The 57,671-nt window shown below is 24.2% G+C and carries 55 protein-coding genes (1 of these 55 running past the window's edge); 42 read left to right on the top strand and 13 right to left on the bottom strand.

The window, feature by feature from the left end; translation table 11 throughout:
- From AC4FQ1_RS04250 to fliB, 3 genes are all read left to right on the top strand, one after another.
- On the top strand, positions 1–734 hold the 3' portion of the coding sequence (locus AC4FQ1_RS04250; RefSeq protein ID WP_303130774.1) for a hypothetical protein. Its footprint begins 28 nt before the window's first position; 734 of the gene's 762 nt are visible here — the last part of the coding sequence; the start codon falls outside the window, past its left edge; its stop codon occupies positions 732–734.
- 480 nt (positions 735–1,214) lie between these two features.
- A complete protein-coding gene (locus AC4FQ1_RS04245) occupies positions 1,215–2,684 on the top strand; it encodes a protein adenylyltransferase SelO (RefSeq protein WP_491169005.1) in 1,470 nt (489 codons plus the stop codon).
- Positions 2,685–3,084: 400 nt separating this feature from the next.
- A complete protein-coding gene (gene fliB, locus AC4FQ1_RS04240; RefSeq protein ID WP_491169004.1) occupies positions 3,085–4,326 on the top strand; it encodes a flagellin lysine-N-methylase in 1,242 nt (413 codons plus the stop codon).
- A gap of 69 nt (positions 4,327–4,395) precedes the next feature.
- Here fliB and AC4FQ1_RS04235 read toward each other — a convergent pair whose 3' ends face one another.
- Positions 4,396–5,025 (bottom strand): GNAT family N-acetyltransferase, encoded by a 630-nt coding sequence (locus tag AC4FQ1_RS04235; RefSeq protein WP_491169003.1) that lies wholly within the window; start codon positions 5,023–5,025, stop codon positions 4,396–4,398.
- Between the two features lie 124 nt (positions 5,026–5,149).
- Here AC4FQ1_RS04235 and AC4FQ1_RS04230 point away from each other — a divergent pair, with 124 nt between their 5' ends.
- Positions 5,150–5,980 carry a MerR family transcriptional regulator gene (locus AC4FQ1_RS04230; protein ID WP_491169002.1) on the top strand — a complete coding sequence of 277 codons (831 nt, stop codon included), beginning with the start codon at positions 5,150–5,152 and terminating at the stop codon, positions 5,978–5,980.
- An 89-nt stretch (positions 5,981–6,069) separates the two neighbouring features.
- On the opposite strand, the gene AC4FQ1_RS04225 is transcribed toward AC4FQ1_RS04230, so the two are convergent.
- Positions 6,070–7,137 (bottom strand): XdhC family protein, encoded by a 1,068-nt coding sequence (locus AC4FQ1_RS04225; protein ID WP_491169001.1) that lies wholly within the window; start codon positions 7,135–7,137, stop codon positions 6,070–6,072.
- A gap of 256 nt (positions 7,138–7,393) precedes the next feature.
- Between AC4FQ1_RS04225 and AC4FQ1_RS04220 the strand changes: the two genes are divergently transcribed.
- The 8 genes from AC4FQ1_RS04220 (at position 7,394) to AC4FQ1_RS04185 (ending at position 18,982) form a co-directional block, all read left to right on the top strand.
- Positions 7,394–7,801, top strand: coding sequence for a hypothetical protein (locus AC4FQ1_RS04220; RefSeq protein WP_491148231.1), 408 nt, complete (start codon positions 7,394–7,396; stop codon positions 7,799–7,801).
- Between the two features lie 282 nt (positions 7,802–8,083).
- Positions 8,084–8,761, top strand: coding sequence for an MgtC/SapB family protein (locus AC4FQ1_RS04215; RefSeq protein WP_303130244.1), 678 nt, complete (start codon positions 8,084–8,086; stop codon positions 8,759–8,761).
- Positions 8,762–8,833: 72 nt separating this feature from the next.
- Positions 8,834–9,556 (top strand): glycerophosphodiester phosphodiesterase, encoded by a 723-nt coding sequence (locus tag AC4FQ1_RS04210; protein ID WP_491169000.1) that lies wholly within the window; start codon positions 8,834–8,836, stop codon positions 9,554–9,556.
- A 476-nt stretch (positions 9,557–10,032) separates the two neighbouring features.
- Entirely contained in the window at positions 10,033–11,460 is a 1,428-nt protein-coding gene (locus AC4FQ1_RS04205; protein ID WP_491168999.1) for an MFS transporter, read from the top strand.
- 508 nt (positions 11,461–11,968) lie between these two features.
- Positions 11,969–14,767: an alpha-glucosidase gene (ygjK, locus tag AC4FQ1_RS04200; RefSeq protein WP_491168998.1), complete on the top strand. Its 2,799-nt coding sequence runs from the start codon at positions 11,969–11,971 to the stop codon at positions 14,765–14,767.
- Positions 14,768–15,037: 270 nt separating this feature from the next.
- Complete coding sequence (locus tag AC4FQ1_RS04195) at positions 15,038–17,005, top strand: ABC transporter ATP-binding protein/permease (RefSeq protein WP_491168997.1); 1,968 nt, start codon at positions 15,038–15,040, stop codon at positions 17,003–17,005.
- A gap of 395 nt (positions 17,006–17,400) precedes the next feature.
- The gene (brnQ, locus tag AC4FQ1_RS04190; RefSeq protein ID WP_303130235.1) at positions 17,401–18,693 is read left to right on the top strand and encodes a branched-chain amino acid transport system II carrier protein; all 1,293 of its coding nucleotides are present in this window, start codon (positions 17,401–17,403) and stop codon (positions 18,691–18,693) included.
- Positions 18,694–18,835: 142 nt separating this feature from the next.
- Positions 18,836–18,982, top strand: coding sequence for a hypothetical protein (locus AC4FQ1_RS04185; protein WP_491148221.1), 147 nt, complete (start codon positions 18,836–18,838; stop codon positions 18,980–18,982).
- Positions 18,983–19,118: 136 nt separating this feature from the next.
- Here the strand turns inward: AC4FQ1_RS04185 and AC4FQ1_RS04180 are convergent, their stop codons facing one another.
- The 3 genes from AC4FQ1_RS04180 to AC4FQ1_RS04170 form a co-directional block, all read right to left on the bottom strand.
- The gene (locus AC4FQ1_RS04180) at positions 19,119–19,307 is read right to left on the bottom strand and encodes a hypothetical protein (RefSeq protein ID WP_303130231.1); all 189 of its coding nucleotides are present in this window, start codon (positions 19,305–19,307) and stop codon (positions 19,119–19,121) included.
- A 50-nt stretch (positions 19,308–19,357) separates the two neighbouring features.
- Positions 19,358–20,653, bottom strand: a complete 1,296-nt coding sequence (locus AC4FQ1_RS04175; protein ID WP_491148218.1) for an acetyl-CoA hydrolase/transferase family protein — start codon at positions 20,651–20,653, stop codon at positions 19,358–19,360.
- A 226-nt stretch (positions 20,654–20,879) separates the two neighbouring features.
- Complete coding sequence (locus AC4FQ1_RS04170; protein WP_491168996.1) at positions 20,880–21,746, bottom strand: MBL fold metallo-hydrolase; 867 nt, start codon at positions 21,744–21,746, stop codon at positions 20,880–20,882.
- 289 nt (positions 21,747–22,035) lie between these two features.
- Here AC4FQ1_RS04170 and AC4FQ1_RS04165 point away from each other — a divergent pair, with 289 nt between their 5' ends.
- The 4 genes from AC4FQ1_RS04165 (at position 22,036) to AC4FQ1_RS04150 (ending at position 23,648) form a co-directional block, all read left to right on the top strand.
- Positions 22,036–22,434: an HsmA family protein gene (locus tag AC4FQ1_RS04165; RefSeq protein WP_303130228.1), complete on the top strand. Its 399-nt coding sequence runs from the start codon at positions 22,036–22,038 to the stop codon at positions 22,432–22,434.
- Between the two features lie 337 nt (positions 22,435–22,771).
- Positions 22,772–22,981, top strand: a complete 210-nt coding sequence (locus tag AC4FQ1_RS04160) for a zinc ribbon domain-containing protein (RefSeq protein ID WP_303130226.1) — start codon at positions 22,772–22,774, stop codon at positions 22,979–22,981.
- A 172-nt stretch (positions 22,982–23,153) separates the two neighbouring features.
- Positions 23,154–23,375, top strand: coding sequence for a DUF1659 domain-containing protein (locus tag AC4FQ1_RS04155; protein WP_303130225.1), 222 nt, complete (start codon positions 23,154–23,156; stop codon positions 23,373–23,375).
- A 45-nt stretch (positions 23,376–23,420) separates the two neighbouring features.
- Complete coding sequence (locus tag AC4FQ1_RS04150; RefSeq protein ID WP_491168995.1) at positions 23,421–23,648, top strand: DUF2922 domain-containing protein; 228 nt, start codon at positions 23,421–23,423, stop codon at positions 23,646–23,648.
- 131 nt (positions 23,649–23,779) lie between these two features.
- Here AC4FQ1_RS04150 and AC4FQ1_RS04145 read toward each other — a convergent pair whose 3' ends face one another.
- A complete protein-coding gene (locus AC4FQ1_RS04145; RefSeq protein WP_303130220.1) occupies positions 23,780–24,271 on the bottom strand; it encodes a CarD family transcriptional regulator in 492 nt (163 codons plus the stop codon).
- Between the two features lie 357 nt (positions 24,272–24,628).
- On the opposite strand from AC4FQ1_RS04145, the gene AC4FQ1_RS04140 reads away from it, so the two are divergent.
- Positions 24,629–25,153, top strand: coding sequence for a hypothetical protein (locus AC4FQ1_RS04140; protein WP_491168994.1), 525 nt, complete (start codon positions 24,629–24,631; stop codon positions 25,151–25,153).
- 80 nt (positions 25,154–25,233) lie between these two features.
- A complete protein-coding gene (locus AC4FQ1_RS04135) occupies positions 25,234–25,899 on the top strand; it encodes a DUF4352 domain-containing protein (protein WP_491148209.1) in 666 nt (221 codons plus the stop codon).
- Positions 25,900–25,942: 43 nt separating this feature from the next.
- Here AC4FQ1_RS04135 and AC4FQ1_RS04130 read toward each other — a convergent pair whose 3' ends face one another.
- Positions 25,943–26,488 carry a hypothetical protein gene (locus tag AC4FQ1_RS04130; protein WP_491168993.1) on the bottom strand — a complete coding sequence of 182 codons (546 nt, stop codon included), beginning with the start codon at positions 26,486–26,488 and terminating at the stop codon, positions 25,943–25,945.
- A 550-nt stretch (positions 26,489–27,038) separates the two neighbouring features.
- Between AC4FQ1_RS04130 and AC4FQ1_RS04125 the strand changes: the two genes are divergently transcribed.
- The gene (locus AC4FQ1_RS04125; protein WP_491168992.1) at positions 27,039–28,598 is read left to right on the top strand and encodes an alpha-amylase family glycosyl hydrolase; all 1,560 of its coding nucleotides are present in this window, start codon (positions 27,039–27,041) and stop codon (positions 28,596–28,598) included.
- Positions 28,599–28,648: 50 nt separating this feature from the next.
- Here the strand turns inward: AC4FQ1_RS04125 and AC4FQ1_RS04120 are convergent, their stop codons facing one another.
- From AC4FQ1_RS04120 to AC4FQ1_RS04110, 3 genes are all read right to left on the bottom strand, one after another.
- The gene (locus AC4FQ1_RS04120; RefSeq protein WP_303130013.1) at positions 28,649–28,795 is read right to left on the bottom strand and encodes a hypothetical protein; all 147 of its coding nucleotides are present in this window, start codon (positions 28,793–28,795) and stop codon (positions 28,649–28,651) included.
- 95 nt (positions 28,796–28,890) lie between these two features.
- Positions 28,891–29,274 (bottom strand): NifB/NifX family molybdenum-iron cluster-binding protein, encoded by a 384-nt coding sequence (locus AC4FQ1_RS04115; protein ID WP_491168991.1) that lies wholly within the window; start codon positions 29,272–29,274, stop codon positions 28,891–28,893.
- Positions 29,243–29,641 (bottom strand): ArsR/SmtB family transcription factor, encoded by a 399-nt coding sequence (locus AC4FQ1_RS04110; protein WP_491168990.1) that lies wholly within the window; start codon positions 29,639–29,641, stop codon positions 29,243–29,245. The genes AC4FQ1_RS04115 and AC4FQ1_RS04110 overlap by 32 nt, the downstream gene beginning before the upstream one ends.
- A gap of 159 nt (positions 29,642–29,800) precedes the next feature.
- Between AC4FQ1_RS04110 and AC4FQ1_RS04105 the strand changes: the two genes are divergently transcribed.
- Positions 29,801–30,859, top strand: a complete 1,059-nt coding sequence (locus tag AC4FQ1_RS04105) for a tetratricopeptide repeat protein (RefSeq protein WP_491168989.1) — start codon at positions 29,801–29,803, stop codon at positions 30,857–30,859.
- Positions 30,860–30,900: 41 nt separating this feature from the next.
- Here AC4FQ1_RS04105 and AC4FQ1_RS04100 read toward each other — a convergent pair whose 3' ends face one another.
- Complete coding sequence (locus AC4FQ1_RS04100) at positions 30,901–31,470, bottom strand: serine/threonine protein kinase (RefSeq protein ID WP_491168988.1); 570 nt, start codon at positions 31,468–31,470, stop codon at positions 30,901–30,903.
- Between the two features lie 191 nt (positions 31,471–31,661).
- Between AC4FQ1_RS04100 and AC4FQ1_RS04095 the strand changes: the two genes are divergently transcribed.
- From AC4FQ1_RS04095 to AC4FQ1_RS04045, 11 genes are all read left to right on the top strand, one after another.
- Positions 31,662–32,465, top strand: coding sequence for a CPBP family intramembrane glutamic endopeptidase (locus tag AC4FQ1_RS04095; RefSeq protein ID WP_491168987.1), 804 nt, complete (start codon positions 31,662–31,664; stop codon positions 32,463–32,465).
- A gap of 275 nt (positions 32,466–32,740) precedes the next feature.
- Entirely contained in the window at positions 32,741–33,361 is a 621-nt protein-coding gene (locus tag AC4FQ1_RS04090; protein WP_491168986.1) for an alpha/beta hydrolase, read from the top strand.
- A gap of 688 nt (positions 33,362–34,049) precedes the next feature.
- Positions 34,050–35,537 carry an AcpB/EbpR/MafR family transcriptional regulator gene (locus tag AC4FQ1_RS04085; protein WP_491168985.1) on the top strand — a complete coding sequence of 496 codons (1,488 nt, stop codon included), beginning with the start codon at positions 34,050–34,052 and terminating at the stop codon, positions 35,535–35,537.
- A gap of 409 nt (positions 35,538–35,946) precedes the next feature.
- On the top strand, positions 35,947–37,656 hold the full coding sequence (locus AC4FQ1_RS04080; protein ID WP_491168984.1) for a SpaA isopeptide-forming pilin-related protein: 1,710 nt from the start codon (positions 35,947–35,949) through the stop codon (positions 37,654–37,656).
- Entirely contained in the window at positions 37,613–38,248 is a 636-nt protein-coding gene (locus AC4FQ1_RS04075; RefSeq protein WP_491169201.1) for a SpaA isopeptide-forming pilin-related protein, read from the top strand. The genes AC4FQ1_RS04080 and AC4FQ1_RS04075 overlap by 44 nt, the downstream gene beginning before the upstream one ends.
- 210 nt (positions 38,249–38,458) lie before the next feature.
- Positions 38,459–38,797: a DsrE family protein gene (locus AC4FQ1_RS04070; RefSeq protein WP_491168983.1), complete on the top strand. Its 339-nt coding sequence runs from the start codon at positions 38,459–38,461 to the stop codon at positions 38,795–38,797.
- A gap of 102 nt (positions 38,798–38,899) precedes the next feature.
- The gene (locus AC4FQ1_RS04065; protein ID WP_491168982.1) at positions 38,900–40,564 is read left to right on the top strand and encodes a ribulokinase; all 1,665 of its coding nucleotides are present in this window, start codon (positions 38,900–38,902) and stop codon (positions 40,562–40,564) included.
- A gap of 136 nt (positions 40,565–40,700) precedes the next feature.
- Complete coding sequence (locus AC4FQ1_RS04060) at positions 40,701–41,072, top strand: GntR family transcriptional regulator (protein ID WP_303129990.1); 372 nt, start codon at positions 40,701–40,703, stop codon at positions 41,070–41,072.
- A 12-nt stretch (positions 41,073–41,084) separates the two neighbouring features.
- Complete coding sequence (locus AC4FQ1_RS04055; protein WP_491168981.1) at positions 41,085–42,179, top strand: DUF1648 domain-containing protein; 1,095 nt, start codon at positions 41,085–41,087, stop codon at positions 42,177–42,179.
- Positions 42,180–42,341: 162 nt separating this feature from the next.
- Positions 42,342–42,557: a hypothetical protein gene (locus tag AC4FQ1_RS04050; protein WP_303129986.1), complete on the top strand. Its 216-nt coding sequence runs from the start codon at positions 42,342–42,344 to the stop codon at positions 42,555–42,557.
- Complete coding sequence (locus AC4FQ1_RS04045) at positions 42,558–42,752, top strand: helix-turn-helix transcriptional regulator (RefSeq protein ID WP_303129985.1); 195 nt, start codon at positions 42,558–42,560, stop codon at positions 42,750–42,752.
- Between the two features lie 48 nt (positions 42,753–42,800).
- Here the strand turns inward: AC4FQ1_RS04045 and AC4FQ1_RS04040 are convergent, their stop codons facing one another.
- Complete coding sequence (locus AC4FQ1_RS04040) at positions 42,801–43,715, bottom strand: deoxyribonuclease IV (RefSeq protein WP_303129984.1); 915 nt, start codon at positions 43,713–43,715, stop codon at positions 42,801–42,803.
- Positions 43,716–44,240: 525 nt separating this feature from the next.
- Here AC4FQ1_RS04040 and speD point away from each other — a divergent pair.
- The 11 genes from speD to AC4FQ1_RS03985 all read left to right on the top strand — a co-directional run bounded on the left by speD (position 44,241) and on the right by AC4FQ1_RS03985 (position 56,095).
- Positions 44,241–45,047 carry an adenosylmethionine decarboxylase gene (gene speD / locus AC4FQ1_RS04035; RefSeq protein ID WP_303129983.1) on the top strand — a complete coding sequence of 269 codons (807 nt, stop codon included), beginning with the start codon at positions 44,241–44,243 and terminating at the stop codon, positions 45,045–45,047.
- Between the two features lie 18 nt (positions 45,048–45,065).
- Entirely contained in the window at positions 45,066–46,520 is a 1,455-nt protein-coding gene (locus tag AC4FQ1_RS04030) for an aminotransferase class I/II-fold pyridoxal phosphate-dependent enzyme (RefSeq protein ID WP_303129980.1), read from the top strand.
- A 15-nt stretch (positions 46,521–46,535) separates the two neighbouring features.
- On the top strand, positions 46,536–47,390 hold the full coding sequence (speE, locus tag AC4FQ1_RS04025; protein ID WP_303129978.1) for a polyamine aminopropyltransferase: 855 nt from the start codon (positions 46,536–46,538) through the stop codon (positions 47,388–47,390).
- Entirely contained in the window at positions 47,377–48,234 is an 858-nt protein-coding gene (speB, locus tag AC4FQ1_RS04020; protein ID WP_303129976.1) for an agmatinase, read from the top strand. The genes speE and speB overlap by 14 nt, the downstream gene beginning before the upstream one ends.
- Before the next feature lie 206 nt (positions 48,235–48,440).
- Positions 48,441–51,635, top strand: a complete 3,195-nt coding sequence (gene pulA, locus AC4FQ1_RS04015; protein ID WP_491168980.1) for a type I pullulanase — start codon at positions 48,441–48,443, stop codon at positions 51,633–51,635.
- A 204-nt stretch (positions 51,636–51,839) separates the two neighbouring features.
- Complete coding sequence (locus tag AC4FQ1_RS04010; RefSeq protein WP_303129972.1) at positions 51,840–52,055, top strand: hypothetical protein; 216 nt, start codon at positions 51,840–51,842, stop codon at positions 52,053–52,055.
- Between the two features lie 270 nt (positions 52,056–52,325).
- Positions 52,326–52,547, top strand: a complete 222-nt coding sequence (locus AC4FQ1_RS04005) for a hypothetical protein (RefSeq protein WP_491168979.1) — start codon at positions 52,326–52,328, stop codon at positions 52,545–52,547.
- A gap of 789 nt (positions 52,548–53,336) precedes the next feature.
- Positions 53,337–54,260: a helix-turn-helix transcriptional regulator gene (locus tag AC4FQ1_RS04000; RefSeq protein ID WP_491168978.1), complete on the top strand. Its 924-nt coding sequence runs from the start codon at positions 53,337–53,339 to the stop codon at positions 54,258–54,260.
- 207 nt (positions 54,261–54,467) lie between these two features.
- Positions 54,468–54,830, top strand: a complete 363-nt coding sequence (locus tag AC4FQ1_RS03995; RefSeq protein WP_491148182.1) for a YccF domain-containing protein — start codon at positions 54,468–54,470, stop codon at positions 54,828–54,830.
- 296 nt (positions 54,831–55,126) lie between these two features.
- The gene (locus tag AC4FQ1_RS03990) at positions 55,127–55,669 is read left to right on the top strand and encodes an NADH peroxidase (RefSeq protein WP_491148181.1); all 543 of its coding nucleotides are present in this window, start codon (positions 55,127–55,129) and stop codon (positions 55,667–55,669) included.
- A gap of 270 nt (positions 55,670–55,939) precedes the next feature.
- The gene (locus AC4FQ1_RS03985; RefSeq protein WP_303129965.1) at positions 55,940–56,095 is read left to right on the top strand and encodes a zinc-ribbon domain-containing protein; all 156 of its coding nucleotides are present in this window, start codon (positions 55,940–55,942) and stop codon (positions 56,093–56,095) included.
- Between the two features lie 88 nt (positions 56,096–56,183).
- On the opposite strand, the gene AC4FQ1_RS03980 is transcribed toward AC4FQ1_RS03985, so the two are convergent.
- Positions 56,184–57,377 (bottom strand): CapA family protein, encoded by a 1,194-nt coding sequence (locus tag AC4FQ1_RS03980; RefSeq protein ID WP_491168977.1) that lies wholly within the window; start codon positions 57,375–57,377, stop codon positions 56,184–56,186.
- Positions 57,378–57,671: the final 294 nt, after the last annotated feature.

The raw sequence follows: 57,671 nt of genomic DNA, 5'->3' as shown, positions 1-57,671 counted from the left end.
ATAAAATAAAGAAATTACCTATAAAAGCTAAGTATACAAAAGAAGAACTTTTAACTAAAGATTTTTTAATAGAGGAAAAAGATAATATTGAAATATATTATGTCCCACATAATGAATACATGAATAAGAAGGCAAAAATATTTATAATAGGAATAACTCCAGGATTTCAGCAAATGAGTACAGCAATAGCAGAGGCAAGAAAAGAACTTGAAATAACAAATGATATAAAAGAAATTCAATATAAGTGTAAAGTTGCTGGAAGATTTAGTGGTTCTTTAAGAAAAAATATAATAAGTATGTTAGATGAAATAGGACTTAATAAAGTTTTTAATTTAGATAGTTGTAGTGAACTTTTTTCTGATAAAGATTATTTATTACATACAGTATCATTAATCCCTTATTCAGTATTTGTAAAAAAGCAAAACTATTCAGGTCATACTCCAAAATTAATTAAAAGTGATTTTTTAATGAAATATGTTTATGAAAATTTTATTGATGAATTTAAAAGCTTAAATCATTTTAATGATATATTATTAATCCCACTTGGAAGAGCAGTCGAAGAAGTTTTATGTAAATTAGAAGATGAAGGCGTAATAAGTAAAAATCAAATACTTAAAGGCTTTCCACATCCATCAGGAGCAAATGTTAATAGAGTAAAGCAACTTGAAGAAAATAAAGAAGAATTAACTGAATTTATTTTAAATTGGAGCAAAACAAAGTATTTAAATAAGTAAACATATAAAGAAGTACAATATAAATTAAAGAGATAGTATATAAAAATAAACATTATATAAAAAATTATTATATAGAAAATTATTATATAGAAAAGAAGTAGCATATAAATTAATGTCTTTTAATTAAAGAATAGACAAAAATTTTAAGCTACTTCTTTTTATATAAATTTTAAATCATTTTTATATTGATTATTGTACATAATAATGTATTATAAGTATAAAGGTAAGGATAATTATTGTTAATAGAAATAAATTGTTAAGACTGAAATTATCAATATAGAAATTTATATTAAGGTTAAAAAATAAATACTATTTTATTTTTTTACCTAAATGAATAAAAGTAAGAGTAAAATTTTAAAATTAAAATATTTATTATTTTATTACTTATTATATTTTCAAATTAAAAATATAAGATTCGAACACAATAAAATATTAATTTAAAATATAAGATTAAATTTTACATATAGAAAAGGAGATAAGATGGAGAAAAATTTAAGAGAAACAGGCTTTAATTTTGAAAATAGTTATATAAATCTTCCAGAAAAGTTTTTTACTATACAAAATCCAAGTAATGTATCTGCACCAAAATTAATTATATTTAATGATTCTTTAGCAGAAGATTTAGGATTAAATTCTGATGTTTTAAAAAGTGATTATGGAGTAAATATATTTTCAGGAAATGAAATTCCAGAAGGAGCAGAGCCTATTGCACAGGCATATGCAGGACATCAATTTGGACATTTTACAATGTTAGGTGATGGGAGAGCTGTATTAATTGGAGAGCATATAACACCTAAAGGAGAAAGATTTGATATTCAACTTAAAGGTTCAGGGAGAACACCTTATTCAAGAGGTGGAGATGGTAAGGCAGCACTTGGTCCAATGCTTAGAGAATACATTATAAGCGAAGCAATGCATGGACTTAATATTGAAACAAGTCGTAGTTTAGCAGTAGTTACAACTGGTGAAAAAATAATTCGTGAAAACTACTTAGATGGTGCTATATTAACAAGAGTTGCTAAAAGTCATATTCGTGTTGGAACCTTTCAATACATTTCAAACTTTGGAAGTTATGAAGAGCTTAAAGCTTTAGCTGATTATACTTTAAATAGACATTTTAAAGAGGGATTAAACAAAGAAAATCCGTACCTTTATTTATTGGAAGAAGTTATAAAAAAACAAGCAAGTCTTATTTCTAAGTGGCAATTAGTTGGATTTATTCATGGAGTAATGAATACTGATAATGTAACAATTAGTGGAGAAACAATAGATTATGGACCATGTGCATTTATGGATACTTATAATCCAGATACAGTATTTAGCTCCATAGATGTTTCAGGAAGATATGCTTATGGCAATCAACCAAACATTGGAGGTTGGAATCTTGCAAGATTTGCAGAAAGCTTACTTCCACTTCTTCATAAAAATAAGGAAGAAGCAATAAATATAGCTCAAAAAGCAATTTCAAATTATCCAGATATTTATAAAAAAACTTGGCTTAATGGTATGAGAAAAAAACTTGGAATTTTTAATGAAGAAAAGGATGATGAAACTTTAATAGATTACCTTTTAAGTATAATGTATAAATACGAAGCTGATTACACTAATACATTTTTAGAATTAACATTTAATAAAGTAGAAGATAGTGAGCTTTTTGATAAAGAGGAATTTAAAAACTTTTATAAGTTATGGAAAGATAGATTAAGTAGACAAAAGCAATCAATGGAAGAATCAATAGAACTTATGAAAAATAATAATCCAGCAGTAATTCCACGTAATCATAGAGTAGAAGAAGCATTAAAAGCAGCAACAGAAAATGGGGATTATAGTGTAATGAATAATTTAATTAAAGCTTTAAAAAATCCATATGCTCATACAAAAGAACAAGAAGAATATGCTAAGTTACCTGAAAAGAAAAATTGTAATTACAAAACTTATTGTGGAACATAAATTATATAAATATATTTTATTTATAGTTTAAAAAATTTAGTTTTAAATATTAATATTAAATAATTAAGGAAACATATACCTTAACTATTTAAAAGCAATTTAATATATATTAATTACTAATTCTTTTAAACAATCTATAATATCAAATAATTTGGCAAAGTACTTAAATATATATTAATTACTAATATTAAATAATTAAAAGGCTGTCTTAAAATAGACGGTCTTTTTTTATTTAACTTATATTTTGAAGATATTATAAATATTGTGCAAAAAAATAATAAGCAGTAAGTTTAAAAAATAAATATTAATTTATGAGTTTTAAAGGTGTATTGTTTTTATTTTTATAAAATTTATGTAAAATATAAATAGAAAAAATTTAAATGTAGAGGAAGTAAAGAAAATGGGAACAAATATAAAAAAAAGATATCCAACCTATTTAAAAGAGTTTAAATGTATAGGTGGAGCTTGTGAAGATAGTTGTTGTATTGGCTGGAATATAGATATAGATAAAATAACTTTTAGACAATATTATAAAGTTAAAGATGAAAAAATGAAAAAAATGTTCCAAAAAAATGTACATAATAATGAATGTAAAACAAGTGATGATGTAGATTACGGACAGGTAAAATTAAAAAAAGATAAGAGATGTCCTTTTTTAGATGAAAAAAATTATTGCATAATTCAATCAAACTTAGGAGAAGAATATCTTTCAAATGTTTGTACATCTTTTCCAAGAATATTAAATAAAATAGATGGATTTTATGAAATGTCACTTGATGTATCTTGTCCTGAAGCTGCAAGAATACTTTTATTAAAAGAAGATGGAATTAAATTTTCAGAGTCAGAAGAAACTTTGGGTAAACATATAATATCAAGTGAAGTAAATACAAAGGATAAAATGTTTAATAATTCACCAGTAAAATATTTTAAAGAAATAAGAGATTTAAGTATAAAAATAATTCAAAATAGAAATTTTGATATAAATGAAAGACTTTATATATTAGGTGAATTTATAAGCTCATTAGAGGAAGAAGTTTCTTATAACTTTAAAGGAGTTAAACAGTTTATAGAAAATTATGATATAAATAAAATGAGAGATTATTATGGAAAAGATAATATGAGCTATATTATATCATTAGACTTTTTCCAAAAAGTAATGAAGTTTTTCAAAAACTTTAGAGAAGTGGATAGTCCTTTATTTAAAGAGCATACAGAAGATATAATTAAAGCTTTTAAGTTAAATGAAGATGATAATTTAAGTAAGTATTCAAAAGAGTATATAAAAGCTTTTGAGGATTATAATAAAGAGTTTTTATATAAAAATAGCTATATTTTTGAAAATTATATAGTTAATTTTATTTATAATTATATGTTCCCATTTTCAGAGAATGACTCAATGTTTGATGGATATATAATGCTTTTAATGAGATATTCACTTATAAGATTTTATTTAGTTGGAATGTATTTAAAAAATGAAACTGTTTCAAAAGAAGAAATTGTTAAGTTTATTCAATTATTTTCTAAGGGGCTTGGACATCATAAAAATTATTTAACAGATATGTTAAAGTATATTAAAGAGAAGGAATTTGATAATTTGGAGTTTTGTAAAAATCATTTAGGACTTTCAAATTTTAATTTTTAAATAGTTTTAGAAAGAAAAAGCTTAAGTTATAAACACTTAAGCTTTTTTATATTAACTTACTTCAATTATTTAAAAGCTATAACTATACAAAAATACATCAAGCTTTTCATTAAAAGAATCAAACAAAACTTCCTTTTCATTTATACGTTTAAAGTTATGACTATCATAAAATCCATAATTACATCTAGTATCTGTATACAAATACAATGATTTCACATTTGAACTTTTCATATAATCAAACAAATAATTTAAAAGCTTCTTACCAACTCCAAAACCTCTGCACTCCTCTGATACAATAAACAGTTGAATACAACCATCAAAATTATTCTTTTTACCTTTAATAATTTCATTATATGCATTCTGTACTTTCATAAACTCCTTAAAGGATTTTCTATTTTCTTTATTAGCAAAAATAACTTTAAATCCACTAGAAATAAAACTAAAATTATTATAAGCTTTCTTTAAGCTACTTTTTTTATTTTTACTATTTCCTAATATAATTCCAATAACCTTTTTATCTTTTACAGCAACTTTACTAAAAGAACTTTCCAAAATACAGCTTTGAAGATATAAAGTTAATAATGAATCTAAATATTTTGTATCTTTAATAAAATCCTTAAATCCAAAGGCATCACAAATCATTTTTTTTACAGTATTATAATCATCTTTAATTAAATCTCTATAAATAATTTTACTCATTAAAATCAAACCCCTTTTAAATAAATGTTTTTTTAAGATTAAATACTTTATAATTATAGTAATATATACTCTAAGGGGAGAGTCAATAATGTATTAAAATATATTTATAAAAGGTGAGGGAGTTATGGAGAATTTATTTTCAATTGGGGAAGTTTCAAAAATTAAAGATATTACAATAAAGGCATTAAGGTATTATCATAAGGTTGGAATACTTATACCAAAGTATATAGATAAAGAGTCAGGGTATAGATATTATTCTATAGATCAATTTATTCATATTGATATTATAAAAGGATGTAGAACTTTAGGAACAAGTATAAAGGAACTTAAGGAACTTTTTAAAAACTGTAATACTGATGAATTAATTTTATTTTTAAATAAAAAGAAACTAGAAGCAGAAGAAAATATAAGGAAGATGGAAGAAATAATTGATAATATAAATAGTTTAAAGGGGATAGTAAGTTATTCAAAAAGTTTATTAAATAATTTAGATATAGAAATAAAATATTTCAAGAAACGTTATATAGTTGTAACTCCATGTAAGGAAGCTGGAAGTTTAAAAGAGCTTATTTATTATTCTGATTTAGATAAAATTATTAAAAATAAAAGATTAAATGTTTCTATTGAGAGAGGTATAATTTATAGTTTAGTTTTAGAAAATGAAAGTATAAAAAATAGAAATTTAAAATCTAAATATGTATTTAATACAATAGAAGAAGACTTAGAGTTTTTTGATAATGAAATTTATAAAGATGAAAATATTAAAGTTTTAGAAGAAGGAAGGTATTTAACTCTAGCTTATAGCAAGGATAATGAAAAAGAAAGTTTAATAAAGTTAAATGAGTATATTAAGAAAAATAATATAAATGTTAAAAGTTATATAGAAATTGATTTGCTTAATGATTTCTTTAATACAGATTATTATAGCTGTCAGGTACAAATACTTATAGATTAAAATAAGTAGGAGTTTTTTATGAGAAATTATTTAGGAAAATGGGTAAAGGTTATTAAAGTAAAGTAGACAGGTTAAACCTGTCTACTTTTTTAAAATGATTCTATAATAACATCCATAATTCCACCACAAACCATTCCCATTGATTCAGCTACATCACCAGTCATATCAACATGTTCAATTAAGAAACCTTTATTTAGCATAATATTTCTAGCTTTAGATAATACAGAAGCTTCGCTACATCCTCCACCTATACTTCCCAAAGTACTTCCATCAAATTTATATATCATTTTAGCGCCAGCTTTTCTAGGGACAGAGCCTTTTGAAGATATTATAGTTATAACAGCTTTTGGTTTATTTTCATTTTTATATATTTCTGAAAATACTTCTTTATCAAAATCAGGATAAGAAAATTTCTTAGAATTAACTTTTAAAATATTTTTATTTTTAAACATAATAAGTTCAGAAACTATAGAAATAGCTATTTCATCAGGTGTAATTGCACCAATATCAAGACCAATAGGAGAGTTAACTTTATCTAATTTTTCCTTTGAAAAGCCTTCTTCAATTAATTCATCCATCATTCCTTTTACTCTACGTTTAGAGCCAATCATTCCAACATAATTAAGATTATAATTTAATACCTTTCTAAGTACTAAACCATCATGTCTATGACCTCTAGTTACTATAACAACAAAATCTGAATCCCTAAGATTAATAATATTAAAGGAATTTTCAAAGCTTTCACAAATAACATTTTCTGCATTAGGAAAACGAGTTGAATTAGCAAAAGAAGGTCTGTCATCTATAACAGTTATAGCAAAACCTATTCTAGATGCAAAATCTACTAAAGGCTTGGCTACATGACCACCACCAAAAATTATTAATCTTGGCTTTGGAAAGAAAGGTTCTATTAGTAAACCTTTACTTTTTGAAATAGAAATAGTTTCTACTTGTCCAGTTGAAAGTGCAGTATTAATTTTTTCATAAATAATATTGTCTAATTCAATGGCTCTTTTACTTACTTCATCATAAGTTAAAACTAATTTTTTTTCTATGGAACCATATGTATCATTATTTAAATTTAAATATGTAAGCATTACAGCACGGTTACCACAATTAACTTTTTCCAATAAATCTTCGTAAAATTTTTCAAACATATCATATACCCTCTAACATAAAAAATTTTAAAACCTTTATACAAAATTTATTATAGTATAAATAGTTATAAAATGAAAATAAAAGAAAATGTTTGTATACAAATATTGGAAATTTTATTATAATTTAAATATATTAAATTATAAAAAATTATATTTAATTAATTGATTAAAAGAATAAATAAAAATTGTTTAAGGGGAATTAAATAAGATTTAAGGAGGGAATAAGGTTAAAGGGGTTAATAAAATATGGTAGGGGATGATTAAAATTTTAATATTAATACTTTTAGTTTGCTTGTTTGCATTAAGAGTTTATATAAGTTATAAGGTTAAGTTAGATTATTTTTTATCTGGTATGTATTTATTAAATATTGCAACCTTTATTATTATATCACTTGCTCTTGCTCTAAATAGTAATAGTAGAAATGAATTGTTTTTAATTAACTTAATAATGATTATGGGAATAATTATATTTAGTTGGGCTTTAGTAATTAGTATAAAAAATATAAGAAGTCAGTATATAAATACAAATAAATTAATATTATTTTTAATCAATATTGTATGCATAGTAACTATAATACCAGCAGTTTTAATATCAACTATAATATATATAATTGATGTAGGATTATTTATAAAACATATAATAGTACCACAATTAAATATTTAAATGAAAATCGCTATATTATTAGCGGTTTTTATTTTTAGTTACAATAATTTAAAAATAAGTATAAATTAATGATAAAAATAAATAATATAAGATAAATTTTTTAAAATAGATAAAATATATTTCTGAAATTGTTTTCACAAAGTGATATAATAAAATTTAGAAAATTTTTGTTTTTTATATATTTAAATATTACTTTGTATATAAATTTAAAAATATTTACTTAATATTTTTTATTAATTTAAATTTGAATTATTTTATTATATAAAATTTAAGGAGTAAAAAATGGTAGTTCAAGATATTTTGAAAATTTTTTTAAGGCTAATATTAGCAGGTTTATTAGCAGGTGCTATTGGTTTTGAAAGAGAAATGAATTCTAAAGAAGCGGGAGTTAGAACTCATTTTTTAGTTGGAATTGGAAGTGCTTTGTTTATGATTGTTTCAAAATATGGATTTTATGATTTACTATCACATCAATCAATTGGACTAGACCCAAGTAGAATAGCAGCTCAAGTAGTTAGTGGAATTGGATTTTTAGGAGCTGGAACTATATTTTTAGAAAAGAAAATAGTTAAGGGGTTAACTACAGCAGCAGGAATATGGGCAACTGCAGCAATAGGATTAGCAGTTGGTGCAGGAATGTATTTCATTGGAATATTTTCAAGTGTTATAGTTCTTATAGTTCTTCAGTTGCTTAAAAAAATTAATAGATTATGTTGTTATAGAGCATTTGATATAACATTAAAGTTATCAAGTACACCAGATAAAAAACTAATGGATATATTATCTAAAGAGTGTTATAAAATATCAAGACTAAAAACAAGTAAAATAAATGATAATAATGAAAGTATATATGTTTTAGAATTTGTATTAAAAACAAAAACTTTTAGTACCACATCAGACATAAGTAAAGAATTGTGTAGTGTAGATAATATAATATACTGTGATGTGGAAAATGTATAATTTACTATATAAAATTATTTATTAAGTTATTAAAATTTTACATATAAAAATAAATTATAGGAGCAATTTATTATGATAAAGACATTAAATATAGCACATAGAGGACTAAGTGGTTTATATCCAGAAAATACAATGCTTGCTTTTGAGAAAGCAATAGAAGCTGGATGTGATGGAATTGAATTAGATGTACATTTAACAAAAGATAATAAATTAGTTATATGTCATGATGAAGAAGTTGATAGAACAACTAATGGAACAGGATTTATAAAAGATTATACACTCAATCAATTAAAAAACTTAGATGCAGGAATTAAATTTGGGGAAGAATTTAAAGGTCTTAAAATTCCAACACTTGAGGAGTTTTTAGATTTTATGAAAACAAATAATAAGCTTATAAATATAGAAATTAAAAATAGTATAATTCATTATAAAAATATTGAAGATAAAGTTTATGAAATGATAGAAAAGTATGAAATGGAAGATAGAGTAGTAGTTTCTTCATTTGACCATTATTCAATAAGAAAGTGCATAAGGTTAAATAGAAAAATAAAAACAGGATTACTTTATTGCGATTGCTTATATGAACCATACAATTATGTTCAAATGGTAGGAGCTAATGCACTTCATCCAGAGTATAACAGTATTACAAAAGAAATTGTTGATAAAGCACATGATAATTTTTTGCAAGTTAATGTTTATACAGTAAACACAAAAGAAGATATGCAAAAAATGATTGATTTAAATGTAGATATGATAATAACAAATTACAGTAATATTTTAAAAGATTTATTATAAAAAGTATTTAAATTTATAAACAATAATTTAAAGATTAGAGTTTTATAAATTATATAAAAGAATGATAAAAATTTTATATATATTAAAATTTATGAATAATAATCTAAATATAAGTATTATGAATAATAATCTAAATATAAGTATATAATAAGAAAAAGATTATTACAGAAGATAAGAAAGAGTTTTTAAGATTAATATATTAATTTATAAATTTTGGTTGAACATCATATTAACATAAACGATAGGGTACCTTTTAAAGTTTTAAGGTACTCTATTTTATTATTAAAGATATATTATTAAATAATTTTAATATTAAACAATAGTAATAATGAGTATAATTAAGCATTGTAATGTTAATTATGTTTAATTAGCTTTCAAAGCTAAATTTTCTTTATGAAATTACTTAATTATTTATATTATAATTATTCTCATGCTTTTAAAATAATTAAACAAATGAAAAGAAAGGATGAGTTTAAATGAAAAACAACACTTATAATCCTCTCCATGATAATAGATGGAAGATACTTATATGTGTAGTAACAGTAACTTTCATGAATTGCTTAGATAGTAGCATAGTTAATGTAGCACTTCCTATTATATCAGAAGACTTAGGTGTAACTATGGCTTCTGTTCAATGGATTGTTACAAGCTACCTTATAGCAATTTCATGCTTAATATTACTTGGAGGAAGATTTGGGGATGTAAAAGGTAAATGTAATACTTTTAAAATAGGAATATTTTTATTTACTTTAGGATCATTATTTTGTGGATTATCACATACATTACCTTTACTTGTTGCATCAAGAGTTTTCCAAGGAATTGGGTCTTCAATTACTATGGCAAATAGTCTTGGTATAATAACAGATGCTTTTTCAAAAGGTGGAAGAGGTAGAGCAGTTGGGATATCAGGGGCATCAGTTGCACTTGGTATAATGGTTGGTCCAGCACTTGGAGGAATGATAGTATCCTTTAGATGGGAATATATTTTCTTAATAAATGTACCAATAGGAATTATAGCTTTTATAGCAGCAATGAAAATATTACCTAAAGAAAAGGGGGAAAAGAATAAAAAGATAGATATACTTGGAACAGTTCTTTTTGCAATATTTATAATATCAATAGTATTATCATTAACAGAAGGACAATTTATGGGATATAAAAGGACTCCTATACTTCTTGGATTCTTAATAAGTATAGTATCATTTATATTATTTATTTTTACAGAATTAAAAATAGAATCACCAGTTTTGGATTTAAGTATATTTAAAAACAACTTATTTTCAATTAGTATATTTTGTGGATTTATATCATTTATAGCAATAAGTTGTTTTACAATTTTATTACCATTTTATCTTCAAGATGTATTAAATCTTACACCATTTTATGCAGGGTTATTTATGATGATATATCCAATAACTTTATCAGTTATATCTCCTTTAAGTGGAAGTCTAGCTGATAAAATTGGTTCAGAACTTATAGCACTTATAGGGCTTTGCATGCTTTCTGTAAGTTTTATATTTATGTCAACAATAAATGAATTAACTCCTTTATGGCTTGTTGGAGTATATTCTGTTTTAATGGGAATTGGTAATGGAATGTTCCAATCACCAAATAATACACTTGTAATGTCTACTGTAAAAAGAGATAAGCTTGGAATTGCAGGAAGTGTAAATGCTTTAGTTAGAAATTTAGGTATGATATCTGGAGTAACACTTGGAACAACTCTTTTATATAGTAAAATGAGTAGTATGCTTGGATATACTGTTACAAATTACATTAAAGGAAAAGATCAAGTATTTATAAGTGCAACAGATTTTGTTTATGTAGTTGCAGCTATAATATGTTTTGTTGGAGTATTAATTAGTGCCACAAGATTTAGAAAGAAAAAGTTTGCTAATAAATAAAATTTACATAATATAAAATTAAATATTTAATATATTATATGAAATAAAGGACTATTTTAAATAGTCCTTTTTCTATTAATTTATAATTTATTTTTGAATTTAAATTATTATTTTTTTCTTTAAAATATTTGAATTTTTAATTAATAAAAGCCTTTTATAAAATTAAACAAATTATAGAAAAAATATATAATTTTAATAAAAGTTTTTAAAAATATTTTATTATACTAAAAAATATATAAAATACACATAAGAAAAATGAAATAAGTTAATTTAGTATATTTGAAAACGTTTTAAAAAGATTTTATAATAACTCCTGATTATTATAATATTTAAATTTTCTTTTAAGAGATATTAGTTAACTATTGAAATTTTTATATTATAAAATTTGGATAATATAAGAAACGAAGTTGTATTTTCATTAAGATATTTAAAAATAATAGGTAATTGGGTTAATTTAAATAATTTAGTTAATTGATATAACTTAAGAGATAAAAGGGGGAGTTTTTTAATGAGTTTAAACAAAAAGGCAATGAAATCTATTGCTTCTTTTGGACTATCATCAATTATGCTTTTAAGTTGTACTGGGGTAAATGCATTTGCCAGTGATAAAAGAAAAGAGGTGACGGATTATAAAAATGTGCTTGATATAAAGGGTAATATAACAAGCAGCTTATATGGAGAAAATTCAAATAATAAATACTGCAACTTTTCTGATAATGGTGCATGGCATGGATATTATTTACTTAAAGAAAGTGATACAAAAAATTATGGGGATTTCCAAGGTCCAGTAATAATTGGACAAGAATATCCAGTTAATTTATCAGATTCAATAAGTAAAATATACATAACAAATTCAGATACTGGAAAAGTATATGATTTAGCAAAAGATAGCAAAGCATCTTTTACATATTATCCAGGAAGGCTAGTTGAAAATTACAAATTAAAAGATTTTACTTTAGTTTTACAACTTATATTTCCAACTAATAGAACAGCATTAATTCAAACATCTATAATTAATAATACTGATAAAGATTTAAATCTTAAATTAGGATGGAAAGGTCATATATTTAATGAGTTTAAAGAAGGAGGAGGCTCAGCACCTCTTAATCAGAAATTATTAGCAACTAAAAATGGAGTAGAAATTACTTTCTCAAACATTAATTATACTTGGAACTTTTTCTCAACAGACCAAACTAAATTTACAATAAATTATAATGGTGATACAAATACAAAGGTAGATGGTAATAATTATACAACTGAATTAAATAAAGGTGTAAAAATATTACCAAACAAAGAGTTTAAAACATACACAACAGAAAGTTATACTTTTACAAAGGAAGAGCAAACTAAAGAAAATGAAAAGGTAAATAATTTATTAGCTAATGGAGATACATATTTTAATAAAAATAATGAACGTTGGCAAGGATACTTAAATAAAACTTTCGATGGAACAAAGAATGTAGATCCTAAATATGACAAAGTAGCAGTGAAAGCTATGGAAACTATAACTACAAACTGGAAAAGTAAAGCTGGTGCAATTAAGCATGATGGAATTGTACCTTCAATGTCATATAAATGGTTTTTAGGAATGTGGGCATGGGATTCATGGAAACATGCAGTTGCTGCTGCTAATTTTGATGGAGAACTTGCTAAAAACAATATAAGAGCTATGTTTGATTATCAAATAAAACCAAGTGATAAAATTAGACCACAAGATGCTGGGGCTGTAATAGATGCAATATTCTATAATAAAGATTCAGAAAGAGGAGGAAAGGGAGGTAACTGGAATGAGAGAAATTCTAAGCCACCTCTATCAGCTTGGTCAGTATGGAATGTATATAAACAAACAGGTGATACAAGTTTCTTAGAAGAAATGTATCCTAAGTTAGTAGCTTATCATAAATGGTGGTATGAAAATAGAGATCATGACAAAAATGGTATAGCAGAATATGGTGCTATGGTTCATAATGCTCATTATTTATATGATAAAAATGGAAATATAATTAAAGATAAAGATGGAAATCCAAAGTTTGATTCTAATGCAATCATTGAGGCAGCTGCTTGGGAAAGTGGAATGGATAATGCAACTAGATTTGATGTTAAAGGATCAGGCGATGGAGATGTAGGAGTAAAGGTATTTGAAAATAAAAATAAAAATGGAAAAGTTGTAGGATATTCTATAAATCAAGAATCAGTTGATTTAAATGCGTATCTTTATGCTGAAGATGGTTTCTTAAAATCAATGGCAGAAGTTTTAGGCAAGGGGGAAGATGCTAAAAACTTCGAAAATCAAGCTAAACATATAAAGAAATATGTAGATGAAAATATGTTTGATAAAAATACAGGATTTTTCTATGACCTTCAAATCAATAATGATGGAACAAAGAAAAAGTTATTAGTTAATAGAGGAAAAGGTACTGAAGGCTGGATACCTTTATGGGCTAAAATGGCAACTAAGGAGCAAGCTCAAGCAGTAGAAAAAAATATGGTAGATCCAAATAAGTTTAATACTCCAATGCCATTCCCAACAGCTTCAAAGGATAATGCTAAATATTCACCTACTAAGTACTGGAGAGGTCCAGTATGGTTAGACCAAGCTTTATTTGGAGTAGAAGCACTTCAAAACTATGGTTATGATAAAGAAGCAAAAGCAATGACAGAAAAGTTATTTAATAAGGCTGAAAGATTAACAGGAGATGGACCTATAAGAGAAAATTATAACCCTGAAAACGGTGATGGATTAAATTGTAAAAACTTCAGTTGGTCATCAGCTTCATATTATTTACTATATAAAGATTTACTTGCAGCTAAAAAACCACACACAACTTCACAAACTGGATTTGCAATAGAACCTACTAAAGTTGATAATGATAAAAATAATTCAGATAAAGGTAAAAATAATGAATCTGCAAATAAGGAAAATAACAAAGATAAAGTAGATGAAAATACAAATAAAGAAAATAATAAACAAGATGCTACAAAACCAACAAATAATAAAGATAATAACGTAGTTAATAATAAAGAGAATAATGTAGCTAATTCATCTAATAATAATCCAAAAGATAATAATGTTATTGCAAATGTAGATAAAAATAATAAAGCAAACAAAGATAAAGTAGTAAATACTCAAGCAAATACTAAGGAAAATGATTCAAACAAAATAGATAATAGCAAAGAAGATAAGGATAGTAATTTACCTAGTACTGGTTATAAATATGGAGCATTATCTATTGTTGTAGCTGCTATATGCATATTACTTGGAATAGTACTTATTAAAAAGAAAAATAAAGTAGAAGAACAAAAATAATAAGTATAAATTAAAAAAGAACTGTTTTTTACAGTTCTTTTTTTATATGGGAAAATATGAAGTTATGCTAATTTAAATATCAATAAAATTAAATTGTACGAAAAGTCCATATTAATTAATTTATTTTTTATATTATATGATTAATTATTTAAAAAGTAGAGAAAATATAAAAGGTCTAAAGTTATATATTTAAATTATTATAGAGAAGTTGTTATATAGATTTATTTTAAATTTATTGGTCTTATAACATTAACTTAAAGGAGATAAAATATGGATTTATTACAATTAAAAAATATTAATAAGTACTATAAGTTAGGCAATAAAGAAAAGTTTCATGCTTTGAAAAATATTAATGTGGCTTTTAATAGAGGAGAACTTGTATCTATAATAGGGGAATCGGGTAGTGGTAAATCTACAATGATGAATTTAATTGGTGGATTAGATTCAGATTTTACTGGACAATTACTTATAAATGGAAAGAACATAGGAGACTTTAAAGAGAAGGAATTAGATGAATATAGAAAAAAGAAAATAGGTTTTGTATTTCAAAGTTGCAATTTAATACCTCATTTATCCATATTAGATAATGTAACTATTGCACTTACTTTATCTAATGTAAGTAAAGATATTCGTATAAAGAAAGCTACACAGGTATTAAAGGAAGTTGGACTTGAATATCATATAAATAAAAAGCCAAATCAATTATCAGGAGGTCAAAAGCAAAGAGTTGCAATAGCAAGAGCTTTAGTTAATGACCCTGAAATAATACTTGCAGATGAGCCTACTGGTGCATTAGATTCAGAAACAACAGAACAAGTTTTAAATATTATAAAAGATATTGCAAAAAAAGGTAAGCTTGTAATAATGGTTACTCACTCAGAGAAAGTTGCAGCCTATTCAAGTAGAATAATAAAAATATTTGATGGAGAAATAGTTGAAGATAAAGAGGAAACCCCATTAAATAATATTTTATTTAAAAATATAGAAGAAAATAAAAGCAATAAAAATTTAAGTTTTTTTTCAGCAATAAGACTTGCTGCAAATAATATGAATCAAAAACTTAAGAGAAATATATTAGTTGCAGTAGGGGTAAGTATAGGGATTATGAGCGTTGTATTAATGCTATCATTAGGTAATGGAATGAAAACATACTTTAATGATATGATAAAAAGTTTTATGAATCCTTTAGTAGTTGAAGTTAATATGCCAGCAGAAAAAAATTCTAATAATCCAAATAATCCAGCAGCTGCAATGAAAGCAATGATGGGAGCAAAGGAGCCTTTTAAAGAAAAAAACATAAAAGAGTTATCAAAAATAGAAGGTGTTAAAGAAGTAGAAAAGGGGTTTAGTTATATAAACATTTCAGGAAATAATATATTAGAATATAGAAATAAAAAATGTGATATTATGATGTTAAATAGCATGTCATCTGCTATAACTGATAAAAATTTAAAGAGGGGTAAGTTACCTAAAAAGAATGAGATATTAGTAAGTGAGCTAATTTCAAAAGAACTTGGTGGAAATATTATTGGTAAGAAGGTAAAATTAAATACTTTAGTTCAAGGGATTGAAGTTGAAGGAACATTTAAAGTAAGTGGAGTTTACACAACAGGAAATAAAGATCGTATGTCAGAAACAACAGAAGTTGTATTTATGAATTATGATGATTTAAACTCATTACTTAAAAAGCAAGGTGAAAGCTTAGATACAAGTGTAATATATCTTATTGCAAATACAAAAGAAGAGGCAAGTAATATAAAAACAAAAATGTTAGATATGGGGTATCAAGGTTCAGTTCAGGAAATTATGGGAGATCAAATGGTTACTATGTTAAATGTATTAACAATAGTTCTTGCAGGAATTGCAGCTATTTCTTTAATTGTTTCATCAATAATGATATTAGTAGTACTTCATATAAGTGTAGTTGAGAGAACAAAAGAAATTGGACTATTAAGGGCAATAGGTGCAAGAAGAAAAGATATAAAAAGAATATTTGTATCAGAGGCATTTTTGATAGGATTATTTAGTGGAATAATAGGGCTTGTAAGTGCATTTTTAATAGAAAAATTTGCAAATATAGCTTCAATGAAAGTTTTTTATATTGATGTTGTAAATATAACACCAGCTTATGCTATTTGTGGTATTGTTGTAAGTACTATTATAAGTATGTGCTCAGGTCTTATACCAGCAAGAAAAGCTGCTAAATTAGACCCAGTTGAATCATTAAGAACAGAATAATAATATTAAGGGAGTCTATTTATGAAATTTTTATTTTAAATAGGCTCTTTAATTTTAGTAAAGTATATTAGTATTTAAAATTTTGGATTTAAATAAACTAAAGAACAAATTATAAATTGAATTATTTAAAAGAATATTAAGTAGAACATTAATAAATAAGGCTTAAAATAGGATTAATAATTTAATACAATGTTTATAAAATAATAGTAATTGTATAAAAATTTAAGCTTAAAATTAAATTTATTTTATTATATTGTAATATTTACAAAATAATGTTTTATATGATAAAATAGATGAAACATTGTAGCAGTGGGACAGTAGTATAGTTAGAAAAGTTAAGATTTAAGTACAAAAAATTAAAAGAAAAATTTAATAGTAGTATAGGAGGTATGAACATGAAAAGAAAACATGATTTCATAGCAGTAGGTTTCACAATATTTGCCATATTCTTTGGAGCAGGAAACTTAATATTTCCACCAGAGATTGGTATAAACTCAGGAAAAGATTGGTTTATGTCTTTATTAGGATTTTTTATTTCAGGAATAGGACTACCCCTTCTTGGAATATTGGCACTTAATAAAGCAGGTAGTTTAGAAAAGTTTGGAGAAAAGATAGGGTCTAAGTTTACAAATATTTATACAGCATTAATTTTAATATGTTTAGGACCAATTGTTGCAATTCCAAGAACTGGAGCAAGTACTTATGAAATGGCTTTATTACCTAATATAGGAGATACTATAAGTCCTGGTATTTTTGCAGCAATATTTTTTGCAATAACACTTATATTAACTTTAAAACCAACAAAAATTGTAGGATATATTGGTAAGGTATTAACACCAATAATTTTAATTATACTTTCAGTAATTATAATTAAAGGTATATTTTTTACTGAACATGCATTTAGAGATGGTACAGTAAACGGATTTAGTTTTGGATTTATAAATGGATATCAACCAATGGATGCACTAGGAGCACCAATTACAGCAGTAATTGCTATAAATGCAATAGTTGCTTTAGGTTATAATAAAGATTCAGAAAAAAAATCCATTTTAAAGAAAGCGAGTATAGTATCAAGTATTGGTTTTATATTTGTTTATGGTGGATTATTATACTTAGGAGCAGCTCTTGGAGGATATTTTCCACAAGATATAAGTCAAGCTGAACTAACTATAGGTATTGCTCATTTAATTTTAGGTAACTTTGGTAAAGTAGCACTTGGAATAGCTGTTGCAGCTGCATGTCTTACAACATCAATTGGTTTAACAGCTATGGTAGGAGAGTTTTTCTCAAAGGTGTTAAAGATTAAATATGAAATTATAGTTGCAGTTATTTGTGTTGCATCAGCAGTTATGTCTATTGCAGGTATAAGCAGTATAATATCACTTGCAGTACCAATACTTATGATTTTTTACCCAATGCAAATAGTTCTTATATTATTTAATATAATTGGAGTAGAGAGTAAGTTAACTTATAAGATTACAGTATATACAACTCTTGTAGTATCAGTATTAGATGTTCTTCATACTCAATTTGGAGTAACAGCTCTTAATGGAATATTTAAATTTGTACCATTAGCTAATGTAGGATTTGCATGGGTAGTGCCAGCAGTTATTGCGATAGTAGTTTCAATTATACTTAATATGCTTTTAAAGAAAGAAGAAGCAGCTGTAGATATGTTAGATAGTTAATAAATTTATATAAGAGAAGGTATTAGATTTAATCTAATACCTTTTTAATATAGTTAAACGAATAATTACAGGAGGATTTTATCTTATGGTTTATGCGCCTTATTTGCTCTTCATTTTTAATAGAATATGAAGAGTGATTAAGATGATAATAAAAAATTTAATAAATATAGTTAATAATGATGAATATAAAAAATTAATAGTATTTGCAATACCATTAATGTTTAATAGTATAACTTCTATGATTATAAGTCTTTTTGAATTAGCACTTAGCTTAAATATTTTATTTTAAATATAAAAAATAATGGGTTAAAAGTTTTAATATTAATTAAATAAAAAGGATATGTTATATTTTATAACATATCCTTTTTATTTTGAACGAAGTATTATATTATTGAAATATTTATATTATAAATTTAGTATTGAGCTTAATTACCTAGAACTTGTGATGCATTTCTGATTATATTTTCAATGTAATCAGAACTTTCTTCACCAAAGTAGTTTAGTATTTCTTCACAAGAGGATGAGTTTTTTGTAAGAATTTCAAGCATTTTAACTTGATTATTTAAGATAGCTAATTGTTTTTCCATATTTTTAATTGATTCTTTTTCAGTCATATTGAACACATCCTTTTTTATAAATTTTAATTTTATAACATTAAATCTTATTAAATAAGATTATTGGCTTTTGCAAACTCTGTAAGCTCATCTCTGAATTTTGGGTGAGCTATTTTTATTAAACTTTTAACTCTATCTCTTACACTTTTTCCTGTAAGGTTTGCGATACCATATTCAGTAACAACATAATCAACATCATTTCTAGAATAAGAGATTGCAGTTCCAGGTGCGTGTCCTGTTGATATAGTTGAAATTGTACCATTTTTAGCAGTAGAGTGAAGTGCTATAATTGATTTTCCTCCCTCTGACATAAATGCTCCAATTCCAGTATCGCTTTGTCCACCTGTTCCACTATATTGATTAAATCCAAAGCTTTCAGATGAACATTGACCTGTCAAATCAACAGATAAAGCTGTATTTATTGAAATCATTTTTTTATTTTTTGCAATTACATATGGATCGTTTACATAAGAGCAAGATTTTAATTCTACACAAGGATTATCATCTAAAAAGTCATAAAGTTTTTGAGTTCCAAGAGCAAATGTTCCAATTATTTTATTTTTGTGAAGAGTTTTTTCACTATTTGTAATAACTCCAGAATCAAAAAGGTCAACTATTCCTTCTGTAATCATTTCTGTGTGAACACCTAAATCTTTTTTTGTCATTAAAGATTTAGCAACAGCATTTGGAATTCCACCAATACCAAGTTGTATAGTAGAACCGTCTTCAACTAAAGATGCTATATAATCACCAATTACTAAGTCAGTTTCTGATGGCTCTTTTGGTTGAAGTTCTGGAACTTTGATTGTATTTTCCATTATATAATTAACTTCACTTATATGAACTTGTGTATCACCATGAGTTCTTGGTAAGTTTTCATTTACTTCAAGAATTACTATATCTGCTTTTTCTACATTTTCACGTTCATAAACTAATGAAAGTGAAAGTGAGAAGAAACCGTGTTTGTCCATTGGAGTTGCAGCTCCAACAAATATATTAGGTTTTCTATATCTTAATCTTTTAGTAGCAGAATATCTTAAGTGAGTAGGGATATATGCTCCTAATCCATTTTTTCTAGCATTTCTTGCAGGTCCTCCCATAAATAGAGATTCATTAAAAAAGTGACCTTTCATAGATTCATCTGTATTATAAATATACTTATTTAAGCTTAACATTGTTACCACATTAACATTTTCAACTCTATCTTTAATTGTATGTAATTTATTAAGAAAACCTTGTGGTTCACATGGTCCTAGTGAACAAACTATTTCATCATTTGATTTGACAAGGTTTAGTGCGTCATCCACTGTTATAAGTTTTTCTTTATATTGTTTTGAATAATCCATAAAAAATACCTCCATTATACCATAAAATAAGTTAAAATTTTAACAAAGTGGTTAAAAAAAAGCGCAGCTAATCTATAAACCTTATAGAATAGCACGCCACTCATAATTCTCTCAATGCGTACATTTAAAACATATAAACTTTTTATATATATTATTTAACTTGAGTTTATTATATACCAAAATTAAGAAAAATAAAACACTATTTGAAATTGTTTACAATTTATTATTAAATTATTGTAAGTTCTTTTTTATTGCCTTCAATGAAGCAATTCATATCATATACATCATCTTCATTAGGTTCTTTATTAAAAACTTTTTTAAATTCTTTTATACAATCTTCAATAGAAAGCTTATCAGAAACAATATTACTTAATAGTTTCATATGATTTACATATTCATAAAAGCTCTCTTTAGTATATAATCCGTGATGAGAAGGAACATAATAATCTGCCTCATAACATTCAAGTTCTATTAATAGTGGAATAAATTTATCTTTTGAATAACTCCAAGCACCATTATACATATCTAAATAAAGAGAATCACCAACAAAAGCTGTAGTTTTATTATTTTCTTCTATTAAAACTATTGAATTATCATTTGAGTGATCACTAGATATATGTTCAACAAAAACTTTAACTCCACCTAAATCTATTTTTAAAAATTCATCATAAATTATATCACCTGTTGGTATTAAAATCTCTCTATCATCATTTGGATGTTCTATTTTTATATGTTCTAAACAAAATTCAATTTCTTGTCCATTTTTAACTCTTTCTTCTAATGCACTGTTTGTCCATTTTAAATCTCTAAGTGAATCAAGTTTTTCATTAGTTACTCCATTTACTATATTTATTAAGTTCATATAATTTGCTCCAACTATATGATCCCAATGCCAATGTGTTATAACTAAATATTTTATTTCAGAAGTAGCTATTTTTTGGGCTTCCTTTAAAAAGCTTTCTGCATGACTTTTTGAATTTCCACCATCAATAACTAAACTATATTTATCTCCAATTACAAGACCAAGGGTTGGTCTGTCTCCAGATTCTTTGTGCTCCATATAATATACTCTATCTGTAAGTTTTTTTAGCATATTTTCATCCCTTCTTTTTGTATTATTTAGTTAATTATAACATTTATATATATCTAATCTCAATTTAATAACTTTAAAAAAAATATAGCTTATTTATTAAACATTATTTAATAGTCTGTTCATTGTATTTGTTAATAAAAAATATTATGATAATAAAGTAGTTAGGATGCTAACTAAATTTATTTCAGTAGTGAAATAAAGGATTTAAGCAAAGTTTTGTGTACTTTTTACTTAAATGAAATTATGTTAATAAAAAATAGTAAACTTTAAAAGAAAAGGAGAGATTTTTATGCCAAAATTATTAATTCCAGCAATTATATTTATAACACTTGCATTAATTTTTTATACAGTAGGTGTATGGGGAGAACATAGAGCTAAAGTATTAGAAAAGAAACATGTTATCATTTTCTGGTGTGGTTTAGTTTGTGATACTTTAGGAACTTTTACAATGAGTAGAATTGCAGCAGCACATGCTGATAAAACAATAACACCAACACAACTTTTAATTCATCAATCAACAGGTATGCTTGCAATATTATTAATGTTATTCCATGCAGTTTGGGCAACTTGGGTTTTAAATAAAGGAAGTGAAAAAGCTAAACAAGCATTCCATAAATTTAGTATGGTAGTTTGGTTTATATGGTTAATTCCTTACTTTGTAGGAATGTACATTGGAATGGCAGGCTAAAATATAAATAAATTTGTTTTATATAATAAATTTATTTTAGATTAACTTAATAGATGTAAAAGAAAAGGTGCTAAGTTTTAGCACCTTTTCTTAATACCAGGAGGTCAGGAGTATCAAAAAGGTTTATATTAATATATATTAATGAAAGTTGATATTTAGGATAAAATAAATGGTTAAATTTTAAGAATTTTTATAATTAATAATTGAAATTATAATATATATAATTATGTAAACAGGTTTAATTGTTTTATATTAAGGCAAAACTAATTATTATTTAAGGATTTTTTAAAGAAATTTTTGTATATTTAAATAAAGAGATTTTAAAGGGGAGATAATTATGGAAAAAAAGCAGTATGTTTGTGCAAAGTGTGGAAATAATCATTATGAATCAGATCAATTTCAAGCTACAGGAGGAAATTTCGCAAAGATATTTGATATTCAAAATAAGAAATTTATAACTATAAGCTGTACAAGATGTGGATTTACTGAGCTATATAAAGCACAAAGCAGTGATGGTTGGAACATACTTGATTTTTTAATTGGTTAATTTTTTGTATTTTAAATAATTATATAATAAATAGGATTTTAAGAGAGTTTTGCATTTTATGTAAGGTTCTCTTTTTTATTTTAATAGATTTTTCAAAGTTAAAATATTTTATAAAAAATTTCTTTCATTTTTAGTAAAGTGCATATTTATTAAATGAAAGGAGTTGATAAGCATGGCAACAAAAACAATAAAAGGATTAGCTTTATCAGTAAATTATAATAGGGGAAAGGATGAGAAGGAAAATGATATAATTAAGCATCAAACTTATAAGAATTTAAACTTACAAGCAAGTGATGAAAATATATATGCAGTAGGAAAAGCTATATCAGAATTAATATCTTATCCATTAGTTTCAATTGAAAGAGAAGAAGAAAGCGTATTAATATCAGAATAATTTAAGAAGAAAAATAGTTTTATAAATTAAAAGGGGGTATTTATAATGATTGATAGAATATTAGTTATTGGGTTTAAAAATGAGCTTGGTAAAAGGGTTAATTTAACAATTAGAGAAGTAAGAGATGATTTAACTAATACTGAAGTAAATGATTTAATGGACTTAATTATTGAGAAAGATGTATTTATTACATCTGGTGGGGCTTTAAGTGAAAAAGTTAAAGCAGAGGTAATTACAAAAGAAATAACAGAAATGGAATTAGTAATATCATAAAACATTTATTAAATAAAAGATTAATAATAAAAAAATAGGGACGTATTTAGCGTCCCTTAATACTTGAATTTAATTTTTAAATAACGCTAAATCAAAGTAGTTTATTTGAAAAATATATTTTTTGATTTGAATTAAAAGGTTATAGAAGCGTTTAATAATTCTTCAGCTTCAGTATTAGATAAGTTTTTAGATTGACATATTTCTTCGATTAAAATTTTCTTTGTACTTGTTAGCATTTGTTTTTCAACATTATTTAAATGATGTTTAGAATTGATTTTACTAAGATTACATATAACTTGTATACAATCTGTCAAAGTGCCAGATTTAATCTTTTCATTATTAATAGCAATTCTTTCTCTAAAATTGTTAGGGATTGAATCATAATCTATATCTAAGAATTCATCAATATGGTCAAATATGTTATCAATTTCATCTTTATCACTTACTAATCGTATATGTGATGGTTCAACTACGCTAAATGGTACCATTAATTTCATTGAACTATTAAAAAGGTGTATTTTATAATAATTTTGCATTTTTCCTTTGAATTCTTTTGATTCAATAAGATCAATAACACCTACCCCTTGGCTTGGATATACAATTTTATCACCGACATTAAACAAATAAAAAACCTCCTTATTATATTTTTCTTATGTGCATAACTTTTTTAATAATAGTTTTTATCCTATAAATTGAGATAAATTAAAAGCAATAATATAGCATTATTACTTTGAAGCAAAAAAAATTTTTTATTATTTAAATATATTATAACATAATTTTTTATAATAATAAAATTTTTATTATATCACAAATTATTAGTGGTATCAATTACAATATATATTTATATATTATTTAGGCAATAGGCTTTATAACAATATGTAATTTTATAAAAAAATAATTATAAAAAACAAAAAGCTGTGAATTTTTTAAATAAATATTGGTTAATATGGAGATTATATATTAATGTATGGGGTGAGATTATGAGAAAAGAATTTAATTTCTTATTTATAGCATTAATTATAACGAATATATTTTTTATCGGTATAGCAACAAAGTATAAAAATAAATCAGATATTATAAATAAGTCATTTAAAGTTTATTCAGTAAATGGAGAAAATGAATATTTAAAAGTTACTGATGGAATTATAATAGAAAGCTATAATAAAGATATATTAGAAGGAGGAAGAATTGAATATTTAGGAGTTCATAAAGAAAATTTAAAGTTTTATGAAATTCAAATATGTGTTAATGGAAATGGTGTTGATATAAATGGTAATGAAAAGACAGTATTTTCTACTAAGTTTAAATCAGAAAATTATGATAAACATTTATTTTCCTCTCCAGGAGATTTAAAAGCAAATATAGGCAGAATCTCTGGAGAGTACATAACAAGACATTATGATAAAAAATATTTACTTAATAATATGTATTTAAAATTAAAATTACAATTTGAAAATGGTCAAAAAGAGGAATATAAAGTTAAATTAAATGTAAAGAGGATTTAGAAGATTTTGAATAAATCTCTTTCTTTGTGGTGATACTCTAAGATAATTGAAGTGTATCTATTGCAAAGCGAGGGATTTTTTTGATTAAAGAAAAAATAAAACAAATATTATCAAATAAAATTATAATTGCTATAAGTTCTTTTCTTATAGGAGTTTTATTTATGAGCCTTGTAGGAAATGGGGTAAACCTTACAAAAGAAAGATATCAGTACCTTTTAGAAATGGAGAGTAAAGTATTAAATAACAGTAATTTATACAAAGAAATAAAATCTTATGATAATAACAGTAATAAGTATAAAAGTGATGAAGAAGTTTCTAGTGAAAATTTAAGTGAAGAAAACAATAAATATAAATTAAAAGAAGCATATTATGAAAAAGATGACGATGGAAATAAACTTATGTCTGTTAAGATTAATAGTTTAAATACAACAAAAGAAAGAAATGAATTTTTAAATACAAAGGCTAATAAAGTTATTTTATTAGAATTTACTTATGAAAATTTAAATTTAAGTGAAAATTTATTTATATCAGATAGTAATTTTAAAGTTTATGATAAAGAAGGAAATATATTAGAGAGTTATCCAATAAGTTCAGAAAAGGTTTCGAAGAGTATAAGTAAAGGTAAAAAGTGTACTGCAAGTGCAGCTTATGCTTTAAACAGTAAATCAGAAGATATTATAGTTGAGTTTTATCCAAATATTTTAGATAGTAAACCAAGTGCTATATTTAACTTAAAATTAAATTAGAAATAAAAAAACTACCATATATAAATTATATATGGTAGTTTTTTTAAAACACTCTATCTCCTTCATTATCAAAAAACTCTACTTTATTTGAAAAAGTATCATTAGATTTTATTTTGTATACTCCTAAAATATATTGATTAACATTTAAATTTTCATCATAAAGTATTTTGTCATTATTAACTATTTCGTATTTAGAAGCATGTAGCTTTGAATTATTACCAAAAACTACAACTAAATTGTAATTAGTTTGAGGAAAAATATATATTTCAACAGGATCTGTTTTAAATGAGGAGCCTGATGAACCAAATAAACAATATCTATTTTTAAAAATATTATCTCTATTTAAAATTATAAGTTTGTATGAGTTATTGTTTTTAGTATATAAAAGAAAACATAAATCACCATAGCTTTTTTTCTTTTTAATTTCAATGTTTGAAGAATTTTCTTTTTTTTCAATATAAGATATTAAAGATTCATTATTATTAACGTTTACAGTATCACAAATTCTAAAGGTAAGTATTACAGCAATTACTATTACTATAAAAGATGTTATTTTTATGATTAAAGGGATTATTTTTTTATTTTTCATAATAAAACAGTCCTTTTTAATTAAATTTAAAGTTTGTTTTTCATAATATTAAATTTTCTAAAAATATAATAAAGTTATTTTAGGCTTAAAAACTTTAAAATAAAGCCTAATATAATAATAAAAATAATTAAAATTAAATAGCTTATAAAAATTAAGTTTAATTATATATTTCTTATATATACTAATTATACCATTAAGGTAAGAATTAAAATTATAATAAATATTAATAAAATGAAAACATATACATAAAAGTAATTTTAAAATAAAGCAATTACAAAAAATAAAAAAATATAAGTAAAAATTCAATATATTAATAAATAAATGCACTTAATTTTAATAAATTATAAGTATATACTTTTAATTTTAATTATAAAAAAATATAAATAAAACAAAAGTATTATATTTACAAAAGAGTGGATTAAAAATAGAAAAATGACGTATTTTGACAATTAGAATATATTATAAAAAAGAACTTAATATTATATAATTTATGTGAAAATATAAAAATTAATTTTAATTAATAGGCTAAACAAAGTGGAGGGAGAGAATTTTGAAAATTAAATATGGTAATATTTTAATTTTAAGTTTAAGTTTAATTTTAATTGGATTAATTGTTTATTATTTCGCTGAAAAAGATAGTTTTGTAATCTATAAGAATAGTTTTATAAACTGTCAAGAAGATAGTAGAGTTTATTATGAAATTTCAGTAAGAGAATTTAGTGACAGCAATGGAGATGGAATAGGGGATATTAATGGAATAATTAATAACTTAGATTATCTAGAAAACTTAGGGATAGGAGCCATTAATTTGTTACCTATTCAAGAATCTTATAGTAGTCATGGATATGATATTATTGATTACAAAAAAATAAAAAAAGAATATGGCACAATGGAAGATTTTGAAAATTTAATAAAAGAGGCAAATAGGAGAGATATAAAAGTTAATATTAGTTTAGTTCTAAATAATACCTCAGACAAGCATATATGGTTTGAAGAAGCTAAGAATGGAAATAATAAATATAGAGATTATTATATATGGAAGCGTAGCGAAGATGATGTTGATAAAATTAATCATAATATAATTGCACCTTCAACAAAATTTGCTTGGAGAGAATTAAATGAACATAATATTTATTATGCCTTATTATCACCATGTATGCCGGATTTAAATTTAAGTAGTGAATTTGTTAAAAATGAAATAAAGGATATAGCAAAATTTTATATTGATAAAGGTGTAGATGGCTTTAAATTAGAATTAGTTAAATTGTATTTTAATTCCTATAAAGAAAATGTTGAGTTCATAGAAAATCTAACGAGCTATTGTAAAGGTTTAAGAAGTGATTTTACAATTATAGGAGATGTTAGAGAAGGCGAATCAAATATGAAAGGGTATTTAGAAGTTTTAGATGGTTTTTTATTTTTAAATCTTGGTGATATTATTAAGGAAGGATTATTAGAAAAAAATATAAACAGTCTATCTAAAAAGTTATCGAATTACTATTATCAATTAAATAAATATTCAAATAATAATTTTGCAATTTATCCTATTTTAAATAATAAATTTGAAGATAGATTTATAAATAGTTTAGGGGTTTCTGAAGAAAATATGAAAATGGCAGCTACTATTTATTTAACTTTACCTGGCAATCCTATTATATATTTTGGTGAAGAATTAGGGGTTTCTGGGAAAGGTTTTGTTAAAAGTAAAAATGAAGCTAGCTTAATTGAGTTTATTAATTATGATAAAGATAAAGCTAGTAAGATTTATAATAATATAAATAAAAATATATTATTAAGTAATTTAGAAAAAAATAAATCTATATATGAGTTTTATAAAAAGTTATTAAAGGCTAGAAATGAAAATATATCATTAAAAGAGGGTACAGTCCATTATCAAAATTCGGGAAAAGAATCAGTTATGATAATGAAAAGAAAGATGAAAGATGAAATTTCATATGTAATAATAAATAGTAATAAAAATTTAGTTAATGTAAATTTACCAGCAGGAGAATATAAAGTTACATTATCTAATAAAAGAGAATCAGAAATTGAAAATATTAAAAAAAATTTATATATAGATGGTGAAGAAATATTAATATTAACTAAATAAAATATATATAGAAAACTATCTCAACTATTAATTTAGTTGAGATAGTTTTTTTAGAATTTAGAGGTTATTTCATTTTTTTCAATTCTTTTTATATCTTTTAATCTTAAATGAGTTTCAGCTATTATATCATCATATGATTCACCTTCAATGAGCATTTGCTTAGCTTTTTCATGTGAAGCCTTTTCTTTTATAGCCATAATTACAACCTCCTAAAATATAAAGAAATTTCTTAATTAGTTTTTCTAAATTAAATAATAGATATTCATATAGAAAAATATTTTTATTTTAAATTTTAGTGATGACCACAAGAATGTACTGAAGAATGTCCAGCACAAGAGTTTGCAGGATTAAATTCAATTAATTTATTTTCCATAAATAAATTAACATTTTCTTTTAGTGAAGTATTTTCTGCTTTGAATACTTTTTTTCCTAAGATGTTTAATTTATTTATAGCACCAGCACCTATTCCAAGAACTAAAACAACATCTATGTCAGCGCCACCGATTGCTTTAATTGGTTGACATTTACCGTGTTCATGGTTTAAGTCGCCATTGTTTATAGCTTTAATTTCATTTGTTTCAGTATCAACAACTAAGAAAAATGGTGCTGAACCAAAGTGATTATAAGGAACACTTTCAAAACCTTTATTTTCTTTTACAGGAATACAAATTTTCATTATTAATATCTCCTTTCAAATTAGAATTACAATTTTTTTTACAATGCTTTTTACCTTCACATTGAAATTTTGGAAGGTCAATATAATTTTTAGTTTCTAAAGTTTTGCTTTTAATTGCATTTATAAAATTAACTAATTCATCTAAAATATCATTATTAATTGAATAGTGAACAAAGTATCCAGCTTTTTTACCTTCAATAATATCAGCTTCTTTAAGAACTTTTATATGTTGTGAAACTGCTGCTTCAGATATATTAAGATGTTTAGCTAAACCTTTAGCACAAATATTTTTTTTTGAAAGCAAGATTAAAATTTTTAATCTAGTTTCATCTCCAAAAGCTTTGAATAATTTTTCTATATTTTTCATAAGTACCTCGAAATTTAATTAAGTAATTACTTAATTAAATTTTAATACTATTAGGAAAATAATTCAAGGGGTTTTTAAATATTAAATGGAATAAATTTGTTTATTAGAATATAATTTTTATATAGGATTAAACTAATGAGAGAATGGAGAGGTATAATAATGCTTAAAAAGAAAATAATTACTTTTGTAATAACGGGAATAATATTAAGTACAGGAATTCTTGGGTGTATTAATAGCAATATAAAAAAGGAATTAGAAGATGGGATTACATCTATTGAAAACGGGCAGTATGATGAGGCTAAAGCAGATTTTGAAAATGTATTGAAAGAGGATAGTTCAAATCAAGAAGCAACAAAACTTTTAAATATAATAGATAATTACTATAATTCAAAAAAGGAATTTGAAGCTGACAATATAAAAGAGGCAGAAAAATATATAAATGAAATACCAAGTGAATATTCAAATTATAAGATAAAAGATGATATAAATAATTTAAAGAAAAAAATAAATGATAGAAAGAAAGAGATAGAAAGTATAAATAATGAATTAAATAATGTTGATAAATTAATAAAAGATAAAAAGTATGAAGATGCTAAAAAAGTAATTGATAAAATAGATAATAATGGAATAAAACATCAAAAGGAAAAGTTAGAAGGTTATAAAAAGATAATAAATGAAAAACTTAAAGATCTTGAGGAAAAGAAAAAAATAGAAGAAGAAAAGGCTAAAAAAGAAGTTGTTGAAAAGAAAGAATTAGAAAGAAAAAATAAAGAAAAAGAAGTTATTAAGAAACCTTCATCAAGTAATAAAGTAAATACAAAAAATGAAGTTATCAACAATAATCAGCAATCTAAGAAAGAACATGTGTATAAAAATACTAACTTAGGAATACAAATAACATTTCCTGCAAGTTGGAGTGGACTTTACACTGTAAAATCTTATGATGATGGAATTGGTGTATATATGATACCTCAAGAGCCATATAAGTATAGTAGTGAAGGTTTTCTATTTTCAGTAACTAAGTATAAATCAAAAGAAGATGAAAATTTTAAAGATACTGTTGGAAGTAAAAGATTTGTAACTGCAAAAGGTGTTAAGTATATTATAGGTGGACCAACAGATTTTCCTATTGGTGATGGAGAAAAAAATATGAAATTATATTTAAAGTTAAGTAATGAAAAATATGGGGTTGCAAGTACTATAAAGGCTATAAGCTAATAAAATCAGGCTATCTTATTTATGATAGCCTGATTTTTAGTTTAATATTTATACCTCAATACATGTCTATAAATATTTACTACATAGTTATAACTATCTATCCAATAAGGTAAAAGTTCAGGTTTATAATCTACAACATGCTTAATAAAATCGTCAAATAAGTTAAGCTTTAATAGAACTTTAATTATATCTTTGGGATATTGAGTAACTTTATCATAAGATTTTCTTGGGTCTATAACCATTATATTTTCTTTATTATTCACAAATATGTGAGCATTTCTTATATTTATACGTTTAAATTTAAGTATTTTTAAATCTTCAATAAGATCTATTATTTCTTTTGAAACTTTAAAAGAAAGTCCGTGTTCTCTTAAATATTCATAAAGAGTTTCTCCATGAACACATTCTCTTATTACTATGTTACTAACCTTTAACAGGAGTTTAGGGAAGAATCTGCTATCCTCTGTATTTTTTAATATATTTGCTTCACTTTCGGCAGATTTTATACTATTAAAAACTTTAAGAGCATAACCTTCAGGAGTTAGGTAAACACTTCCTTCACATCCAGAACCTAAAATTTCACAATCATTTAATTTTATAACATATTCCATAATATCACTTTTATAAATTGATTATAATCATTATATGCAAAATAAGGTTTATTGATTAAGTAATTTAAAATGTTAAATTTTATAAATATTTACATAATAGCAAATAAAAATTTAAAATTGAAAAAAGTGTTTAATGATATTATTATTCTATACGTTTATATAAAATGTAAACATATTTAAGGGGGATAAAAATGAAAAAAGCTTTAAAAACTTTAGGCATAGTAATAGGATTACCAGTAATTTTTGTAATAATACAGGCTGTGGTCCAAAGTATGCAAATATTTATAGTGGCAAAACAAAATAATTTACAATTTAGTTATGAAAAAGTTATGCCTTTAATTTCAAAAACAAACCTAGGATTAAATTTATCAGTTTTTATTAGTGATTTAATAATGTTAATAATATTATTATTAATTTTTACAAAACATAAAAATAATCTTATAAATAAAGAAAAATTTAAAAAGATTAGCATAAAAAAATGTTTATATATTATTATGTTAGCTTGCGGAATTTATATGTTATCAATGTGTATAATAACTTTCTTAACACCTATTTTTTCAAGTTATAAGGACGTTCAGATGAATTTAAGTCAAGCACAAAATTCAATAATAGGAATTTTAATAATATCAATATTTGTACCTATATTTGAAGAAATATTTTTTAGAGGTGTTATATTTGGATTTTTAAAAAACAATTATAACATTGTAGTTGCTATTATAATTCAAGCATTAGTATTTTCATTTATGCACTTTAATGTAGTACAAGGGATATATACTTTTATATTAGGTGTTGTTTGTTCATTAATGTATATGTATAGTGAATCATTAATAGGCGGTATAATAATACATATAGTATTTAATTTTTTAGGAATGACACTTACAAAATTGGCTACTGTTTCAGTAGCATTAACAGGAATATTTGGAATTATATTTTTAGTTATATTTTTACCTGTTTCTATAATTATGATTTTAAAATCTAGAAAGCAAGTATATTAAAAATAATATTTAAATTAAAGATTGGAGTTTTAAAACTCCTTTTTTTATATGTTTAAATATTTGTATAGATATAGAAATTTATTTTTATGATGTATAAAATATTAAAAGTTTAAACTATCTATATATAAATAAAAACATAATAGGTAGCTTATAAGTAATATAAGATATTCATATTATAACAATAAATCAATAAGGAGTATAATGTTAGTATAATATATAAGTTCTTATGCTTAAATTAAAAGTTAACAGAAGAAAAAATATAAGAAGGAAAGAAGATGGAAGTTATGAGTAATGTAATTAATTCATATTGGGGAGTAGAGCTAAAGACACATTTAGTTAATCAAGGAAGTGAAACATTGGCAATAGTACTGCCTGGAATAGGTTATACTTTAGATAGAGTAACTCTAGAATATATAAGCGAACTATCACTAAAATTAGGTTATGATTTAATTCAAGTTGAATATGGATTTCAAATTGCAAGAAAAACTTTTGATGTAGCTAAGGAATTTGATATAGTAGCAAAGGAAACTTTAGAGCAAATAAATAGTATACTAAATTCAAAATATAAAAATATAGTTATAATAGGTAAAAGTATAGGAACTTGTGTGCAAAATGTATTAAATGAAAATATAAAAGGATACAATATAACAAATGTTTATATAAGTCCTATAGATAAAACTGTAAATATGGGAATTAAAGAAAATTCATTAGTTATAACAGGAAGTGCAGATCCACTTTTGAAAGAAGAAAATATAAGTAAAATAAATAGAATAAATGGAGTTAAATTAATAAAGTTTGAAGGTGCAAATCATGCTTTAAATATAGAAAAGCATCCAATTGATAGCTTGAAAATTCAAATAGATATAATAAAAGCAGTTGAAGATTATTTAAAGTAATTTAAAATTATAGATAAAAAAGAGATTTTATTCAGTTAAATATTATAAGTTAATAAAGATAATAGTCATAAAGAATATTATCTTTATTAAAGTTTAAATTAAATAATAAAATTTAAAATATATTTTGTTATTTAATTAAAATTATGAATTTTAGAAAAAAACCACCACATATTACGGTGGTTTTTTATTTTATTAAAATTATTATTAAAATTTATATAAATATATGAATTATTAAAAGTTTTAAAATAATTGACTGTATAAAAAGGTTATAGTAACATTGGATGAAATAGTATTAAATTACCATTATTATAAATTATTATTGTAACTTATAATAATGGTAATATAGTATAATTTCTTACAAAATAATTAAGTATTTTTATAAAAATATTTAAATCTATGCAATTTTCATCATTTTAGCTATTTATAATAAATTTATAAAATATAGAGATTTGATTTATTTAAGTATATATAAACTTGTTGAAGTAATAATGTTATTAAATATACTTTTAACTTGAAATTTATAATTATTAAAATTAACTTTATAAAGTTAATATTTTAGTACTACATATTCTATTTATAGTTTTTAGATTAATCTCTCCATTATATAATGGAGAGATTATTTAGTTGTATTCAATAAAAATATGCAACATTTATTTAGATGGGTTTTAACAAATGAGGAGGGATTTTAATGAAGGATCTACTGAATAATTTGGATATGAGAAAAGTTTCAATTATATATGAATTATCTAAAAATCAAGGATTAGTACATCTTAAAGATTTAGCTACATTGTTAAATTTAAATGAGAGAACCTTATTAAGTACAATAGATGAAATTAATTATGATGCAAAAATTTATAATATAGATTTAAATATAGAAAAATCACAGAAACTAAACTTAATTTTGGAGGTAAATGCAGATTTTTCAGTTGATTATTTTAAATATATTTACATAAAGAGATCAATTTTATATCGTTTAATAGATTCAATTTTTAGAAATAATTATGAGAATATAAGAAAAACAGCAAAGAATCTACATATAAGTTTATCATCCATATACAGACAATTACCTAATTTAAAAAAATTATTAAATAAATTTGATTTAGATTTTTGTGGACAAAATAAATTTCCTATTATGGGGAAGGAGTATCAAATAAGATATTTCTTTTTAAAATTTTATTGGTGTAGTAATAGAATATTTGAATGGCCTTTTGATGAGGAATTAAAAAAAGAAAGTAATGAAATTTATTGTAATTTATATGTAGGTAGATTTAATACTAATAATATATTTCTTAAGGAAAAAATGATATTGTGGATAGCAATTAATTTAATCAGAGATAAGGAAGGATATGTTCTAGATGATATAGGTAATATGAATAAGTTTTTTGATAATAATAAAAACTTTTTAGAATTTAAAGAGATAATGTTATCAGCTTATGAATTTAATTTTGATAGCAAAAATAAAAATTTAATTCATAATGAGATTGTTCTTTTTTATTCATTAATGGTATCAGAAGAAATGTACTCAGAAAAATTAGATTATTTGTCTAGCTTTTTTACAATAGGTGGAGAACAATCTATATGTGAAGAAGCTGCATATTTATTTATAAATAAATTAAATAAGTTTTTAAATCAATATATAACTAATAAAGAATATACTGAAATGTTTTGTAAAATATTTTGTGCTAATTTAGTTAGTTATTTTTTTTATGAAGACACTACATTTTTTTATAACTTAAGAGAAATTGATTTTTTAAAGGATAATTATAATGATCTTATAAATATATTTGATATTTTTATTAAAGAAGTATTTAAAAATAATAGTAAGTTTGAGAAATTCTTTAAAAATAAATATTTATATTATAAATATCTTTATATAATAATAAGCACGTTAGATGTAAATTATTTTTATAATGAAATTAAAATTGCTCTTTTAATTTCATCACGAAATAAGCCAAGAAAATTACTTGAAAACAAGATAAGAGCATTAACAATATTACCTATAACTTTTGTGGATAAAATTTATGATGATGTTGATTTAGTTATATCAGATACTTTAATTTATATAGAAGAAAAAAAGTGTTTTATTATTAATAATACAGCTTACAATTGGGAATGGGAAAGATTAAAAAATAGCCTAGATAAAATGAGGCGATTAAAGATTAAAAATAAAGATTAATAATTTAAATAAAATTATAATAAGGTTTTTATAATTATGCATAGTACTACACATAGCAAGGATAAAGTTTATTAATATAAAATTTACATTCTCATTTTTTGTTCTTTTAACTAAAAAAGTGGAAGAGTTAATATATTCTAATTTTTTTACTTGTATATATAATAAAATTATAGTTATATATTTATTTAATTTCTCGAAAGGAGGAGAAAGATTAATTTGTTTTTAATGAATTTTATTTATAAATATAAGATGAAGTGTGAATAAATATAAAATAATAACTAGATTATTTATAACGAATGAAATATTTACCTTTATTATTTTAAATATTTTTATTAAATAAATTTTGAAATTAAATAAACTCTCTTTTTATAACTATTTAATAATTAAATTAGAATAGGGGAGAATTGATATGAGTAGAAAAAATAAATTTAAATTATTTTTTTCTAAAATTAGTATTATGCTAATAACTTTAATTATTGGTACAAATTTTACAGGAGTAAAAGAAGCAAAAGCATCGGACAATAAACTTGGTGTAGAATTAAAAAGCATTACTGGTAATACAAAATTAACATCTAAAAAATCAGTAAAAAGACCTGATGGTTTAGGAAATATAAATTATACAACATATACAGATTATAAAAATCAATTTGAATATTTAACTATAAATGGTAAACCAGTTTTTTGTGTTGAACCTTGGATGCAAGCTAAAAAGGGATATAATTATACACAAGAGTATTTAGAAAATTTATTTGAAAATAATAAAGAATTAAAAAGAGATATTGAACTAATTACATATTACGGTTGGAACACGAGTAAAAAAACAATGGAAGATTATACTACAACACAGTTATTAATATGGGAAGTTATGAGTAATTATGGTGTGTATAAATTAACTTGGGAATCAAAGCCAGGATTTTATGATTCTAATAAAAATATGATTATTAAAAAAGTTAATAAAAGCAAAAAAACTCCTTCATTTAATGGACAAGTAATAAATACAAAATTAGGAAAAGTAACAAAATTAATAGATGAAAATAATGTATTGTTTACTTATATGGAGGCAAGTGGATATAGTCCCAATACGGATATAAATAAAGATGGATACATATTAAGATATGGTGTAGAAGGTGGAAAAGAATTTCTTACAATTAAGCCAACAGAAAATGCAGTAAACGGATTAAAATTATCATTTGAAAATATAATTAAAAAGCATCAAGGAACAAATATTGTTTATATAAATGAAACAAGTCAAAAGGTTTCACCAATAACAAAAGTTAGTGACTTTAATTCATTTAATTTAGTATTAAATGTAAAAAAAGAAGCATCATTGAAACTTTTAAAGGTAGATGAAAATAATAATCCAGTTAAAGGAGTAGTTTTTGAGGCATCTTATAATAAAGATTTTTCAGGAAGTGTATTTGAATTAGTAACTGAAAATGATGGATCGGTTTCTAAAACATTAAATGAAGTTGGAAGAATTATATATGTACGTGAAAAATCAGTACCTAATTATCTAGTAAAGTCAAATGAAATAAAATCTATAGAATTAAAATCAAACAAAGTAAATGAAATTAAATTTGTAAATAAATTTATAAAAGGAAAAGTAAAAATAGTAAAAACAGACTCTAAAAATGGTTCAAGATTATATGGAGCTAAATTTGAAATTAAGCAAAAAGAAAATGGATTACTTGTAGATTCCTTAGAAACAAATAAACAAGGAATTGCTGAAAGTAAGCTATTACCTTATGGTGAATATATTGTTAAAGAAGTAAAGGCTCCTGAAAATTATAAATTGAATTCAAAGGAATTTACAATTAAAATTAATGAAAATAATCAAATAGTAACAATGAATATTACAAATGAAAAAGAAAAAGGAATATTAGAATTCAGTAAAACAGATATATCAAGTGGAAAACCGGTAGCAGGAGCAACAATTGAATTTTATAAAAAAGGAATGAATAAGCCATTTTTAATAGGAATTACAGATGAAAATGGTAAAATAAATAAAAATGGGGCAATAGGAGAAATAGAGCGTATAACAGAAAATGGAGGAATATCACTAGAAGAAGGGGAGTATTTCTTTAAAGAAACAAAAGCACCNAGGGGAGTATTTCTTTAAAGAAACAAAAGCACCAAAGGGATATATATTAAATGATGAAAATCATGAGTTTATAATAAAAGTAGGAGAAGTTACAAAAGATAACTTAGCAAATGAGAAACAAAAAGGAATATTAGAATTCAGTAAAACAGATGTATCAAATGGAAAACCGGTAGCGGGAGCAACAATTGAATTTTATAAAAAAGGAATGAATAAGCCATTTTTAACAGGAATTACAGATGAAAATGGTAAGATAAATAAAAATGGGGCAACAGGAGAAGTAGCACGCATAACAGAAAATGGAGGAATATCACTAGAAGAAGGAGAGTATTTCTTCAAAGAAACAAAAGCACCAAAGGGATATGTATTAAATGATGCAAATCATGAGTTTGCAATAAAAGCAGGGGAAGTTACAAAAGATAATTTAACAAACGAGAAGAAAATTGAAAAACCAAGTTACAAAAATAATACTCCTAATAAGAAAAATAAAAGTACAAGTACAAAAGAATTGCCTAAGACTGGAAATGAATCTGGATTGTATTTTATGATGTTAGGATTTATAGGGGTAATATTAGGGATGATTCTTTTTAGAAAAAAAGTAATAAATAAATAAAAATAATTTAATAAAAGAGTGATTTTTAAATCACTCTTTTTTTTAAAAATCTATAATTATCTTTACTATATTGAATTTAAATAAAAAAGTAGTTTCTTAAATAATATAGCTAAATTAAAATAGATTAAACTTAAATTAATATTTATATTTTAGAAACAGAAAAAAATAATATAGTTTGATAAAATCAAATTATAAAAGGAGGTATTTTAAATGAAAGTAATTTTACATGTAGATGAAGAAGGAAAATTGGAAGTGGCATTAGGCAATATAAAAAATTTATTAAATTTAAATAAGAATATAACTATTGAATTATTAATTAATGGAAAGTCAGTAGTTAATTTAAAAGAAGATTATGCTAAAAAACATGGAATAATTAATGAACTAAATGATGTATTTAATAAAGGTGTTATAATAGCAGTATGTAATAATAGTCTAAATAAATTTAATATAGATAAAAACGAACTTTTAAACTTTGTAAAAGTTGTAACTGCAGGAATTATGGAGCTTATAGAAAAGCAAAATGAAGGATTTGCATATGTAAAACCTTAAAATATTTTACAAGATAATATTATTTATAAATAGAATTAATCTGTCTAGATAACGTTTTCTTAGAAGGGTTAATGGACTTTAGTTTAACTTAGGGGGAGAGAAATGGCTAAATATACTATAGGAATTGATTATGGAACATTATCAGGAAGAATACTTTTAGTTGATGTGAAAGATGGAAGAGAAATTGGTTGTAAAGAAGTGATTTATAAACATGGAGTTATGGATGAGTTTATGCCGGATGGAAAAACAAGATTACCAATTGATACAGCCCTTCAACATCCAAATGACTATTTAGAGGTTTTATATAAAATACCAAAACTTATAGAAGAATGTAAAGTAAATAAGAATGATATTATAGGAATTGGGGTTGATTTCACAGCTTGTACTATAATGCCAATAGATAAAAATAACGAACCTTTATGTTTAAAAGATGAATTTAAAAATAGAAGACATGCTTATGTTAAGTTATGGAAAGATCATTCATCACAGGATGAGGCTAATAAGTTAAATAAGATATCAATTGATAGAGAAGAAACTTTTATTAAAAGGTATGGGGGAAAAATATCTTCTGAATGGCTTGTTCCAAAGGTTATGAAACTTATAAATGAAGATGAAGAAATTTATAATAATGCATATAGAATAATAGAAGCACTAGATTGGATTATACTAAAGCTTACAGGAAAAGAGAGTAGAAGTATATGTAGTGTTGGATTTAAAGGAATGTGGTCTAAGGAAAAGGGGTATGAATCAAAAGAATTTTTTAAATCATTAGATATTAAATTAGAAAACTTTACAGAAGAGAAACTTAGTAATAATATTAAATGCTTAGATCAGTGTGCAGGAACTTTAACTAAAGAAATGGCAGATAAGTTAAATTTAAAAGAAGGAATTAAGGTTGCAACTGGAATAGTAGATGCACATGCAGCACTTCCAGCTTTAGGAATTGTTAAACCAGGAAAAATGCTTATGATTATGGGAACATCAACTTGTCATATAATGATGGATGATAAAGAAAGATTTATAAGTGGAGTAAGTGGAGTTGTTGAAGATGGAATAATACCGGGATATTATGCTTACGAAGCTGGACAAGCTTGTGTTGGAGATCATTTTGATTGGTTTGTAAAAAATGCTGTACCAAAAGAATATGAAGATGAAGCAAAAAATAAAAATATTAATATTCATCAGTTATTATGTGAAAAAGTAAAAGGACAAAAGCCAGGAGAAAGTGGTTTAATTGCTTTAGATTGGTTTAATGGAAATAGAAGTGTTCTTACAGATGCAGATTTAACAGGAGCTATTATAGGCTATACACTTCATACAAAGCCGGAAGAAATATATAGAGCATTAATTGAGGGAACGGCTTTTGGTACTAAAATAATTATAGATGCTTTTGAAAATGAAGGTGTTGATATTAAAGAGATATACGCAGCTGGAGGAATAGCACAAAAAAATGAAATGATGATGCAAATTTATTCTGATGTATTAAACAAAGAAATAAATATATCTGATTCTAATCAAGCCTCAGCATTGGGTTCTGCAATACTTGCTGCAGCTATTGTAGGTAAAGAAAATGGTGGATATGATAGCATAGAGGAAGCATCAAAGTATATGTCTAGAAAAAAAGAAAAAACATATAAGCCTATTAAAGAAAATGTGGCACTTTATAATAAGTTATTTAAAGAGTATAAAATATTACATGATTATTTTGGTAAAGGTGAAAATAATGTAATGAAGAGACTAAAAAAATTAAAAAATGAATTACTATAATATAAAAAACTTATTGCTTCTTAGCAGTAAGTTTTTTAGTTTATTGGAAAAATTTTTAAATTTTATATTGAACATTTATTCTATCTGTTATATATTATATATAACAGATAGAATAAAGTTAATAAAGGAGGTAAAAATGTTTTTAGTTTTAGAATTTGAAAGCGAAACTCCTATATATCTTCAGATAAGAAATAAAATAATTGAAGGAATAGCAAAAGGCCAAATAAAGGAAGGGGATAAGCTTCCATCTGTAAGAGAGTTAGCTTCTGGAGTGGAAGTTAATCTTCATACAGTAAATAAGGCATATAACTTATTAAAAGACGAAGGTTTTGTATCTGTAGATAGAAGAAAAGGTGTAATAGTTAATATTAAAAAAGCAAAAGATGACATAGAATTTAAAGAAAAATATAATTTAAAGCTTAATGAAATAACACAAGAAGGCATTGCAAAAGGGTTGTCTAAGGAAGAAATATTAAATTTATTAGATGGTATTTTAAAAGAGTATTAGGGAGGGTTAAATATGTTTGATATTAGTTATGTAATTATTATGACTTTAGTAATTTTTATTGAATTTTATTCAATGACAATACTTCCTATAAAGGGCAAGAAGCAATTACTTTTAGGTTGTGTAGTAACAGAAGAAATAAAAAATAATAAGGATGTAAAAAAGTTAGTAAATAGATATAAATGGGTTAATATTATAATTTCAATTATAGCAGAGGGACTAATAATATTTAGTTATTTAAAATCAAGTATAGCTCTTAATGTAGTTTCAATATTTTTTACTATATTTGCATTAATGATATCCTTTGGATTTTATAATGAAAAAATGAAAGGACTAAAGAGAAAATTAGGAGGATTAAAAGGAAAAAAACAAGTTGTTATTTATGAACTTGAAGAGGTTAAATATAATTTAAGAACATTAATTTTTTATATAGTTACTATGGGAACATTAATTTTATTTAATCTTTACTTAGCAATATCAAAATATGATTCAATGCCAAATATAATAGCAACAAACTTTGATTTTAGTGGAAATGTTATTGGTTATTCAGAAAAGAGCTTCTTTACTGTATTTTCAGTAATATTATCAATGATATTTATTTTTGGAATATTTATATTTATAGATTTTTTAATTCAAAAACAAAAACTTAAAATAGATCCAAGAAATCCAGAAAAATCAAGAGGAGGTAATTTAAGGTATAGAAGAATTTTATCAAATATGATGATTTTTACTGGAGTTTTAACTATGGTTATATTAACAGTTGGAAATCTTCAAATACTTCAAATTATACCTATGAGCAGTTTTTTAGTTAGTTTTATATTAATTCTTGTAGTATTTATGTTTACTGTACTTTTTATATTTATGATTAAAGCTTACAAAGTAAGAAATAATTATAAAATAGAGAATAACAATGTAGTACAAAAAGACGATGATGATAATTGGAAGTTTGGAATTATATATTACAATAAAGATGATCCACGTGTTAATGTAGAAAAAAGATTTGGTATGGGGTACACAGTAAATGCTGCAACAAAAACAGGAATGGCAATGTATATTGGAATAATAGTTGTTTTAATTGTAGCATTAGTTATAACTTTTACTCAAACTTAAATTAATATAAATAGAAATTAATATAAAGAGATAGTATAAGTGACTTTATTTATACTATCTTTTTAATTTTACAGCTTTAAAATGTAAAAAAGTATTTACATCAATAAAATGGAAGTGTACAATAAATGTAAAGAAGTTTTTACATTAGAGGAGGAAGATATAATGTTAGGATTTAAAAAAATGGATGAAATGGAAATGCAAATATCTTTTAAGAGTATAAAGGTTGCATGGGCGTATACTGCTATTTTTTTATTTATATGGTCAGTTTATAATTATGTAATAAATGGTATATGGGGAGCAGAATTCTTTTTATTTATAACACAAAATCTTGTATTCTTAGGAGCAAGTACTATTTTAAAAATAAGGATGCAAAAATAAATGAGAAATAGAATAAAAGAATTAAGAAAAGAACTTGGATATAGACAAGAAGATTTAGCAATTAATATGAATGTAACTAGACAGACAATAAATGCAATAGAAAATAATAAGTATAATCCTACTTTAGAGTTAGCAATGAAGCTTGCTAAGTTTTTGGGGACAACAGTAGAAAATTTATTTTTTATTGATGACTAAATATAGTATTGAATAAATAAAAAGTAGAAGGTAAATACCCTCTACTTTTTATCTATTTTTTAAAACATTTTCTATAAACTCTTCATTAGTCATTGAAACTGGTTCATTTCTCCTAAGAAGTTCAATTTCATATTTATAAGGTGGAACAGATTTTTTGCTTTCTCCAGGAATGGTAACATAAGGAGTTTCAAGTATTTTTGGAATTTCTAAAAAGTCATTATGCCATACAACATATCTTAAAGCATCAAAACCTATATTACCTATACCAATATTCTCGTGACGGTCCTTTTTAGCTCCAGGAATATTTTTACTATCATTTAAATGAAATACTGCAATTTGATTTTTTCCAATAAGTTTATCAAATTCATTAATAACTCCATCAAAGTTATTAATAATATCATAACCACTATCACTTGTATGACAAGTATCAAAACAAACTCTAAGTTTATCATTATGAGTTACACCATCATAAATTCTTGCAATTTCCTCAAAGTTTCTACCAATTTCAGTTCCTTTACCAGCCATAGTTTCAAGAGCTATATTACATTTTGTATCTTTAGTTAATACTTCATTAAGACCTTTTATTATTTGATTAATTCCAGCATCAACACCAGCACCAACATGAGCACCAGGGTGAAGAACTAAAGTTTTACTTCCCATAGCTTCAGTTCTTTGCAGTTCTAATGCTAAAAATTCAGTTGCAAGTTCAAAAGTTTCTGGTTTTACAGTATTAGCTAAATTTATTATATAAGGTGCATGAATAACTATATCATCTATTCCGTGCTCCTTCATGTAAGCCCAACCTTCGTCTATTCTAAGTTCACTAATATCTTTACGTCTAGTATTTTGAGGAGCTCCAGTATATACCATAAAAGTATTAGCTCCATAAGAAACAGCTTCTTTAGCTGATCCTAAAAACATTTCTTTTCCACTCATTCCTACGTGGCATCCTAATTTTATCATATGAATTTCTCCCTTTAATCCAAAATTAAATTTATAAATATATTTTACTATTTTTAATAGAAATATGACAGTATAAATTTTTAAGTGATATAAATTATTACTTAAAAATAATTAATAGTTATAAATTTTTAAAATATTATTAAATAATTATAGTAAAAAATATAATAAAAAATATAAATTAAATTAATCAAAACTAAGAAAAAATAATAATAAATAAAAAGTTTACAAAATGTTAACAATTATTTTCAAAAAAATTCATTGAATTTTTGTTTTTTAGGCCTATATGAATAAAAATAAGTAAAATCAATCTTTTAAAGTACTTGAGATAATAATATTATGTTTAGTAATACTAAATTTTAAAGTTAGTATTTATTACACAAAATTATTTTATTTATAAAAATATAATAAAAATACAAAAATGTAAAATAATAGTGTTGGTAAATGGTAAATTTGTACTATATAATTAATTCAAATTAATTCCGGGATTTAAAATAATAACAAATAAGATAGGGGATGATATTCAAAATGACTGAAAAAATTAAGCTTTATGGTTTTAATAATTTAACTAAAACTTTAAGTTTTAATATTTATGATGTTTGCTATGCAAAAACAGAAAAAGAGAAAGAAGATTATATAAAATATATAGATGAACAGTATAACTCAGAGAGATTAACAAAAATACTTTTTGATGTTACAGAAATAATAGGCGCACATGTACTTAATGTTTCAAGACAAGATTATGAACCACAAGGAGCTAGTGTAAACATATTAATAACAGAGGAAGCACTTCCAATAGCTAATGTGGATCCATCTTGTAATAAGGGCGAACTTTCATATGTAGATTTAAGAGATAGTATTGTAGGACATCTAGATAAAAGTCATCTAACTGTCCATACATACCCAGAATTTCATCCAAATAATGATATAAGTTCATTTAGGGTTGATATAGATGTATCAACTTGTGGAAAAATATCTCCATTAAATGCATTAAATTATTTGATTAATAGTTTTGATTCCGATGTAATAACAATGGATTATAGAGTTAGAGGCTTTACAAGAGATGTAAATGGACGTAAGCACTACTTAGACCATGAAATAAGAACAATACAAGATTTTATAGATAAAGATACATTAAAGAGATATGATGCTATAGATACTAACATATATCAATCTAATATATTTCATACAAAGATGATGGTTAGAGATATAAAACTTGATAATTATATGTTTAAAAAAGATCCTTACGAATTATCACCAGATGAGAGACGCGATATTAGAGATAGACTTACAAGAGAAATGATAGAAATATATGGTGGTATGAATATTTATTAGGAAAGGTGGGTTAATGGATTGAAAAATTTATCACAGTTTTGTGCACCTATATATGAGGCTTTAAAGTGGTATAAAAATCAAAGAATAGTTCCTTTTGATGTTCCAGGACATAAGCAAGGAAGGGGAAATGAAGAGCTAAAAGAGTTTCTTGGTGAAGATTGTTTAGCAGTAGATGTAAATTCTATGAAACCTTTAGATAACCTTATGCATCCTGTTTCTGTAATTAAAGAAGCTGAAGCACTTGCAGCAGAAGCTTTTAATGCAGATAATGCATTTTTTATGATAAACGGTACAACATCAGCTGTACAAGCAATGATAATGAGTGTTTGTAAAGATGGAGATAAAATTATAATGCCAAGAAATGTTCATAAATCTGCTATTAATTCATTAATTGTTTCTGGAATAAAACCTGTTTATATAAATCCAGGAATACATAATGATATAGGTATATCATTAGGAATGGCAATTGAGGATGTTGAAAAGGCAATATTAGAAAATAAAGATGCAAAAGCGATTTTTGTAAACAATCCAACTTATTATGGAATTTGTTCACCACTTAAAGAAATTGTTAAATTAGCTCATGAAAATAATATGTACGTTCTTGTAGATGAAGCTCATGGAACACATCTTTATTTTGGAGAAAATCTTCCAGTTTCAGCTATGGAAGCTGGAGCAGATATGGCTGCTATAAGTATACATAAAACAGGAGGGTCACTTACACAAAGTTCAATGCTTGTTATGAAGAGTGATAGAATAAGCCCTGATTATGTTAGAACAATTATAAATTTAACACAAACAACAAGTGCGTCATATCTTTTATTATCTTCATTAGATTTGGCAAGGAGAAATCTTGCTTTAAATGGTAAGAAAATATTTAAAGAGGTAGTAGAACTTTCGGAATATGCAAGAAATGAAATAAATAAAATTGGTGGATATTATGCTTTTTCAAGAGAAATAGTAAATGGCAATAGTATTTATGATTTTGATGTAACAAAGCTTACTATAAATACTTTAGGAATAGGTCTTGCAGGTATAGAAGTTTACGACATATTAAGAGATGAATATGGTATTCAAATAGAGCTTGGTGATATAGGAAATATTCTTGCAATAATATCAGTTGGTGATACGAAATACAATATAGAAAGATTAGTATCAGCTTTAAGTGAGATAAAAAGAAGATATGCAAAAAAAGAATTATTAGCCTTTGACCATGAATATATAAACCCAATAATTAAGGTTACTCCAAAAGAAGCTTTTTATGCAGAAAAGGTAAGTAAGAAAATTACTGAGTGTGAAGGGGAAGTATCTGGTGAGTTTATTATGTGTTATCCACCTGGAATTCCAATTTTAGCACCAGGGGAACTTGTAACAAAAGAAGCAATAGACTGTATAGTTTACTCAAAGGAAAAGGGATGTTTAGTAACTGGAACTGAGGACATGAAAATAGAAAATATAAAAGTATTAAAATTATAGGGAGGTATTTTAAAGATGGAATTATGGTATACAGAAGAACATACAGATAAAGTTAGATTTTCAATAAAGGTTGAAGAACAATTATATAAAGGAGAAAGTGATTTTCAAAGAATAGATGTTTTTAAATCAGAAGAATTTGGAACATTTTTTACATTGGATGGTCTTATGATGGTTACAGAGAAAGATGAATTCATTTATCATGATATGATAGTTCATGTTCCAATGGCAACAAATCCTAATATAAAAAATGTATTAGTAATTGGTGCTGGAGATGGTGGCACTGTAAGAGAACTTACTAGGTATAAAACAATAGAAAAAATAGATATGGTTGAAATAGATAAGTTAGTTGTTGATGTATGTAAAAAATATTTACATCAAACAGCTAGTAAATTAGATGATGAAAGAGTAAATATATATTATGAAGATGGACTAAAGTTTGTAAGAGGTGTTCAAGATAAGTATGATCTTATAATTGTTGATTCAACAGATCCATTTGGACCAGGAGAAGGATTATTTACAAGAGAGTTTTATGGAAATTGTTTCAATGCACTTAAAGAGGATGGGATACTTGTAAATCAACATGAAAGCCCATATTATAAGGCTTATGAAAATAATATGAAAAGAGCTCATAAGAGAATAAAAGAATGTTTCCCAATTTGCAAAGTTTATCAAGCGCATATACCAACATATCCATCAGGGCATTGGTTATTTGGATTTGCATCAAAAAAATACGATCCTGTAAATAATGAATCAATAGATAAATGGAATGAGCTTAATATAAAAACTAAATATTACAACACAGAACTTCATAGAGGAGCATTTGCTCTTCCAAACTATGTAAAGGAAGCTTTAGAAAATGCAAATGAATAAAAATATTTCAACATTTATAGGGTGTGAATCAGAATATGATGAAGCAAAAGTTGTAGTTTTTGGAGCTCCTTTTGATTCAACAACATCATTTAGACCAGGTACAAGATTTGCAAGTCAAACTATGAGAATAGATTCTTGGGGGCTTGAAAGTTATAGCCCTTATCAAGATATTGACCTTTATGATATGAAAGTATTTGATGGTGGAGATTTAGAATTACCTTTTGGAAACAGTGAAATGGCACTTAAAGAAATAGAAAAATTTTCAGCTAAAGTCGTATTAGATGATAAAATACCTGCTATGATAGGTGGAGAACATTTAGTAACATTAGGAAACTTTAGAGCTGTTTTTAAAAAGTATCCAAATGTTCATGTTATACATTTTGATGCTCATGCAGATTTAAGAGAAGAGTATTTAGGGGAAAAGTTATCTCATGCAACAGTACTTCATAGAGTTTGGGATTTAGTTGGGGATGATAAAATATTTCAATTTGGAATACGTTCAGGATCAAAAGAAGAATTTAATTGGGGAAAACAACATGTATATACAAATAAATTTAATTTAGATAATTTAGAATTTGCTATAGATAAAGTTAAGAATTTTCCAGTATATATAACTATAGATTTAGATGTTTTAGATCCATCAGTATTTCCAGGAACAGGTACTCCAGAACCTGGTGGAGTTGAATTTAAAGAGTTATTAAATTCAATATTAAAGCTTAAAGGATTAAATATTGTAGGATTTGATATAAATGAATTATCTCCACAATATGATAGTACAGGTGTATCTACAGCTGTGGCTTGTAAAATTTTAAGAGAGATGATTCTTATAACAAATAATAAATAGAAGGTTTATATAAATAAAAAACTCTAATTAGTTTATACTGGTTAGAGTTTTTTTCTTTTTATATGTTATATATAAATTTATGATAAAAATATTATTATATGTCCATAATGAAATAGTATAGTTAAATTTAGCATATATATGAATCAAAATATAGTTTATAAAATAATTAATAATATTGAAATTAAAAATAGAGGTGTAGGTTTTATATGTTCAATTCATTAAAAAGGAAAGTAGTAGATTATAATGGATCAAGATATGAATTAGAATTAAGTCCACTTACTAATACTATTAGATTTTCAATTGATTATAAAGGTGCGGTAGATGCTTTTGTACTTGGAGACTTTAATGATTGGAAGAAAAAAGACGATTTTAAACTTAAATGGAATTTAGATACTTCAGATGGAAATGTGAAAATGATTAGAGATATTACTTTCTCAGAAGGATTAAGGAATGGCGAATATAAGTATGGATACTTAATAATAGATTCTGAAGGAAATGAAGTTTATATAAATAACTGGAATCAAAATATAGAGGAATTTTCATTTAACTGGGAAGGATTTAATGAAGTTATAGAAATTAAATCTTCATCAAACTTTGTTTCAGAATATTATCCAACAGAACTTGTTTTAGTTAAAAAATCATTATATGGAAATATACCTATTGAAGATTCAATTTTTTATTTAGAAAGTAAAGTTGAAGGAGTACATATAGAAGAAAATATTTTGAAGGTCTCAGAAGAAGTAAAAGAAGGAGCAGAAATTATAATAGTAGCCATAGATGAAGAAACAAAAAGATGGGCTAAAAAAACTATAATAGTTAGAAAATATAAAGAAAAAGGATCATTTTTTCAATTTATAAAAGGAAATGGATTGTATTTTGGTGACAATTTTAGTTGGAATATATGGAGTTTTGATGATAACAAACATGGTGAAGAAGTTTCTCTTAATTTTAAGACTGACCTTGGTATAGGGGAGTTTTTAAGGAAAGATAAGTTTATATTGAGAAAAAGAATATGGGGTAATGGATGGGTAAATGATTGGAGTGAACAGACTAATACATTTAATTTAAATAAAGATGAAAAAAATATTTATTTAATATATGAAAATAATAAAATTACTACATCATTAAAAGAAGCAATAAAGCTTACTGCTCCTAAAATAGAAAAAGCTATAATGGACAATAAAAATAAAATAAGAGTATTTTTATCACATGAGCCTATTATAGGAATAAAATATTTCTTATATATAAATGGAATAAAAGTAGATAATATATCAACAATAGTTAAGGAAAAACAAAGAGAAGTTTTAATTATAAATTTTCCAGACAATATAGAACCATCAAGTCTTTTGGAAATAAGAGCATCAAGTATGTTTTCGTCATGCAAAGTTATGATAAGAGATTACTTAGAAAACTTTTATTATGGTGGTAATGACTTGGGAGTAACTTTTAAAGAAAATACAATAAGGTTAAAGCTTTGGGCACCAACAGCTAAAAAAGTTGAGGTTTTAATTTATAAAAATAATGAAGATTTAAATGAGGATTTTTTAGAATCATATGAAATGATGAAAAATAAAGAAAATGGCACATTTAAATGTGAAATATTTAGAAATACAAATGAAGAAAAATATTATTTATATAGATTATACTTTAATGAAATTGATGAAAAAAATAAAGTTTATACTAAAATAACATATGCAGTTGACCCTTATGTTGAAGCCGTAGGTCTAAACGGTAAAAAGGGAGCTTTAATTAGTTTAACTAATGAAAGAACTGTTCCTTATAAATGGAATTCTTATATTAAACCTAAAATCAAAAGTATAGAAGACTCAATAATATATGAAATGCATATAAGAGATTTTACAATAAGTGAAACATCAGGAGTTTCTAAGGAGTTAAGAGGAAAGTTTTTAGGGGCAGCTCAAGAAGGAACAGTATTTAAAAATAAATATACAGGTAAAACTGTAAAAACAGGATTAGATCATTTAAAAGAGTTAGGAGCAACGCATATACATTTACTTCCAGTGTTTGATTTTAAAACAGTAGATGAAAGTATGGAAAGTGAAGAAAATAGAAATTGGGGATATGACCCACAAAATTTTAATGCAATAGAAGGAAGTTACTCAACAAATCCAAGGGATCCTTATGTAAGAATAAAAGAATTTAGAGAGATGATTAAGACATTTCATGAAAATGGATTAATGATAGTAATGGATGTTGTATACAATCATATGTATGACACAAAGAATATGGATAATATAGTTCCAGGGTATTATTTTAGAAGTGATATTTATGGAAATTATACTAATGGGTCTGGATGTGGAAATGAAATAGCAACAGAAAGACCAATGATTAGAAAGTTTATAATAGATTCTATTTTACATTTAATAAGAGATTTTCACATTGATGGATTAAGGTTTGACCTTATGGAACTTATAGATTTAGAAACTATGAAAGAAATAGTTATAAAAGTTAAAGAAATTAATGAAAATATATTAATTTATGGGGAGCCATGGAAAGGTGGTAATTCAGAAGTTAGAAATGGAACTTATAAAGGAAGTCAAAAGGGGCTTGGTTTTTCAATTTTTAATGATGATTTTAGAGATGCCCTTAGAGGGGATAATTCACCATCAAGAGGTTTTATAAATGGAGATCAGCATAATAAAGAAAAGGCTTGGAAGGTAATTGAGGGTTTAAAAGGTTCAATTAATACAATAACTTATAATCCAATAGAAAGTATAAATTATTTAGCTTCACATGATAACTATACAATATGGGATCAAATAGTTAAGACTGATAATTATAGTGTACAAAACGAGCATTATAGAGATTCTATTAAAGAACTTTCTGGAAGTGAAATATTTAAAAATTATTATGTGAAAGAAAATATTTTAGGTGCAAGTTTAATATTTACAGCACAAGGAATACCATTTATTCAAAGTGGAGCTGAATTTTTAAGAACTAAAGAGGGTGATTATAATAGCTATAAAAGCTCTGATAAAATAAATGCAATAAATTGGGCAGAAAAAGAAAAGTTTATAGAAGTATTTAATTATTATAAAGGACTTATAAAGTTAAGAAGAAACTTTAATATATTTAAAATGAAAACTCAAGATGAAATTAGAGAAAATTTAAATATATATTTCCAAGATAATAATGATACAACAGGAGTAATAATAGCTCATTTTAAAGCTAATAATAGTAAGTATAAGGATTTTGTTATTATATATAATAGTTCATCAATTGATAATTATGATGTCAATAGATCTATTCCTATAATTGATAATAGGGATTGGTATATAATAGCAGATGAGAAAATAGTGTCAACAGAGCCAATAGGGGTAGCTAAAAATGGTTATATACCAGGACTTAAAGCTCATTCTATGATGATAATTTGTAAATAAATAATACTAAAATACTATATAATTTTTAAAAACTAAAATGTAAACAAAATTTTAATATTTTTATATATTAAGACACAGAATATATAAAATGATAAAATAAAATTAAAGAAAATTAATATAAGATTTACAAAAAGTAGAAATGTTAATAGCTAATTATTACTATAATGATACAAATTTTATAAAAGTATTTTGGAGGAATTACAAATGAAAAAAAGTAAGTATGTAGTGATAGGAGTGGTTATGGTATTAGCAACTATAGCTATAGTATCAGCATGTGCTTCAAGAAAAGAAATTGATGTTGAGAATGAGGCTGGAATAATAAAAGAGGATTATAGTAAACGCAATAAAGTAAGGCAAGATGTTATAGACGAAATTAACAAAGAAAAAAGTTCTTCATCTATAAATAAATTAGTAATTTAATTAATTTCTAAGCTATATTAAATGTAAGGAGATATAAAATTAGACAATTCTAATATTATATCTCCTTATTTAAAATTTGTTTAAAAAATATAGAAATTATATATAAATGAATAAAAATTTCTATTTGTAAATAATCATATTATTTATTATTAAACTTAATTCAAAAATATATAATTATAAAATTTAATTGCTATAATTAAACCGTAAGTACAATCAAATTATAAAGATTAATTAAAGAAAATCATTTTTGATTTTTTAGGAGGTTTTAAAATGAGCAAAAAAGTAGAAAATTTAAGAGAAAAAATAATAAAAAAAGCAGAAGAAGATCTTAAAGTAGCAGAAGAAAATACAAAAGAATATAAAGAAGACCAAAAAGAAGCTAATAAATTAGGAAAAGCTATAACAGAAGAGCTTGATAAAGAAGAAAAAGAAGAAGAAGCTTTACAAAAAGAATTTGCTAAAGAATTAAAAAGTGATATGGAAAGTAAATAATAAAAAGAAATATTTTGAATAATGCTTTTATTTGAATTAAAAATAATGAATGTATTATAGAAAGTATACAACAATTAAAATTTTTAATTTTATAGTTTTTCTATAAATAAAAGTAGAGTTAATAAAATAACTCTACTTTTGTTTATTTTATTATGAATTTTTTATAATAATAATCATTAATAAAATAAGTAAAATTAATAAAATAAAAGTTGAATGTACAGGAATGTCAATAAGTTGGATTTTTTCAATTAATAAGGTTGTAATTATAAAAATCATACTAAGAAGTGAAAAGAATTTTACGGTTGATTTAGAATTAAGCATCATAAAATATCAACTCCTTTCAAATTAGAGCTATTTTATAATTTAATTATACTATAAATTTTTTAGTTTAAGTAATTAAAACTTGTATAAAAGACAAAATTTTATTAAAGTTAATAAATACTCATTTAAGAAGGTAAATATATGTAAAAAATTATGGTTTTATGATAAAATTATCGTATAATTTAAAATTTAATAAAAAAATAAAATGTTACATTTATACGTCACCATTAAATTGTATTATATTATTATAATAATAATTCCTGATTACAATATTAAATAAGTTTTCTCAAATTATTTTATATAAGGTAAATTAATCTTTTAACTACAATTGAACGGCAATAAAAGGAATTATATTGATTATGAGATTTTACTAGGGGGTGAAATCTCATTTTTTTTTGAATTATGAGATGGGTAATTTAGTAGTATAGCAGGTGAGGGATTATAGGAAAGATAAATAATGCTTTAAATATGTTAGTACTCCTTAAGACTAGAAAGAAAATGTCAAGAAGAGAACTTGCAAATAAGCTAGAAGTTGATGTTAGGCAAATTAGTAGATATAAAGAAGCTCTTTGTATGGCAGGAATTAATATAAAGGAAGAGCGAGGAAGGTATGGAGGTTATAGTATAGATAAGGAGTCAAGTTTAATAGCTGTTGGATTAAGTGAAGATGAAGCAATAGCACTTAAACTTGGTATTAATTATTTAGAAAGAGGAACTTTTCCTTTAAAAGAAGATTTTAATTCAGGAATATTAAAGATATTAGCGGATTATGGTAAAGATAATGATAAATTTTGCAATAATTGTGCAGTAGCCCAACATAAGAGAATAAATAGATATAATATAAATTTAAAAGATAAATGGAAAATAGTTAATAATTCAATATCTAATAAGAAAAAGATTAAAATAAGATATTCTAATATGAATGATGAAGAAATGGTTAGAGTAATACATCCTTATGGAATCTATATATACGAAGGAGCAAGTTATATAGTAGCTTTTTGTGAATATAGAAATGAAGTTAGAAATTTTAAATTAGTAAGAATACTAAATCTTGAGGAATTAGATGAAGATTTTAAAGATGATGACTTTGATGTTAAATCATATTTAAAAAGAAGGATTGGTATATATAGTGATACTAATAAATATGATATAAAGTTAAAAATACATTATCCTTACGCAAAGTGTTTTAAAGAACATATATGGGTAGAAAAAGATCAGTTTGAGGATTATAAAGAAGAAGGATATATTATATATAATGGACTTATAGAAGGAAAACCAGATATAGTTAAATGGATATTAGAAATGGGTTCTTCCTGTGAAGTTTTAGAACCGAAGGAAATAAAAGATGCTGTAATGGAAGAATGCAAAAAAATAATGAAATTATATAATTAAATAATATAGAATAATTATAATGTAACATTTTAAAAATAGTTAAAAATAAACTTAAGAATTTTCTTGAGTTTATTTTTTATTTTATAAACTTTATAGTAATTTAAAAATAATATATAATAAGATAATTTAGTAATAATATATATTTTTTTATAAATATAATTTTTATTAAGTAATTTATTTATTAATTTTAAGTAAGGGGTTGATAAAATGAGTTGTCTTGGAAATATTATATGGATAATATTTGGAGGTTTTTTTAATTCAATAGGGTGGTTATTTATAGGGGCATTATGGTGCCTAACAATAATTGGAATTCCAGTTGGTTTACAATGTTTTAAAATGGCAAAGTTACAATTAGCACCTTTTGGAAGAGATGTAGTTACAGTAAATGATAGTGGAGTTAGTCTTGTAATGAATATACTATGGATAATATTTGGTGGATTAGCAATGTGTTTAGCAAATATATTAAGTGCAATACTTTTATGTATAACAATAATAGGTATACCATTTGCAGCACAAAGCTTAAAAATTGCTAAGCTTTCACTTATGCCTTTTGGGAAAGAGGTTAGATAATGTATGAAATGTAAATTAAATAGTAGAATTTAGAGAGAATTTTAGTTATAATTAACATTAAGGAATTATTTAACGTATTTTATTCAAAAATGTAAAATAATATACCTTAATTTAAAATTAAATTAACAAAGGATTAAGAAAAAGTTATTTACAACTAATAATTATTATTATATAATAAGTTCATAGTAAGAAATTAAATTTTCTTAATCCAAATATGTAGATTATAATTTATTGAAATAGATACATTAAGTTATAATGTATATAAAAGTGGGTTTGAATATGAGGAGGAGTTAATTATGAAAAAATTTGTATGTACAATCTGTGGATATGTTTATGAAGGAGAAACTGCACCAGAAAAATGTCCAGTATGTGGAGCAGGTGCTGATAAATTTAAAGTTCAAGAAGGAGATATGGCTTGGGCTGATGAACATAGAATCGGAGTAGCTAAGGGAGTAGACGAAAGAATCGTAGAAGGATTAAGAGCAAACTTTACTGGAGAATGTACAGAAGTAGGAATGTACTTAGCAATGTCAAGACAAGCTGACAGAGAAGGATATCCAGAAGTTGCAGAAATATATAAGAGAGCTGCATTTGAAGAAGCAGAACACGCTGCAAAATTTGCTGAGCTTTTAGGTGAAGTATTAGAAGCAGATACAAAGAAAAACTTACAAGCAAGAGTAGATGCAGAATTTGGAGCATGCCAAGGAAAGAAAGAATTAGCAACTTTAGCTAAACAATTAAACTTAGATGCAATACATGACACAGTACACGAAATGTGTAAAGATGAAGCAAGACATGGTCAAGCATTCAAGGGTGTATTAGATAGATATTTTGGTTAATATAAATTTATACTAAAAAATAGCAGACACTAAAATATTTTAGTGTCTGCTATTTTTATTTATAGAATTATATTTATTTTTTGAATATTTTAAAAATTTAAAATATTAATTATTTTTTGTGAAAAACTTGTTTATTATATTTAATTATGATATAATATTTAAAGTAGAAATACAAAATTTAAGTTATTAAAGATGTTTAATTAGGTTATAATTTTCTCCTTTTTAGAGAATTTATAATTAAGTAGGGTCTTTAACTAGGAGGAATTTAGAATGGATAAAACAATAGTATGTAAAGATTGCGGTAAAGAATTCATCTTCACTGAAGGAGAACAAGCATTTTACAAAGAAAAAGGATTCGATAACGATCCAGTAAGATGTAAAGAATGCAGAATCGCTAAGAAAAACCAAAGAAATAACAACAGATAGTTTTAATGTGTTTAAGAAATCCTAAAGGTTTTAACCTTTAGGATTTTATTTTTTATTTATAAGTGCAGCAATTAATTGCTACACTTATTTAATTAGAAAGTTTAAAATAATTTTCAGAAATTTTTCCATCTAAAGTAGGAGATAAACTATTTATAAATTTTAAAATAGATTTTCCACTTTCTCCTTTAGCTAAAGTAGGAACATAATCATTTCTGCTTGAAATAGATGATATTGTAGCAGGTAAAACTTTAAATTCAATATCACTTAAGCTATTATCACTAAAATTAAATTTTCCTTGTAATATAAATGTTTTCTTATCTTGAGGATTAGAATTTCCTCCAAACGCAAAGTTTGCAAGTGAATAAGCAATAAGCTTACCCTTATAATTTTCAAGTCCTTGTATTACGTGAGGATGAGAACCTAGAACCATAGTAGCTCCATTATCTATTGAAAAATGAGCTAAATCAACTTGATAATTAGTAGGTTTATTTTCTCTCTCTATTCCCCAATGAAAATATGGAATTATAATTTGAGTTCCTAAAGCTTTTAAATCATCAATATCCTTTTTAATTTTTGCTTTAGTATTTTCACTATTATCCCATGCTTGATATCCTAAAAATCCAAATTTAATTCCCTTTATAGTCTTTTTTATTATGTGCCCCTCACCAGTTATATCAATTTTTTTCTCTTTTAAAGCATTAATAGTATCATTAAAGCCTTTTTGTCCGTAATCGTATATGTGATTATTTGCAACTGTAACTCCTTCAATAGAACCTTCTATTAATATATTGCTGTATTCCTTAAGACCTTTAAAATGAAATTGAACAGATGCTCCTTTATCAACTTTCTCAGTAGAATTAGTAAATGTAGTTTCTAAGTTAACAAGAGTATAATCATCTTTACTAAATATAGGTTTAACATTTTTAAATATGTAAGAATAATCATTGCCATTTGCTTTTACAGTTGTTGGTAAACTTGTTGATTGATCAAATGTTGTATCTGTTCCTAAAGTACAATCACCGGCAAAAGATATTAAAACATCTTTTTTTTCAGGTTCTTTAGCAATAGATTCATTATTTTTAGATTTATCATTAGAAATAGTTGTTACATCTTTATTATCAGTGCTTTTATTAATAATTTTATTTGATATATAAGATATAGATATTATAAGTAAAATTAATAATATGATAGAGAATATTATTCTGTTTCTAATTATACGATTCCTTCTAAGTTTTCTTTTTTTATTTTTTAGATAAGCTTTATTATAAGTTTTCCTTTTCATAAATACCTCCTATTAAATACCATATATAAATATAATATTATAAAATATGTAAAAAAGTAAGGTTTTTGTAAAAAAGTGAGAGAAAATAAAATTTTATAGAAAAATTTTAAAAAAGATGTTTACAACGGATAATTATTATTATATAATAATAAATGTAATCAGGAAAAACAAAACAAAAACGAATTAAGATTTATAAATGAAAATTAAAATAAAAAAATGTGTGTTTAAGAAGAGGAGAGATAGTATATGAAAAAATTTATATGTACAGTATGTGGATACGTTTATGAGGGAGAA

It is taken from the genome of Clostridium sp. TJA020 (genome assembly GCF_058310295.1).
Note: the sequence above shows the minus strand (reverse complement) of the source record. Positions and strands in the feature narration are given on the sequence as shown.

Bases quoted from the DNA above. Each gene is read 5' to 3' on its own strand.
- AC4FQ1_RS04165 (WP_303130228.1), top strand. From the start codon at position 22,036: ATGCCAAAATTATTAATTCCAGCAATTATATTTATAACACTTGCATTA.
- AC4FQ1_RS04090 (WP_491168986.1), top strand. From the start codon at position 32,741: ATGGAAGTTATGAGTAATGTAATTAATTCATATTGGGGAGTAGAGCTA.
- brnQ (WP_303130235.1), top strand. From the start codon at position 17,401: ATGAAAAGAAAACATGATTTCATAGCAGTAGGTTTCACAATATTTGCC.
- AC4FQ1_RS03990 (WP_491148181.1), top strand. From the start codon at position 55,127: ATGAAAAAATTTGTATGTACAATCTGTGGATATGTTTATGAAGGAGAA.
- AC4FQ1_RS04205 (WP_491168999.1), top strand. From the start codon at position 10,033: ATGAAAAACAACACTTATAATCCTCTCCATGATAATAGATGGAAGATA.
- AC4FQ1_RS04095 (WP_491168987.1), top strand. From the start codon at position 31,662: ATGAAAAAAGCTTTAAAAACTTTAGGCATAGTAATAGGATTACCAGTA.
- AC4FQ1_RS04120 (WP_303130013.1), bottom strand. From the start codon at position 28,795: ATGGCTATAAAAGAAAAGGCTTCACATGAAAAAGCTAAGCAAATGCTC.
- AC4FQ1_RS04155 (WP_303130225.1), top strand. From the start codon at position 23,154: ATGGCAACAAAAACAATAAAAGGATTAGCTTTATCAGTAAATTATAAT.
- AC4FQ1_RS04065 (WP_491168982.1), top strand. From the start codon at position 38,900: ATGGCTAAATATACTATAGGAATTGATTATGGAACATTATCAGGAAGA.
- AC4FQ1_RS04115 (WP_491168991.1), bottom strand. From the start codon at position 29,274: ATGAAAATTTGTATTCCTGTAAAAGAAAATAAAGGTTTTGAAAGTGTT.
- AC4FQ1_RS04010 (WP_303129972.1), top strand. From the start codon at position 51,840: ATGAAAAAAAGTAAGTATGTAGTGATAGGAGTGGTTATGGTATTAGCA.
- speB (WP_303129976.1), top strand. From the start codon at position 47,377: ATGCAAATGAATAAAAATATTTCAACATTTATAGGGTGTGAATCAGAA.
- AC4FQ1_RS04210 (WP_491169000.1), top strand. From the start codon at position 8,834: ATGATAAAGACATTAAATATAGCACATAGAGGACTAAGTGGTTTATAT.
- AC4FQ1_RS04160 (WP_303130226.1), top strand. From the start codon at position 22,772: ATGGAAAAAAAGCAGTATGTTTGTGCAAAGTGTGGAAATAATCATTAT.
- AC4FQ1_RS04110 (WP_491168990.1), bottom strand. From the start codon at position 29,641: ATGAAAAATATAGAAAAATTATTCAAAGCTTTTGGAGATGAAACTAGA.
- AC4FQ1_RS04150 (WP_491168995.1), top strand. From the start codon at position 23,421: ATGATTGATAGAATATTAGTTATTGGGTTTAAAAATGAGCTTGGTAAA.
- AC4FQ1_RS04105 (WP_491168989.1), top strand. From the start codon at position 29,801: ATGCTTAAAAAGAAAATAATTACTTTTGTAATAACGGGAATAATATTA.
- AC4FQ1_RS04040 (WP_303129984.1), bottom strand. From the start codon at position 43,715: ATGATAAAATTAGGATGCCACGTAGGAATGAGTGGAAAAGAAATGTTT.
- AC4FQ1_RS04245 (WP_491169005.1), top strand. From the start codon at position 1,215: ATGGAGAAAAATTTAAGAGAAACAGGCTTTAATTTTGAAAATAGTTAT.
- AC4FQ1_RS03985 (WP_303129965.1), top strand. From the start codon at position 55,940: ATGGATAAAACAATAGTATGTAAAGATTGCGGTAAAGAATTCATCTTC.
- AC4FQ1_RS04085 (WP_491168985.1), top strand. From the start codon at position 34,050: ATGAAGGATCTACTGAATAATTTGGATATGAGAAAAGTTTCAATTATA.
- AC4FQ1_RS04100 (WP_491168988.1), bottom strand. From the start codon at position 31,470: ATGGAATATGTTATAAAATTAAATGATTGTGAAATTTTAGGTTCTGGA.
- AC4FQ1_RS04220 (WP_491148231.1), top strand. From the start codon at position 7,394: ATGATTAAAATTTTAATATTAATACTTTTAGTTTGCTTGTTTGCATTA.
- ygjK (WP_491168998.1), top strand. From the start codon at position 11,969: ATGAGTTTAAACAAAAAGGCAATGAAATCTATTGCTTCTTTTGGACTA.
- AC4FQ1_RS04185 (WP_491148221.1), top strand. From the start codon at position 18,836: ATGATAATAAAAAATTTAATAAATATAGTTAATAATGATGAATATAAA.
- AC4FQ1_RS04140 (WP_491168994.1), top strand. From the start codon at position 24,629: ATGAGAAAAGAATTTAATTTCTTATTTATAGCATTAATTATAACGAAT.
- AC4FQ1_RS04180 (WP_303130231.1), bottom strand. From the start codon at position 19,307: ATGACTGAAAAAGAATCAATTAAAAATATGGAAAAACAATTAGCTATC.
- AC4FQ1_RS04225 (WP_491169001.1), bottom strand. From the start codon at position 7,137: ATGTTTGAAAAATTTTACGAAGATTTATTGGAAAAAGTTAATTGTGGT.
- AC4FQ1_RS04130 (WP_491168993.1), bottom strand. From the start codon at position 26,488: ATGAAAAATAAAAAAATAATCCCTTTAATCATAAAAATAACATCTTTT.
- AC4FQ1_RS04050 (WP_303129986.1), top strand. From the start codon at position 42,342: ATGTTAGGATTTAAAAAAATGGATGAAATGGAAATGCAAATATCTTTT.
- AC4FQ1_RS04005 (WP_491168979.1), top strand. From the start codon at position 52,326: ATGAGCAAAAAAGTAGAAAATTTAAGAGAAAAAATAATAAAAAAAGCA.
- speE (WP_303129978.1), top strand. From the start codon at position 46,536: ATGGAATTATGGTATACAGAAGAACATACAGATAAAGTTAGATTTTCA.
- AC4FQ1_RS04000 (WP_491168978.1), top strand. From the start codon at position 53,337: ATGTTAGTACTCCTTAAGACTAGAAAGAAAATGTCAAGAAGAGAACTT.
- pulA (WP_491168980.1), top strand. From the start codon at position 48,441: ATGTTCAATTCATTAAAAAGGAAAGTAGTAGATTATAATGGATCAAGA.
- AC4FQ1_RS04045 (WP_303129985.1), top strand. From the start codon at position 42,558: ATGAGAAATAGAATAAAAGAATTAAGAAAAGAACTTGGATATAGACAA.
- AC4FQ1_RS04195 (WP_491168997.1), top strand. From the start codon at position 15,038: ATGGATTTATTACAATTAAAAAATATTAATAAGTACTATAAGTTAGGC.
- AC4FQ1_RS03980 (WP_491168977.1), bottom strand. From the start codon at position 57,377: ATGAAAAGGAAAACTTATAATAAAGCTTATCTAAAAAATAAAAAAAGA.
- AC4FQ1_RS04175 (WP_491148218.1), bottom strand. From the start codon at position 20,653: ATGGATTATTCAAAACAATATAAAGAAAAACTTATAACAGTGGATGAC.
- AC4FQ1_RS04230 (WP_491169002.1), top strand. From the start codon at position 5,150: ATGGAGAATTTATTTTCAATTGGGGAAGTTTCAAAAATTAAAGATATT.
- AC4FQ1_RS04060 (WP_303129990.1), top strand. From the start codon at position 40,701: ATGTTTTTAGTTTTAGAATTTGAAAGCGAAACTCCTATATATCTTCAG.
- AC4FQ1_RS03995 (WP_491148182.1), top strand. From the start codon at position 54,468: ATGAGTTGTCTTGGAAATATTATATGGATAATATTTGGAGGTTTTTTT.
- speD (WP_303129983.1), top strand. From the start codon at position 44,241: ATGACTGAAAAAATTAAGCTTTATGGTTTTAATAATTTAACTAAAACT.
- AC4FQ1_RS04055 (WP_491168981.1), top strand. From the start codon at position 41,085: ATGTTTGATATTAGTTATGTAATTATTATGACTTTAGTAATTTTTATT.
- AC4FQ1_RS04170 (WP_491168996.1), bottom strand. From the start codon at position 21,746: ATGCTAAAAAAACTTACAGATAGAGTATATTATATGGAGCACAAAGAA.
- AC4FQ1_RS04215 (WP_303130244.1), top strand. From the start codon at position 8,084: ATGGTAGTTCAAGATATTTTGAAAATTTTTTTAAGGCTAATATTAGCA.
- fliB (WP_491169004.1), top strand. From the start codon at position 3,085: ATGGGAACAAATATAAAAAAAAGATATCCAACCTATTTAAAAGAGTTT.
- AC4FQ1_RS04235 (WP_491169003.1), bottom strand. From the start codon at position 5,025: ATGAGTAAAATTATTTATAGAGATTTAATTAAAGATGATTATAATACT.
- AC4FQ1_RS04070 (WP_491168983.1), top strand. From the start codon at position 38,459: ATGAAAGTAATTTTACATGTAGATGAAGAAGGAAAATTGGAAGTGGCA.